At 68.5% G+C, this 55,665-nt stretch carries 59 protein-coding genes, 1 tRNA gene, 1 other RNA gene and 1 pseudogene (2 of these 62 cut by a window edge); 30 read left to right on the forward strand and 32 right to left on the reverse strand.

The features are described 5' to 3' along the window. The 12 genes from D893_RS04995 to D893_RS05050 form a co-directional block, all read left to right on the forward strand. A protein-coding gene (locus D893_RS04995; protein WP_018947407.1) for a KpsF/GutQ family sugar-phosphate isomerase crosses the window boundary here: on the forward strand, nt 1-643 show its 3' portion. It extends 335 nt beyond the left edge of the window; 643 of the gene's 978 nt are visible here — the last part of the coding sequence; the start codon falls outside the window, past its left edge; it ends in the stop codon at nt 641-643. Next, nucleotides 643-1,179, forward strand: a complete 537-nt coding sequence (locus tag D893_RS05000; protein WP_077244984.1) for an HAD hydrolase family protein — start codon at nt 643-645, stop codon at nt 1,177-1,179. The genes D893_RS04995 and D893_RS05000 overlap by 1 nt, the downstream gene beginning before the upstream one ends. Next, nucleotides 1,176-1,754 (forward strand): LPS export ABC transporter periplasmic protein LptC, encoded by a 579-nt coding sequence (gene lptC / locus D893_RS05005; RefSeq protein ID WP_110619272.1) that lies wholly within the window; start codon nt 1,176-1,178, stop codon nt 1,752-1,754. The genes D893_RS05000 and lptC overlap by 4 nt, the downstream gene beginning before the upstream one ends. Next, nucleotides 1,751-2,293 carry a lipopolysaccharide transport periplasmic protein LptA gene (gene lptA, locus D893_RS05010; protein WP_018947410.1) on the forward strand — a complete coding sequence of 181 codons (543 nt, stop codon included), beginning with the start codon at nt 1,751-1,753 and terminating at the stop codon, nt 2,291-2,293. Before lptC ends, lptA begins: the two co-directional genes overlap by 4 nt. Continuing rightward, nucleotides 2,290-3,030 carry an LPS export ABC transporter ATP-binding protein gene (lptB, locus tag D893_RS05015; protein ID WP_018947411.1) on the forward strand — a complete coding sequence of 247 codons (741 nt, stop codon included), beginning with the start codon at nt 2,290-2,292 and terminating at the stop codon, nt 3,028-3,030. The genes lptA and lptB overlap by 4 nt, the downstream gene beginning before the upstream one ends. Nucleotides 3,031-3,114: 84 nt before the next feature. Next, complete coding sequence (locus D893_RS05020) at nt 3,115-4,638, forward strand: RNA polymerase factor sigma-54 (RefSeq protein ID WP_018947412.1); 1,524 nt, start codon at nt 3,115-3,117, stop codon at nt 4,636-4,638. A gap of 3 nt (nt 4,639-4,641) precedes the next feature. Then, nucleotides 4,642-4,980: a ribosome-associated translation inhibitor RaiA gene (gene raiA, locus D893_RS05025; RefSeq protein ID WP_077244157.1), complete on the forward strand. Its 339-nt coding sequence runs from the start codon at nt 4,642-4,644 to the stop codon at nt 4,978-4,980. A 4-nt stretch (nt 4,981-4,984) separates the two neighbouring features. After that, nucleotides 4,985-5,449 (forward strand): PTS sugar transporter subunit IIA, encoded by a 465-nt coding sequence (locus D893_RS05030; protein ID WP_018947414.1) that lies wholly within the window; start codon nt 4,985-4,987, stop codon nt 5,447-5,449. Between the two features lie 2 nt (nt 5,450-5,451). Beyond that, nucleotides 5,452-6,492: an HPr(Ser) kinase/phosphatase gene (hprK, locus tag D893_RS05035; RefSeq protein ID WP_018947415.1), complete on the forward strand. Its 1,041-nt coding sequence runs from the start codon at nt 5,452-5,454 to the stop codon at nt 6,490-6,492. 5 nt (nt 6,493-6,497) lie between these two features. Then, a complete protein-coding gene (rapZ, locus tag D893_RS05040; protein WP_077244156.1) occupies nt 6,498-7,385 on the forward strand; it encodes an RNase adapter RapZ in 888 nt (295 codons plus the stop codon). A 4-nt stretch (nt 7,386-7,389) separates the two neighbouring features. Beyond that, nucleotides 7,390-7,815, forward strand: a complete 426-nt coding sequence (locus tag D893_RS05045; protein WP_018869829.1) for a PTS sugar transporter subunit IIA — start codon at nt 7,390-7,392, stop codon at nt 7,813-7,815. After that, nucleotides 7,787-8,059: an HPr family phosphocarrier protein gene (locus D893_RS05050; RefSeq protein WP_019021464.1), complete on the forward strand. Its 273-nt coding sequence runs from the start codon at nt 7,787-7,789 to the stop codon at nt 8,057-8,059. The genes D893_RS05045 and D893_RS05050 overlap by 29 nt, the downstream gene beginning before the upstream one ends. A gap of 3 nt (nt 8,060-8,062) precedes the next feature. Here D893_RS05050 and D893_RS05055 read toward each other — a convergent pair whose 3' ends face one another. From D893_RS05055 to aceE, 12 genes and pseudogenes are all read right to left on the reverse strand, one after another. Further along, complete coding sequence (locus tag D893_RS05055) at nt 8,063-8,995, reverse strand: AEC family transporter (RefSeq protein WP_110619273.1); 933 nt, start codon at nt 8,993-8,995, stop codon at nt 8,063-8,065. Between the two features lie 95 nt (nt 8,996-9,090). Beyond that, on the reverse strand, nt 9,091-9,483 hold the full coding sequence (gene trxA / locus D893_RS05060) for a thioredoxin (protein WP_024328207.1): 393 nt from the start codon (nt 9,481-9,483) through the stop codon (nt 9,091-9,093). 57 nt (nt 9,484-9,540) lie between these two features. Next, entirely contained in the window at nt 9,541-10,143 is a 603-nt protein-coding gene (locus D893_RS05065) for an LON peptidase substrate-binding domain-containing protein (protein ID WP_110619274.1), read from the reverse strand. After that, a complete protein-coding gene (locus tag D893_RS05070) occupies nt 10,140-10,775 on the reverse strand; it encodes a flavin prenyltransferase UbiX (protein WP_018947420.1) in 636 nt (211 codons plus the stop codon). The genes D893_RS05065 and D893_RS05070 overlap by 4 nt, the downstream gene beginning before the upstream one ends. Beyond that, nucleotides 10,772-12,172 (reverse strand): UDP-N-acetylmuramate:L-alanyl-gamma-D-glutamyl-meso-diaminopimelate ligase, encoded by a 1,401-nt coding sequence (gene mpl / locus D893_RS05075; RefSeq protein WP_018947421.1) that lies wholly within the window; start codon nt 12,170-12,172, stop codon nt 10,772-10,774. Before mpl ends, D893_RS05070 begins: the two co-directional genes overlap by 4 nt. Beyond that, entirely contained in the window at nt 12,169-12,687 is a 519-nt protein-coding gene (locus tag D893_RS05080; protein ID WP_018947422.1) for a hypothetical protein, read from the reverse strand. Before D893_RS05080 ends, mpl begins: the two co-directional genes overlap by 4 nt. Next, nucleotides 12,684-13,451 (reverse strand): VacJ family lipoprotein, encoded by a 768-nt coding sequence (locus D893_RS05085; protein ID WP_018947423.1) that lies wholly within the window; start codon nt 13,449-13,451, stop codon nt 12,684-12,686. Before D893_RS05085 ends, D893_RS05080 begins: the two co-directional genes overlap by 4 nt. A gap of 43 nt (nt 13,452-13,494) precedes the next feature. Beyond that, nucleotides 13,495-14,718 carry an argininosuccinate synthase gene (locus D893_RS05090; protein WP_019570447.1) on the reverse strand — a complete coding sequence of 408 codons (1,224 nt, stop codon included), beginning with the start codon at nt 14,716-14,718 and terminating at the stop codon, nt 13,495-13,497. Between the two features lie 86 nt (nt 14,719-14,804). Beyond that, entirely contained in the window at nt 14,805-15,797 is a 993-nt protein-coding gene (locus D893_RS05095; RefSeq protein ID WP_110619275.1) for an OmpA family protein, read from the reverse strand. 30 nt (nt 15,798-15,827) lie between these two features. Further along, nucleotides 15,828-17,609, reverse strand: a complete 1,782-nt coding sequence (gene lpdA / locus D893_RS05100) for a dihydrolipoyl dehydrogenase (protein WP_110619276.1) — start codon at nt 17,607-17,609, stop codon at nt 15,828-15,830. Nucleotides 17,610-17,625: 16 nt separating this feature from the next. Then, nucleotides 17,626-18,996, reverse strand: a pseudogene (aceF, locus tag D893_RS05105) (dihydrolipoyllysine-residue acetyltransferase); the annotation flags it as partial. Nucleotides 18,997-19,017: 21 nt separating this feature from the next. Further along, nucleotides 19,018-21,681 (reverse strand): pyruvate dehydrogenase (acetyl-transferring), homodimeric type, encoded by a 2,664-nt coding sequence (gene aceE / locus D893_RS05110; protein WP_110619278.1) that lies wholly within the window; start codon nt 21,679-21,681, stop codon nt 19,018-19,020. Nucleotides 21,682-21,910: 229 nt separating this feature from the next. Between aceE and rnt the strand changes: the two genes are divergently transcribed. Next, entirely contained in the window at nt 21,911-22,597 is a 687-nt protein-coding gene (gene rnt / locus D893_RS05115; RefSeq protein WP_110619279.1) for a ribonuclease T, read from the forward strand. 63 nt (nt 22,598-22,660) lie between these two features. Here rnt and grxD read toward each other — a convergent pair whose 3' ends face one another. From grxD to D893_RS05165, 10 genes are all read right to left on the reverse strand, one after another. After that, nucleotides 22,661-22,999, reverse strand: coding sequence for a Grx4 family monothiol glutaredoxin (gene grxD / locus D893_RS05120; protein WP_018935295.1), 339 nt, complete (start codon nt 22,997-22,999; stop codon nt 22,661-22,663). A gap of 96 nt (nt 23,000-23,095) precedes the next feature. Continuing rightward, nucleotides 23,096-24,190, reverse strand: a complete 1,095-nt coding sequence (gene ychF / locus D893_RS05125) for a redox-regulated ATPase YchF (RefSeq protein WP_024328216.1) — start codon at nt 24,188-24,190, stop codon at nt 23,096-23,098. A 43-nt stretch (nt 24,191-24,233) separates the two neighbouring features. Then, a complete protein-coding gene (gene pth / locus D893_RS05130; protein ID WP_110619280.1) occupies nt 24,234-24,830 on the reverse strand; it encodes an aminoacyl-tRNA hydrolase in 597 nt (198 codons plus the stop codon). 23 nt (nt 24,831-24,853) lie between these two features. Beyond that, nucleotides 24,854-25,552, reverse strand: a complete 699-nt coding sequence (locus D893_RS05135; RefSeq protein ID WP_018947432.1) for a 50S ribosomal protein L25/general stress protein Ctc — start codon at nt 25,550-25,552, stop codon at nt 24,854-24,856. 129 nt (nt 25,553-25,681) lie between these two features. After that, nucleotides 25,682-26,638: a ribose-phosphate diphosphokinase gene (locus D893_RS05140; protein WP_018947433.1), complete on the reverse strand. Its 957-nt coding sequence runs from the start codon at nt 26,636-26,638 to the stop codon at nt 25,682-25,684. A gap of 89 nt (nt 26,639-26,727) precedes the next feature. Next, nucleotides 26,728-26,857: non-coding RNA, RtT sRNA (locus D893_RS05145), on the reverse strand. Nucleotides 26,858-26,887: 30 nt separating this feature from the next. Then, a tRNA-Gln gene (locus D893_RS05150) sits at nt 26,888-26,962 on the reverse strand. Continuing rightward, nucleotides 26,953-27,828: a 4-(cytidine 5'-diphospho)-2-C-methyl-D-erythritol kinase gene (gene ispE / locus D893_RS05155; protein ID WP_024328219.1), complete on the reverse strand. Its 876-nt coding sequence runs from the start codon at nt 27,826-27,828 to the stop codon at nt 26,953-26,955. The genes D893_RS05150 and ispE overlap by 10 nt, the downstream gene beginning before the upstream one ends. After that, on the reverse strand, nt 27,828-28,451 hold the full coding sequence (gene lolB / locus D893_RS05160) for a lipoprotein insertase outer membrane protein LolB (protein WP_029681155.1): 624 nt from the start codon (nt 28,449-28,451) through the stop codon (nt 27,828-27,830). The genes ispE and lolB overlap by 1 nt, the downstream gene beginning before the upstream one ends. A gap of 5 nt (nt 28,452-28,456) precedes the next feature. Then, nucleotides 28,457-30,178, reverse strand: coding sequence for a tetratricopeptide repeat protein (locus D893_RS05165; protein WP_110619281.1), 1,722 nt, complete (start codon nt 30,176-30,178; stop codon nt 28,457-28,459). A 157-nt stretch (nt 30,179-30,335) separates the two neighbouring features. Here D893_RS05165 and hemA point away from each other — a divergent pair, with 157 nt between their 5' ends. From hemA to prmC, 3 genes are read left to right on the forward strand one after another with little or no spacing between them, the layout of a single operon-like run. Beyond that, the gene (gene hemA / locus D893_RS05170; protein WP_110619282.1) at nt 30,336-31,709 is read left to right on the forward strand and encodes a glutamyl-tRNA reductase; all 1,374 of its coding nucleotides are present in this window, start codon (nt 30,336-30,338) and stop codon (nt 31,707-31,709) included. Then, nucleotides 31,706-32,791: a peptide chain release factor 1 gene (gene prfA, locus D893_RS05175; RefSeq protein ID WP_077244142.1), complete on the forward strand. Its 1,086-nt coding sequence runs from the start codon at nt 31,706-31,708 to the stop codon at nt 32,789-32,791. Before hemA ends, prfA begins: the two co-directional genes overlap by 4 nt. Next, nucleotides 32,791-33,657: a peptide chain release factor N(5)-glutamine methyltransferase gene (gene prmC / locus D893_RS05180; RefSeq protein WP_077244141.1), complete on the forward strand. Its 867-nt coding sequence runs from the start codon at nt 32,791-32,793 to the stop codon at nt 33,655-33,657. Before prfA ends, prmC begins: the two co-directional genes overlap by 1 nt. 84 nt (nt 33,658-33,741) lie before the next feature. Here the strand turns inward: prmC and D893_RS05185 are convergent, their stop codons facing one another. Further along, nucleotides 33,742-34,179 carry a hypothetical protein gene (locus D893_RS05185; RefSeq protein ID WP_110619283.1) on the reverse strand — a complete coding sequence of 146 codons (438 nt, stop codon included), beginning with the start codon at nt 34,177-34,179 and terminating at the stop codon, nt 33,742-33,744. Nucleotides 34,180-34,375: 196 nt separating this feature from the next. On the opposite strand from D893_RS05185, the gene moeB reads away from it, so the two are divergent. Next, nucleotides 34,376-35,122, forward strand: a complete 747-nt coding sequence (moeB, locus tag D893_RS05190) for a molybdopterin-synthase adenylyltransferase MoeB (protein WP_110619284.1) — start codon at nt 34,376-34,378, stop codon at nt 35,120-35,122. A 118-nt stretch (nt 35,123-35,240) separates the two neighbouring features. Here moeB and hslO read toward each other — a convergent pair whose 3' ends face one another. The 4 genes from hslO to gatC all read right to left on the reverse strand — a co-directional run bounded on the left by hslO (nt 35,241) and on the right by gatC (nt 39,432). Then, nucleotides 35,241-36,167, reverse strand: coding sequence for an Hsp33 family molecular chaperone HslO (gene hslO, locus D893_RS05195; RefSeq protein WP_077244140.1), 927 nt, complete (start codon nt 36,165-36,167; stop codon nt 35,241-35,243). After that, a complete protein-coding gene (gatB, locus tag D893_RS05200) occupies nt 36,164-37,600 on the reverse strand; it encodes an Asp-tRNA(Asn)/Glu-tRNA(Gln) amidotransferase subunit GatB (protein ID WP_110619285.1) in 1,437 nt (478 codons plus the stop codon). The genes hslO and gatB overlap by 4 nt, the downstream gene beginning before the upstream one ends. A gap of 11 nt (nt 37,601-37,611) precedes the next feature. Next, complete coding sequence (gene gatA / locus D893_RS05205; RefSeq protein ID WP_077244138.1) at nt 37,612-39,066, reverse strand: Asp-tRNA(Asn)/Glu-tRNA(Gln) amidotransferase subunit GatA; 1,455 nt, start codon at nt 39,064-39,066, stop codon at nt 37,612-37,614. Nucleotides 39,067-39,144: 78 nt separating this feature from the next. Next, nucleotides 39,145-39,432 (reverse strand): Asp-tRNA(Asn)/Glu-tRNA(Gln) amidotransferase subunit GatC, encoded by a 288-nt coding sequence (gene gatC / locus D893_RS05210; RefSeq protein ID WP_077244137.1) that lies wholly within the window; start codon nt 39,430-39,432, stop codon nt 39,145-39,147. A 153-nt stretch (nt 39,433-39,585) separates the two neighbouring features. On the opposite strand from gatC, the gene D893_RS05215 reads away from it, so the two are divergent. From D893_RS05215 to rnd, 5 genes are all read left to right on the forward strand, one after another. After that, nucleotides 39,586-40,632 carry a rod shape-determining protein gene (locus D893_RS05215; protein WP_018869798.1) on the forward strand — a complete coding sequence of 349 codons (1,047 nt, stop codon included), beginning with the start codon at nt 39,586-39,588 and terminating at the stop codon, nt 40,630-40,632. Nucleotides 40,633-40,713: 81 nt separating this feature from the next. Continuing rightward, the gene (gene mreC / locus D893_RS05220) at nt 40,714-41,577 is read left to right on the forward strand and encodes a rod shape-determining protein MreC (RefSeq protein WP_255349523.1); all 864 of its coding nucleotides are present in this window, start codon (nt 40,714-40,716) and stop codon (nt 41,575-41,577) included. Continuing rightward, on the forward strand, nt 41,574-42,065 hold the full coding sequence (gene mreD / locus D893_RS05225; protein WP_018947445.1) for a rod shape-determining protein MreD: 492 nt from the start codon (nt 41,574-41,576) through the stop codon (nt 42,063-42,065). Before mreC ends, mreD begins: the two co-directional genes overlap by 4 nt. 83 nt (nt 42,066-42,148) lie before the next feature. Next, complete coding sequence (locus D893_RS05230) at nt 42,149-42,454, forward strand: DUF1244 domain-containing protein (protein ID WP_024328231.1); 306 nt, start codon at nt 42,149-42,151, stop codon at nt 42,452-42,454. Continuing rightward, complete coding sequence (gene rnd / locus D893_RS05235; protein WP_024328232.1) at nt 42,447-43,607, forward strand: ribonuclease D; 1,161 nt, start codon at nt 42,447-42,449, stop codon at nt 43,605-43,607. Before D893_RS05230 ends, rnd begins: the two co-directional genes overlap by 8 nt. Nucleotides 43,608-43,675: 68 nt before the next feature. Here the strand turns inward: rnd and D893_RS05240 are convergent, their stop codons facing one another. Then, entirely contained in the window at nt 43,676-44,122 is a 447-nt protein-coding gene (locus D893_RS05240) for a hypothetical protein (protein ID WP_024328233.1), read from the reverse strand. Nucleotides 44,123-44,262: 140 nt separating this feature from the next. Here D893_RS05240 and D893_RS05245 point away from each other — a divergent pair, with 140 nt between their 5' ends. After that, nucleotides 44,263-44,760: a SprT-like domain-containing protein gene (locus D893_RS05245; protein WP_018947449.1), complete on the forward strand. Its 498-nt coding sequence runs from the start codon at nt 44,263-44,265 to the stop codon at nt 44,758-44,760. A gap of 104 nt (nt 44,761-44,864) precedes the next feature. After that, nucleotides 44,865-46,658, forward strand: a complete 1,794-nt coding sequence (gene msbA / locus D893_RS05250) for a lipid A export permease/ATP-binding protein MsbA (RefSeq protein WP_018947450.1) — start codon at nt 44,865-44,867, stop codon at nt 46,656-46,658. 246 nt (nt 46,659-46,904) lie between these two features. On the opposite strand, the gene D893_RS05255 is transcribed toward msbA, so the two are convergent. From D893_RS05255 to D893_RS05265, 3 genes are read right to left on the reverse strand one after another with little or no spacing between them, the layout of a single operon-like run. Continuing rightward, nucleotides 46,905-48,185, reverse strand: a complete 1,281-nt coding sequence (locus D893_RS05255) for a 3-deoxy-D-manno-octulosonic acid transferase (RefSeq protein WP_110619286.1) — start codon at nt 48,183-48,185, stop codon at nt 46,905-46,907. After that, the gene (gene gmhB, locus D893_RS05260) at nt 48,185-48,757 is read right to left on the reverse strand and encodes a D-glycero-beta-D-manno-heptose 1,7-bisphosphate 7-phosphatase (RefSeq protein ID WP_018947452.1); all 573 of its coding nucleotides are present in this window, start codon (nt 48,755-48,757) and stop codon (nt 48,185-48,187) included. Before gmhB ends, D893_RS05255 begins: the two co-directional genes overlap by 1 nt. Continuing rightward, nucleotides 48,754-49,329 carry an SIS domain-containing protein gene (locus D893_RS05265; protein WP_024328237.1) on the reverse strand — a complete coding sequence of 192 codons (576 nt, stop codon included), beginning with the start codon at nt 49,327-49,329 and terminating at the stop codon, nt 48,754-48,756. Before D893_RS05265 ends, gmhB begins: the two co-directional genes overlap by 4 nt. A gap of 140 nt (nt 49,330-49,469) precedes the next feature. On the opposite strand from D893_RS05265, the gene D893_RS05270 reads away from it, so the two are divergent. The 6 genes from D893_RS05270 to D893_RS05295 all read left to right on the forward strand — a co-directional run bounded on the left by D893_RS05270 (nt 49,470) and on the right by D893_RS05295 (nt 55,266). Beyond that, nucleotides 49,470-50,501, forward strand: a complete 1,032-nt coding sequence (locus tag D893_RS05270; RefSeq protein ID WP_110619287.1) for a lipid A biosynthesis acyltransferase — start codon at nt 49,470-49,472, stop codon at nt 50,499-50,501. After that, nucleotides 50,491-51,585 (forward strand): glycosyltransferase family 9 protein, encoded by a 1,095-nt coding sequence (locus tag D893_RS05275; protein WP_077244130.1) that lies wholly within the window; start codon nt 50,491-50,493, stop codon nt 51,583-51,585. The genes D893_RS05270 and D893_RS05275 overlap by 11 nt, the downstream gene beginning before the upstream one ends. Beyond that, complete coding sequence (locus D893_RS05280) at nt 51,578-52,723, forward strand: glycosyltransferase (protein ID WP_110619288.1); 1,146 nt, start codon at nt 51,578-51,580, stop codon at nt 52,721-52,723. The genes D893_RS05275 and D893_RS05280 overlap by 8 nt, the downstream gene beginning before the upstream one ends. A 64-nt stretch (nt 52,724-52,787) precedes the next feature. Beyond that, on the forward strand, nt 52,788-53,522 hold the full coding sequence (locus D893_RS05285) for a sulfotransferase family 2 domain-containing protein (protein WP_110619289.1): 735 nt from the start codon (nt 52,788-52,790) through the stop codon (nt 53,520-53,522). 2 nt (nt 53,523-53,524) lie between these two features. Continuing rightward, nucleotides 53,525-54,364, forward strand: coding sequence for a sulfotransferase domain-containing protein (locus tag D893_RS05290; RefSeq protein WP_018947458.1), 840 nt, complete (start codon nt 53,525-53,527; stop codon nt 54,362-54,364). Next, the gene (locus D893_RS05295; RefSeq protein WP_110619290.1) at nt 54,361-55,266 is read left to right on the forward strand and encodes a sulfotransferase; all 906 of its coding nucleotides are present in this window, start codon (nt 54,361-54,363) and stop codon (nt 55,264-55,266) included. The genes D893_RS05290 and D893_RS05295 overlap by 4 nt, the downstream gene beginning before the upstream one ends. 17 nt (nt 55,267-55,283) lie before the next feature. On the opposite strand, the gene D893_RS05300 is transcribed toward D893_RS05295, so the two are convergent. Continuing rightward, nucleotides 55,284-55,665, reverse strand: partial view of a glycosyltransferase gene (locus tag D893_RS05300; protein WP_110619291.1) — the 3' portion only. Its footprint extends 719 nt past the window's final position; 382 of the gene's 1,101 nt are visible here — the last part of the coding sequence; its start codon lies beyond the right edge, outside the window — the gene reads right to left on this strand; its stop codon occupies nt 55,284-55,286.

Here is a 55,665-nt window from a genome sequence, read left to right on the forward strand (position 1 = left end):
GCCGCTGATCCGACGCCTGGACGTCCCGCTGATCGCGATGACCGGCAACCCCGGCTCGCGCCTGGGCACCGATGCCAGCGTACACCTGGATGTCAGCGTGGAACACGAGGCCTGCCCGCTGGGGCTGGCGCCGACCTCCAGCACCACCGCGGCCCTGGCGATGAGCGATGCCCTGGCGGTGGCGGTGCTGGACGCGCGCGGCTTCACCGCGAACGACTTCGCCCGCTCGCATCCCGGCGGCCGCCTCGGGCGTCGCCTGCTGATCCACGTCGGCGACATCATGCATACCGGCGAAGCGATCCCGCGCATCGCACCAGACGCGCCGCTGAAGGATGCGCTGTTCGAGATCACCCGCAAGGGGCTGGGGCTGGTGATCGTCAGCGACCCGGAGGACCGGATCCTGGGGGTCTTCACCGACGGCGACCTGCGCCGCACCCTGGACCTCGGCCACAGCCTCGACAGCCTGACCATCGGCGAGGTCATGACCCGCGACGGCCACACCGCCGGTGCCGACTGGCTGGCGGCCGAGGCCCTGGAGATGATGGAGAGCCGCCGGATCAACGCCCTGCCGGTGGCCGACGCCGACCGCCGCCTGCAGGGGGTCATCAACATGCACGACCTGCTGCGCGCGGGGGTGGCCTGATGAACACCGAAACCGACCTTTCCACCCTGCAGCGGACCACCCGACTGTTGATCCTGGACGTCGACGGCGTGCTGACCGACGGCGCGCTGTTTCTCGGCGACGGTGGCGAACAGTACAAGGCCTTCCACAGCCGCGACGGCCACGGCCTGCGCATGGCCATGGACGACGGGCTGGAGGTCGCAATCCTCACCGGGCGGCAGTCGGCGGTCGTGGAGCATCGCCTGCGGGATCTGGGCATCCGTCACTGCATCCAGGGCCGGCGGGACAAGGGCGCCGCGCTGGCGCAATTGCTGGAGCAGACCGGGCACCGCGCCGCCGAGGCCGCGTTCGTGGGCGACGACGTGGTCGATCTGCCGGCGATGCGCAGGGTTGCCCTGGGCATCGCGGTCGGCGACGCCCATCCGTTCGTGCGCCAGCACGCGCAGTGGGTCACCACGGCCGATGGCGGGCGCGGCGCGGTGCGCGAAGTCTGCGAGGACCTGCTGGCCGCGCGCGGCCGCCTCGAGGCCGTGCTCGAAAGCTACCTGCACGCATGAACCCGGATCCGCGTCGCGCCCTGCTCGCCGCCCGGCTGCTGACCACCGGGCTCCTGCTCGCCGGGCCGGCAGCGGCCGAGCCGCCTGCCGAACCCGCGGCCGACGCCGAACCCACGCTGCAGATCGAGGGGTTTACCGCGCATGTCACTGGCGAGGACGGGCGGCCCACCCACCGCCTGCAGGGGTCGCGGCTGCGCGAATACGACCGGGATGCGGTCCAGTTCATCGATGACCCGGAGCTGGATCTGCTGGACCAACGGGGCCTGAACTGGACCTGGCGGGCCCCGCGCGCGGCGCATCAGCCCGATCGCGAACTGCTGCATACCTTCGGCCACACCCGCGGCGTGCGCCCCGAACGCAACGAGCGCGTGCGCACGGTGATCGAGTCGCGCGACGTGCGCGTGGCGCTGGACACCCGGCTGACGACCTCGTCGGCGTCGAGCACTCTGGAACAGCCGGGACTGTTCCAGCGGGGTACCGGCCTGCGCGCCGACCCGCAAGCGGATACCATTGAACTGCTCGCCGAGGTCTACACGCTGTACAGCGACCTGCCGCAGGAGGACCGCCCGGAATGAACCCGGCCACAACCGAACATCGCCGCGCGGGCATCCGCCGACCGGCCCCGCTGCTTGCCGTGGCGGGCGTACTCGCACTGATCCTGGCAGCCCCGCCGGCGACCGGCCGCGAGGATGCCCTGCCGGTGGAGATCACCGCGGACCACGCCGAGATGGACGAACGCGCGGGCACCGGCACCTACACCGGCGACGTAATCGTGGTGCGCGGCGATGCCACGCTGGAAGCAGACCGCGTGATCGTGCACATGCGCGAGCGCCGCCCCTACGAGATCGAGGCCCACGGCGAGCCCGCACGCCTGGAGTCGCCCGATCCCGAGACCGGCGAGATGCGCATCGCCGAAGGGCTGCGCATCGACTATTTCCTCGACGAGGAACGCGTGATCCTGACCGAACGGGCGCGCGTCATCACCGCCGCCGAGGATGCCCGCGGGCAGCGCATCACCTATGACCTCGAGCGCGACGTGATCCGCGCGGAACGCGGCGACACCGACGACGAGCGCGTGCACATCCGCCTGCAGCCACGCGAGGACGATCCATGAGGCCCGCGGCCGACGGCCATCTGGTCGCCCGCGAGCTGAGCAAGCGCTATGGCCAGCGTACCGTGCTGGACGCAATGGACGTGGACCTGGTGCCCGGCGAGGTGGTCGGCCTGCTGGGACCCAACGGGGCCGGCAAGACCACCTGTTTCTACAGTCTGGTCGGCCTGATCCGGCCCAATACCGGGCGCATCACCCTGGGCGGGCGCGACATCACGCAGGCCCCCATCCACGAACGCGCCCGCGCCGGGCTGGGCTATCTCCCGCAGGAGGCCTCGATCTTCCGCCGCCTGTCGGTCCAGGACAACCTGCAGGCAGTGCTGGAACTGCGGCCCGGACTGGACCGCCACGAGCGCCGCCGCATTGGCGATGCCCTGATCGAGGAATTCCAGCTCGAAACCGTGCGCCACAGCCCCGGCATCGCGTTGTCCGGAGGCGAACGGCGGCGCGCCGAGATCGCCCGTGCGCTGGCCGGTGATCCGCGGTTTATCTGCCTGGACGAACCCTTCGCCGGGGTCGACCCGATCTCGGTCAGCGAGATCCAGGAAGTGATCCGCCACCTGGCCGAACGCGGCATCGGCGTACTAATCTCGGACCACAACGTGCGCGAGACCCTGGGCATCTGCCACCGCGCCTACATCCTCAGCGAGGGGCACCTTCTGAGCGCGGGAACGCCGGAGGAACTGCTGGACGATGCCCGCGTGCGCGAGGTCTACCTCGGCGAAAATTTCCGCCTGTGACACCGATCGCCACATCCGGCCGGTGCACAAGGCCACAACAAGGGATTACTATTCACTTATGGTGAACAACGCCTCTCCCAACTCATGCTGAAGCCCGGGCTGAACCTGCAGCTCGGTCAGACGCTGACCATGACGCCGCAGCTGCAGCAGGCCATCCGGCTGTTGCAGCTCTCGACGCTGGAGCTCCAGGCCGAGATCCAGCAGGCGCTGGAAAGCAACCCCATGCTGGAACAGGCCGAGGACGACGAACTCGGCGCCGATGGCGAAGAAACCCCGGACCCCGGCACCGAGGGCGAGAACGAGACCGCCAGCGATGCCGCCGCCGGCACCGGCGAAACGGTGGACGCCGGCGGTTCGGAGGATGTCATCCCCGACGAACTGGTGACCGACACCCGCTGGGAAGACATCTACGACGCCAGCGCCAGCCCGCGCGGACTGGACGACCGCGATCCCCTGGAAAACACCTCGGACGACGATGGCGGTGGCCTGCAGGACCACCTGCTGTGGCAGCTGCATCTGTCGCACCTGACCCCGCGTGACCAGCGCATCGGCGCCGCCCTGATCGACACCATCAACGGCGACGGTTACCTCGAGGGGGACGTCGAGACCCTGGCCGACACCATCAGTCAGGGCGAGGACACCCCGGTCGGCACCGACGAGGTGGAGGCAGTGCGCCACTGGCTGCAGCACTGCGACCCCCTCGGGGTCGGGTCGCTGGATCTGCGCGAGTGCCTGGAGGTCCAGCTGGGCGAGCTGGCGCCGGACGCGCCCTCGCGCGAAGCCGCGCGCGCGGTCCTGGAACACGGCATGGACGCCCTTGCCCGGCGTGACTACAAGGCACTGCAGCGCCAGAGCGGCGTGCGCGATGCCGACGAGCTGGCCGCGGCCCTGGACCTGATCCGTACGCTCAACCCGCGTCCCGGCGCCCAGATCAGCGAGACGCCGCCGGAATACGTGGTCCCGGATGTCTACGTGCGTCATACCGACCAGGGCTGGCAGGTCGACCTGAATCCCGAGATCGCCCCGCGCATTCGCGTCAACGACCTCTACGCCGGCATGGTCCGCCAGGTCTCCGATGCCCGCGACAGCGCATTCATGCGCGACCAGCTGCAGGAGGCGCGGTGGTTCATCAAGAGCCTGCACAGCCGCAACGACACCCTCCTGCGCGTAGCGCGAGCGATCGTCGAACGCCAGCAGGGGTTCCTGGAACACGGCGAGGTGGCGATGCAGCCGCTGATCCTGCGCGACATCGCCGAAGCCCTGGAGATGCACGAGTCCACGATCTCGCGGGTGACCACGCAGAAATACATGCACACCCCCCGCGGAGTGTTCGAATTCAAGTATTTCTTCTCCAGTCACGTGGGCACCAGCGACGGCGGGGAATGCTCCGCGACCGCGATTCGTGCCATGATCCGCGAACTCATCGAAGAGGAAACGCCGGGCAAACCGCTCAGCGATTCCCGCCTCGCCCAGATCCTGGCGGATCGGGGCATCAACGTGGCCCGACGTACCGTGGCCAAATACCGGGAGGGCATGAACCTGCCATCCTCCAGCGAACGCCGCCAGATGGCCGCCATGCCGACCGGAAGCAAACCGAAAGGAGCCTGACCCATGCAGATCAACCTCACCGGACACCACGTCGAAATCACCGACGCCCTGCGCGACTACGTCAACGAGAAATTCGAGAAGCTGGAACGCCACTTCGACAAGGTGATCGACGTGCACGTGGTGCTGACCCACGAGAAGACGCAGAAGCTGCACAACAAGGCGGAAGCGAATCTGCAGGTCACCGGCAACCACATCCACGCCGAGGCCAGCCACGACGACATGTACGCCGCCATCGACGGCCTGATCGACAAGGTCGACCGCCAGCTGATCAAGCACAAGGAGAAGGTCAAGGACCATCATCGCGCCGAAGGCCACCAGCGCAACCGCGAACAGACCCCGTAAACCGATGAACCCGGCCGAGCTCATCACCCCGGAGCGCATCGGACTGGAAGCCGACTGCTCCAGCAAGAAACGAGCGCTGGAAACCCTCGCCGATCTGCTGGTGGACGGGGCCGCGGACGGGCTGGCGGCCAGCGCCGCGTTCGAAGCCATGTCGGCCCGCGAAAAACTGGGCTCCACCGGGCTCGGCCATGGCGTGGCGATTCCGCACGGCCGTCTGGCCGAGCTGGATACGCCCCGCATCGCGGTCCTGCGTCTGGATCAGGGCGTGGATTTCGAGGCCATGGACCACGAACCGGTGGACATCCTGATCGCCCTGCTGGTGCCGGAAGAGGCCACCAGCGAACACCTGGACCTGCTGGCCCAGCTCGCACGCGGCCTGTCGCAGCCGGACACCCTCGCCGGCATCCGGCGCGCCGCGGACAGCGCGGGGGTCCAGCAGGCCCTCACCCGGGCCCTGGGAGACACCTGACCATGGCCGACCGGGCGGAGGCGGCAGGCGACGGCACCGCGAGCAACATCACCATCGCCGCGCTCACGCGGGCGATGGGGAGCCGTCTGGACCTGCGCTACGTCCACGGGGAGGAGGCCGCGGGCGACCGCGAACTCCTGGGAGTCGGCGATGGCGACCTGCCGCTGGCCGGCCATCTCAACCTGATCCGCCCCAACCGCATCCAGGTCATCGGCGACTACGAGGCCCGCTACATCGCCGGCCTGTCCGACGAACAGCGTGACCACCTTGTGCTGGAGATGGCCCGCACCGGCACCACCATGGTGATTTTCGCCGAGGACACCTGCCCGTTCCCGCGCATGCCCCACGCTGGTGACGACCCTCTACCAGTGATACTGTGCACTCGCACCTCCTCGCACGAAGTCATCGCCCTGCTCCGCTATTTCCTGCAGCAGCGCCTCGCTCATTTCGAGGTGCGCCACGGGGTGTTCATGGAGATCCTCGGGATCGGCGTGCTGATCTCGGGGGCGTCGAGCGTCGGCAAGAGCGAGGTAGCGCTGGAACTGATCTCGCGGGGCCATCGGCTGATCGCCGATGATGCCCCCGAATTCGCGCGCATTGCCCCCGATATCGTGCGCGGACACTGCCCCGCCCTGCTCCAGGACCTGCTCGAGGTGCGCGGCCTGGGCGTGCTCAACATCCGCGCGATGTACGGCGACTCGGCGATCAAGGGCGGCAAATATCTGCGCCTGATCATCGATCTGCGCGACCACAACGAGCCCTCGCCGGTGCCGGACGATCGTCTGAACGGGCGTCGCGGCGAAAGCGAGATCCTCGGCCTGCGCATCCCGCTGATCAGCCTGCCGGTGGCGCCGGGGCGCAACATCGCGGTCATGATCGAGGCCGCGGTCCGCAATCACCTGCTGCACATGCAGGGCTACATCGCCGGGGACGACCTGCGCGCCCGCCAGCGGCGCCAGATGGGCGAGGATCAGCAGGAGGAGTCCATCTTCCACATCGGCGGGCCCAGCACCACGGTCCCCAACCCCGATCCCGAGGGCTGACCGACATGCGTCTGCTGCTGGTCAGTGGTCTGTCGGGTTCCGGCAAGACCGTCGCCCTGCATACCCTGGAGGACGCCGGCTACTTCTGCGTCGACAACCTTCCGCTGCCGATGCTGCCGGAACTGGTGGAGAAGGTCCGCAGCGGCCATTACGACACCGGCGGTGACCGCCACCTGGCCGTGGGCGTGGACGTCCGTTCGGGCCTCGACGCCCTCAGCGGCTTCGGCAAGCTGCTGGGCGAGCTGCGCGGATCGGGCCTGGAGGTCGAGGTGCTGTTCCTCAATGCCTCCGACGAGGTCCTGCTGCGCCGCTACCACCTGACCCGCAGGCGGCATCCGCTGGCTCGCGACGGCATCCCGCTGGTGGAAGCGATCGGCATGGAACGGACCTGGCTGGGGCACGTGGCGGTGGAGGCCGACCTGACCGTGGACACCAGCCGGCTGTCGATGCATGACCTCGCGCGCACGTTGCGGGGCCGGGTCGGCAGCCGCGAGACCGCCGGCCTGTCCCTGCTGTTCCAGTCCTTCGGCTTCAAGCACGGCTCGCCGCTGGATTCCGATTTCGTGTTCGACGTGCGCTGTCTGCCCAACCCCCACTACGAGCGTGAACTGGCGCCGCTGACCGGGCTGGATCCGGCGGTGGCGGGTTTCCTCGACAGCCATGGCGAGGTCGGGGCGATGTTCGAATCCATCCACGGCTTCCTCGACACCTGGATCCCGCGGCTGGTGGCGGACCATCGCAGCTATGCCACGGTCTCCATCGGCTGCACCGGCGGGCGCCACCGCTCGGTCTACCTGGTGGAACGGCTGGCGGCTGCGTGGCGCGAGCGGGAACATGTTACTGTTAGCACCCGTCATCGCGAGCTCGATTCTCTCTCCCCTGAAACGGAGTAGTTCCATGGGCGTCGGTCTGATCCTGATCACGCATCAAAACCTGGGCGACACACTCCTGCAGACCGCGCAGAGCATGCTGGGAGACCTGCCCGAGGACTGCGAGTCCATGGCGATGTCGCAAAGCGACGATCCGGACGATATTCAGGCGCAGGCGCGCGCCCGCATGGAAACCCTCGACAGCGGTGCCGGTGTGCTGGTCCTGACCGACATGTTCGGCTCCACGCCGGCCAACGTGGCCAGCCGCGTGGCGCGCGGACACAACGCGCGCGTGATCGCGGGCGTCAACCTGCCGATGCTCGTCCGCGTACTCAACTACCGCCATCTACCCCTGAGCGAACTGGTCAACAAGGCGCTGTCCGGGGGCCATGACGGAATCCTTCTCTGCGACCAGGAATCCAGCGATGCCGCAGCGCGCAGTTCCCATCGTTAACCGGCTGGGCATGCATGCCCGGGCCGCCGCGAAGTTCGTCAGCCTCGCCAGTCAGTACACCGCCGATGTCACCGTCGCCCGCAACGATCAGGAAGTGAACGGCAAGAGCATCATGGGGGTGATGATGCTGGCCGCCGCGCAGGGCTCGGAGATCACGATCCGCACCGACGGCGCAGAGGATGCCGAGGCGGCGCTGGATGCCCTGACCGAACTGGTCGCCGACCGCTTCGGCGAGGAATCCTGAGGCTCATCCCCCCAGAAGACCGCCGGCCAGGGCGAACCACAGCGGCAGGGTAACCAGCGAAAGGGCCGTGGTCAGGGTCACCGCGGCCGCGTACAGCCCGGTATCCAGCCCGAAGCGGTCACAGAACACCAGCCCCAGCACCATCGCCGGCATGGCCGCCTCCAGCACCGTCCCGGTCGCGGGGATCCCCTCCATGCCCAGCAGCCACACCAGTCCCAGCGCCACCGCCGGCGCCAGCAGCAGCTGGATCACCACGACGACCGCCAGCGGGCGGGCGTCGCGCCCGTGAAAGCGGTGGAAGACCAGTGCCAGGCCCAGAGCGAACAGCATCAGCGGCGACACCGAATCCGCCAGCAGCCCCAGCCACTCCTCCAGCCAGACCGTCTGCGGCACCCCGCCCAGGTTCAGGGTGACACCGACGAGGGCGGCCCAGATCGACGGCACCGACAACAGGCCGCGCAGCGGATGCACCGGCGGCATGCGGCCGTCGCCGTAGCGGCGCGCGAGAACCACGCCCAGGGTCAGCACCAGCGGCAGGCAGGCGAACAGGTCGTACTGGATGGCCACCGCGCGCCCCGCCTCGCCGAACAGACTGTCGAGGATCGGCAGGCCCAGATAGGTCGCGTTGGGCCAGGCGGCGGCCAGCAGCATCGCGCCCACTGCGGCTCGGTCGGCGGTGCATGCACGGCACGCACCAGCGGTAACGGCCAGGGTAATCAGGACCGTTGCCCCGGCGACCAGGGCGATGCGCACCGAGTCCAGGCCCAGCGGTGCAGTCCACAGGACCTGCAGCACCAGCGCGGGCAGCAGCAGGTAATAGACGAGCGTAGTGAGGACCCGGCGGGTGGTTTCGGCATCCAGACCGCCGGGCTGCAGGATCCGCCAGCCGACCCCGGCAACGATCAGGGCCCCCATCTGGGTCATCACGCTGAGCACGGGGGGGACCTCGTCGGCTTGTCAGGGTCGGTGCGAGTGGCAGACGGGGCGACCCGGAAACGGGCCGCGGGAGGTGGTTACGGCGGGAGCCGGGCTCAGGCGTTGCCGCCGGCCTGCTGCTCCTGTTCCTGTTGCTGCTTTTCGATGTCAGCGCGCACGGCCTCCATGTCCAGCTCGCGCACCTTGCCCAGCACCTCGTCCAGCTGCGCCGCGGAGAGGACGCCCGGCTGCGAAAACACGATGACCTGCTCGCGGAAGATCATCAGGGTCGGGATGGAGCGGATCTGGAAGGCCCCGGCGATGCCCTGCTCCTCGTCGGTGTTGACCTTGGCGAAGACAACGTCGTCGTGCTTGTTCGAGGCTTCCTCGAAGGTCGGCGCGAACTGCTGGCACGGGCCGCACCACGGCGCCCAGAAATCCATGATGACGATGTCATTCCCGGTGATGGTGGATTCGAAGTTGTCCTGCGTGAGTTCCTGAACGGCCATGATCGGGCTCCGGCTTGAAATTACGGCCCTTTACCTTAACAGGCCGCCCGGATGCTGTCAGGGAGACGACTGCGCGAGCATGGCCGCCCGCAGACGCTCGAGACGATCGATCGGATCATCGGATTCCAGCAACGACTGTTTGATCCCGAGATCCACCGGCAGCAGCTCGGCAAGCCGCCCGGCCACCCAGGCCGAATCATCCAGGTGGCGCTCGAGGTGCGACCATGGCGTGCCCAGCTGATCCAGCAGACGCTCCAGCAGACCGGCCAGCGATGCATAGTCCACCGGCAGGCTGACCGCCGGCCATTCGTCCAGCGGCTCCACCTCGCCCAGCCACAGTCCGTCATCTCCCCGCCGCGGGTTGTGGACCCGCTGGCGCTGCGCCCCCTTGGCGAGGATCCCCAGCAGACCGTCGGAGCGCTGGTCCCAGTCGATGATGCGCGCCTCGGTGCCCACCGCATGGAACCCCACCGTCGGATCCGATTCGTCCGGCGGCTCTTCGCCCTCGGCGGGCGGCTCGATCGCCACCACCACGAAGCCGCTGTCGTCGCGCAGGCAGCCACGCACCATGTCGAGATAGCGCGTCTCGAAGATCCGCAACGGCAGCAGACCACCCGGGAACAGTACGGTGTTCAGCGGAAACAGCGGAAGCGTCTTCATTCGGGGCCGTCCTCTCCACCCTGGCGGTGCCCGGTCCCCCAGCGGGGACCCAGTGCGTGTTCGATCTGCAGGTGATCCAGGACCCGCGCCACCATGAAATCGATCAGGTCCTGCAGACCTTCAGGGCGATGGTAGAACGCCGGATTGGCCGGCATCACCACGGCGCCCATGCGGGTCAGACGCAGCATGTTCTCCAGATGGATCTCGGAGAACGGGGTCTCGCGCACCACCAGGATCAGGCGGCGGCGCTCCTTCAGGACCACGTCGGCGGCGCGCTCGATCAACCCGCGCGAAGCCCCGGTCGCCACCGCCGAGACCGTGGCCGTGGTACAGGGGCACACGACCATGGACTCGGGGGCCGCCGAGCCGCTGGCCACCGGGGCGGTCCACTGATCCGGGCCGTAACACTGAATCTGACCCGGCTCGGCAGCGTAGCGTTCACTGAAGAACCGGGCGATCTCCGCCGGCCGCCCGGGCACGCCGAGGTCGGTCTCCATCCCGAGCACCACCTGTCCCGGCTTCGACACCATCAGATGCACTTCGACCCCGGCCTGCACCAGACACTCCAGCAGGCGCAGGCCATAGGGTGCCCCCGACGCGCCGGTCAGGGCCAGGGCGATGCGCCGACTCATGACCGCTCCTCCCGCAGGCGGTCGATCAGGCGCTGATGCAGCCCGCCAAAACCGCCGTTGCTCATGATCACCAGGGTGTCGCCGGGTCGCAGGCCGTCCAGCAGCCCCTGCAGCAGCTCATCCACCGACGGCGCCACCGTCAGGCGCTCTTCCAGACGGGTGCGCAGCGGACCGATGGCCCAGTCCAGGTCGGGCGGCCGGTACAGGTGCACGCCATCAGCGCGATCCAGGGCATCGCCCAGCGCACCCGCGTGCACCCCCATGCGCATGGTGTTGGACCGGGGCTCCAGCGCCACCAGCAGGCGCCCGCCCTCGTCCAGTCCGCCGCGCAGGCCCTCGAGGGTCATGCGGATGGCGGTCGGGTGATGGGCGAAGTCATCCAGGACCCGGACCCCGGCGATCTCCGCACGCAGCTCCTGGCGTCGACGGACCCCGCGAAACTCCGGCAGCGCCGCCAGCCCGGTGGCGAGCGGCACGCCGGCGTGGCGGGCCGCGGCCAGCGCCGCCAGCGCATTGGCCTGGTTGTGCCGACCGCACATCGACCATTCAACGCGACCACACGGCTGTTCGTTTTCCAGGACCTCGAAGCAGCGCCCGTCGGCCGACAGCGAGCGAGCGCTCAGCGCGACCGCCGAGTCTGCGGGGCCATCCTCGCCGGTCGCGAGCCGCTCCACCGGTGTCCAGCAGCCGGACTCCAGCACGCGTTCCAGCGCGGCGTCCCCGGCGGGCATCAGGATCTTGCCCTGGCCCGGCACGGTGCGCACCAGATGGTGAAACTGACGCTCGATCGCCTGCAGATCCGGATAGATGTCGGCGTGATCGTACTCGAGGTTGTTCAGCACCAGGGTCCGTGGCCGGTAATGGACGAACTTGGCGCGCTTGTCGAAGAACGCACTGTCGTATTCGTCCGCCTCGATCACGAAGAACGGCGACTCGCCGAGACGCGCGCTCACGCCAAAGTTGCCGGGCACCCCGCCGATCAGGAACCCCGGCGCCATGCCGGCGTACTCCAGGATCCAGGCCAGCAGCGAGCTGGTGGTGGTCTTGCCGTGGGTCCCCGCGACCGCCAGCACCCAGCGGTCGTGCAGCACGTGCTCCGCCAGCCACTGGGGACCGGAGGTGTACGCCTGCCCGCGGTCCAGCATCGCTTCCACCGCGGGCGTGCCACGGGTCATCACGTTGCCCACCACCACCGGGACGTCCTCGGGCAGGGCTTCGGCCTCGTAACCCGCGTGGTAATGGATGCCTGCGGCCGCCAGCTGCTCGCTCATGGGGGGATAAAGCGTCTGCGCGTCGGCCCCGCTCACGCGATAGCCGCGGGCGCGCGCCAGCTGCGCCAGCCCGCCCATAAAGGTCCCGCCGATCCCGAGGATGTGCAGATCGGCGGAGCGGTTCATGCCGTCACCGCCCCGGCCACGCCCTGGGTGATCACCGACGAGATCAGGACGAACCCCAGCGCGATCACGACCCCCGCCATGCGGTTCGACAGTTCGAGGGCCTGGTGCAGGATGTGGCCATACACGAACAGCAACCAGCCCAGCAGGAGCAACATGCCCAGCACTGCCAGCGGCGGAGCCTCCCCGGCCTCCGGATCAATCGGAGCGACCAGTGTCAGCAACGCCATCAGCAGGCCGAGGATCGCGCCGGTACCCACCATCGCGGTATAGGTCTGGACCTGGCGCCCGACAAAGCCCTGAAACCGCAGTGCCAGGGCCACGAAGCCGAACAGCACCGCCACATCCACCAGATTCATGACCAGGGCCGCAGTCGCGCCATACATCGGCACGCCGATGGCCAGCCCCACGGCCACCGCGACCCCGGTCCAGAACACCGCGAGCGCGGGATCCGCCGGCAGGTCCTGCGGTCCGCGGCGGGCGCGCAGGATGTCCAGCATGACCAGCAGGCCGTTCACTCCCCGGCCTCCATGGCTTCCAGCGCCTCAAGCTCGTCCAGCATCTCCTCGGCCTGCTCGTCGGCTCGCCGGCCCCCGGTAAGGAAATCGCGCCGCTGCAGATACGCCCTGCGCATGGCGATGTAGGGGTCATCGGAAAGCTGGTCGATCATGGCCTCGGTGTCGATGAGCCCCGCACGCATGTCGACCACGTCCACCACCACCAGGCCGACCCACAGCGGCGTGCGATCGCGCCGGACGCTGCGGACGTTGCGCGGATCGGTCTGACTGTCGACCAGGCGGGCGGGCGCATCCCGCGCGGTGCTGGGCCCCAGCAGCGGCAGCTGCAGATAGGGCCCGGACGGCACGCCCCAGGCACCGAGGGTCTGGCCGAAATCCTCGTTGTTCTTGTCCAGTCCCATCGGCGAGGCGACGTCGATCAGGCCGGCCAGACCGAACGTGGTGTTGAACATCAGCCGGCTGGTATCCGAGGCCGCGGCGTGCAGATTGCCCTGCAACAGGTTGTTGAACAGGACCGTCACGTCGTTGAGGTTGGAGAAGAAATTGCCGACGCCCGTCTGCACCGTGTCGGGCAGGCGGCGGTACTGCACGGCCGTGGGCCTGAGGATCGCCTGGTCCACCTCCTGGTTGAAGGCGAACATCGCGCGGTTGTAGGACTCCCAGGGATCATCCGGATGGCGGTCCTCGGACGGTACGCTGGCGCAGCCGGCCAGGCCGAGCAGCAGACCGAGCGCCAGCCCGGGCACGACCAGCCACCGCAGCATGCCCCGCGCCGACCCTCGCGGACGCCCCGGGAAGCCCATGACCTCAGGTCCCGCTGCGGTTGCGGCTGGCCGCGATCCGCAGGCGCAGCGCGTTGAGCCGAATAAAGCCTTCGGCGTCCTTCTGGTCGTACGCGCCGGCGTCGTCCTCGAAGGTCGCGATGGACTCGTCGAACAGGCTGTCCGGCGACTGGCGACCGGCCACCATCACGTTGCCCTTGTACAGGCGCAGGCGCACCTCGCCGTTGACCACGCCCTGGGACTCGTCGATCGCCGCCTGCAGCATGCGCCGTTCGGGGCTCCACCAGTAGCCGTTGTAGATGATGCTGGCGTAGCGCGGCATCAGCTCGTCTTTCAGGTGGGCGGCCTCGCGATCCAGGGTGATCGACTCCAGGGCGCGGCGCGCGCGCAGCAGGATGGTACCGCCCGGGGTCTCGTAGCAGCCGCGCGACTTCATGCCGACATAACGGTTCTCGACGATATCCAGCCGACCGATGCCATGGGCCCCGCCGCGCTCGTTCAGCTTCGACAGCAGCGCGGCCGGCGAGAGTTGCTCGCCGTTGATTGAGACCGGATCACCGTTCTCGAAACCGATGGTGAGGACCTCGGGCTCGTTCGGAGCGGCCTCGGGCGACACCGACCAGCGCCACATGTCTTCCTCGGAGTCGGTCCACGGATCCTCCAGCGGGCCGCCCTCGTAAGAGATGTGCAGCAGGTTGGCGTCCATCGAGTACGGGGACTTCTTGCCCGCCTGGGCATAGTCCACCGGAATGCCGTGCTGTTCGGCGTACGCCATCAGGCGCTCGCGCGAATTGAGGTCCCATTCGCGCCACGGAGCGATCACCTCGATTCCCGGCTTGAGCGCGTAGGCCCCGAGCTCGAAGCGCACCTGATCGTTGCCCTTGCCGGTCGCGCCATGGGCGATCGCGTCGGCGCCGGTCTCCTCGGCAATCTCCACCAGCCGGCGCGCGATCAGCGGCCGCGCGATGGACGTCCCCAGCAGGTATTCGCCCTCGTAGACCGTGTTGGCGCGGAACATCGGGAAGACGTAGTCGCGCACGAAGGTCTCGCGCAGGTCCTCGATGTAGATCTGCTTCACCCCCAGGGCCTCGGCCTTGGCGCGGGCCGGTTCGACCTCCTCGCCCTGGCCCAGATCGGCAGTGAAGGTGATGACCTCGCAGCCGTACTGCTCCTCCAGCCACTTGAGGATGACCGAGGTATCCAGACCGCCGGAATAGGCGAGGACGACGCGCTTGATGTTCGAACTCATGGGCATGCAATCCTTGGGAAAGACACTGAATCAATGTTTACGCCGGCCAGTCGGCCGGGCGTATCGAGCCATGGCGGCGGGGACTGCTACCAGGCCGTACCGTCCCCGGGTTCCACCGGCTGCGGAGCGGCCGGGACATCCCCGGCGGGGTCGGCGTCACGGGCAGCCTCCGGTGCCGGATCCTCACCCTGAGGCCCGGAGCCGCTGCTGCCGCGCTCGCCCACCCACCAGATCTCGGCGCGACGGGCATCGCGTGACTCGTCCTCGACCCCGGGAGCGACGCCCCCGGCCTCGATTTCGATGTCGGCTGTGCCCAGGCCGGCCTCGCCAAGTGCGTCACGCACGGTTTCGGCCCGCTGCTGGCTGATTCGCCGGTTCACTCTGTCCGGGCCTTCGGCATCGGTCAAGCCGATCACCCGCAATCGCGGCCCTTCGACCCCGTCCAGGGCCGCCACCACCCGGTCCAGCGTCGCCCGGGCCTCACCATCCAGAGCCGTGCGCCCGGAATCAAAATAGACCACCCAGCGCTCGCGTGCCGTCCCGTCACCGGCCTCCGGGGCCCCTTCGGCCATCCCCTGCTCCGCCTGACAGATACGGAAGCCCTCGACCCGGCGCCCGAAACGGATGCCACGGAAATGCACGATGTCCTCGCCGTCGGGGAACCCAATGCGCACATCATGGCCGGCGAGCAGACGTGCCTTGAGGGCCTGCACGCGATCGTCCGGCACACGGAAGCGGTCGTCCGGGCCCGCCCGCAGCATCAGCGACAATGGCGCCGGGCCGTCGCCGGGAAGCCATTCCGGTGCCCCGGTTTCCAGCGGCGCCTGCGAGCGCCCGGGCACGGGATAGGGCGGATCCCAGAACGCGCGGACCGCCAGACCGGGACGGGTCTCGAACTGCAGCGAACCGCCGTGGCGCACCCGCTGTTCCAGGCGGCACAGGTCGTCGATCTCGACGCGGGTCCAGTCCGAACGCTCGAGCGTCTCCTGATACAGCGTGCCGCCCGGCGCCGGAGCGGCCAGCAGGACCAGCGCGGCGCCGGTCAGCCAGGCCGCCAGCCGCCCGGCAACCCGCGGCAACCCCGGACGTGACTCGCGGCGCACCCGCCTCTAACCCTTCTTCGGCGGCAGGATGTCGGTGATCGAGCCGTGCGCGGCCTCGGCGGCAAAGGCCACCGTCTCGCTGAGCGTCGGATGCGGATGGACGGTCAGGCCGATGTCCTCCATCTCCGCCCCCATCTCCAGCGCCAGCATCGCCTCGCCGATCAGGTCGCCGGCGGAGGGCCCGACCAGCCCGGCGCCGATCACCCGGCCCTCGGCATCGAAGAGCAGCTTGGTCATGCCGTCCTCGGCGCCCAGCGCGATCGCCCGGCCGGAGGCGGCCCAGGGGAACACGCCCCTGGTGTACTCGATGCCGTCGGCCTTCGCCTGTTCCTCGGTCACGCCCATCCACGCGACCTCCGGGTGGGTATAGGCCACCGACGGGATCGCGCGGGCGTCGAAGTGCACCTTGTGCCCGGCGATCACCTCGGCCGCGACCTTGCCCTCGTGGGTCGCCTTGTGCGCCAGCATCGGCTGGCCGACCACGTCGCCGATGGCGAAGATGTGCCCGACATTGGTGCGCTGCTGGCTGTCGACCTCGATGAAGCCGCGCTCGCTGACCTGCACCCCGGCGGCCTCGGCGTTGATCTTCGCGCCGTTCGGGCTGCGCCCCACGGCGACCAGCACGCGGTCGAAGGTGTCCTCTTCCGGCAGGCCCTTCGCCTCGCCCTCGAAGCGGCAGACGATGCCCTGCTCGGTGGCCTCGGCCCCGGCGACCTTGCTCTTGAGGAAGATGTTCTCGAAGCGCTTCTTCGCGCGCTTCTCGAACGGGCGCACGATGTCCCGGTCCGCCCCCGGCATCAGGGTATCGGACAGCTCCACCACCGTGACCTTCGTGCCCAGCGACTCGTACACGCAGGCCATCTCCAGGCCGATGATGCCGCCGCCGACCACCAGCATGCGCTCGGGGATGTCGGCCAGATCCAGCGCATCGGTGGAATCCATCACCCGGTCGTCGTCCCAGGGGAAGCCCGGCAGTTTCACCGCCTGCGAGCCGACGGAAATGATCGCGTGCTCGAAGCCGATCACCTCGCGGCCATCATCGCCCTCGACGGCGATGCTGTGGGCCCCGGTGAATTCGCCGACGCCCTGCACCACGCGCACCTTGCGCTGCTTGGCCAGCTGCTTGAGGCCGCCGGTCAGCTTCTTGACCGTCTTGTCCTTGTAGCCGCGCAGGCCGTCGAGGTCGATCTCGGGCTCGCCGAACTTGATGCCCAGGGCGGCAAAGCGCTCGGCCTCGTGCAGCACCTCGCCGGCGTGCAGCAGCGCCTTGGACGGGATGCAGCCGACATTCAGGCAGACCCCGCCGATCTGCGGATAACGCTCGACCATCACCACGTCCAGGCCCAGGTCCGCGGCACGGAAGGCGGCGGTATAGCCGCCGGGGCCGGAGCCCAGCACCAGCACCTGGCACTGGCTGTCGGTGTTCGGGTCGGCCGCGGCCTGCGGCGCCGGGGTGGAGGACGCCCGGGCCGCGCCGGCGGGTTCCGCGGACGCCGCCTCGGTATCCTCCGCCGGGGCGGGCGAAGCCTCGCTGTCCGCGGCCTCCGCACCGGCCTCCAGCTCCAGGATCGGATCCCCCTGAGAGACCCGCTGGCCGGTCTTCACGTGCACGGATTTAACCGTACCCGCCTGCGGTGCCGGGACATCGATGGTCGCCTTGTCCGATTCGAGCGTGATCAGCGGGTCTTCCGGGGCGATGGTACTGCCCGGCTGGACCAGGACCTCGATGATCTCGACATCCTTGAAGTCGCCGATGTCGGGGACTTCGACGGTGGTGGTCTGACTCATGACAAAGCTCCGGTGATTACAGCAGCATGCGCCGCATGTCGGACAGCAGCGCGCTCAGCGTGGTGGTGAAGCGGGCGCCCAGGGCCCCGTCGATCACCCGGTGGTCGTAGGACAAGGCCATCGGCAACACCAGACGCGGCTCGAATTCCTCGCCGTTCCAGACCGGCTGCATCGAGGCCTTCGACACCCCGAGGATGGCGACCTCCGGGGCGTTCACGATCGGCGTAAACTGGGTGCCGCCAATGCCACCGAGGCTGGAGATGGTCAGACAGCCGCCCTGCATGTCGGCAGGCTTGAGTTTCTTCTCGCGCGCCCGCTTCGACAGGTCCATCAGTTCGGAGGCGATGTCCACCAGACTCTTGCGGTCCACGTCACGCACGACCGGAACCACCAGACCATCCGGCGTATCCACGGCCACGCCCAGGTGGTAGTACTGCTTGATCACCAGATTCTCGCCGGTCGCGTCCAGCGAGGCATTGAAACGCGGGTATTCCTTGAGCGCGGAGACCACCGCCTTCATCAGGAACGGCAGGAAGGTGATCTTGACCCCCTGCTTCTCGTATTCGGCCTTCAGCGATTTGCGGAAGTCCTCCAGCTCGGTGATGTCGGCCTCGTCGAACTGCGTCACGTGCGGGACGGTGACCCAGTTGCGATGCAGGTTCTGGCCGGTGAGCCGATTGATCTTCGACAGCGGCCGGGTCTCGATCGGACCGAACTCGGAGAAATCGATCTCCGGCATGGGTTCGACCCCCAGTCCGGAACCGGCGGGCTGGCTGAGCGCGCGCTTGACGAAGGCCTGCACGTCCTCGCGCAGGATGCGCCCCTTGCGACCGCTCCCCTCGACCTTGGACAGGTCGACCCCGAGCTCGCGCGCGAACTTGCGCACCACGGGCGAGGCATGGGCGCGACGGAACGCGGACTCGTTCTCGATATGGGCGGTGGGCGATGGCCGCGGGCCGCCCTGGCCGCCCCGCCCGCCGGTACCACCCGAGTCGCCGGCCGATGCCCTGGCCGGCGCGGACCCGGTATCCGGCGCGCTGGCCGAGGCCGCGGGTGCCGTTTCTTCGCCTCCGGCGGAGGCGGCCGGGTCGGCGGCGGCCTCCGCGAGAGCTTCCCCGGCACCACTGGCGGCCGCCTCGTCCGCGGGGGCCAGTTCGAGGATCGCATCTCCCTGCGAGACGCGGTCCCCGGCCTTGACCTTCATTCCCTGCACGGTACCGCCCTGCGGTGCCGGGATCTCGATGGAGGCCTTGTCCGACTCCAGGGTGATCAGCGGGTCCTCGGGCGCCACGGTGTCACCCGGCTTGACCAGCACCTCGATGATCTCGACGTCCTTGAAGTCACCGATGTCGGGGACTTCAACCGTAATCGTGTCGCTCATGTCTGCTCCTGCCTCGGGACGCCGGCCTCAGGCCTGCAGGGGGTTGGGACGATCGGTGTCGATCTCGTATTGGTCGATTGCCTCGCGGACGGTCTTCGCCTCGACGGTCCCGGCATCGGCCAGGGCCTTCAGCGCGGTCACCGCGATGTGGTAGCGGTCGACTTCGAAGTGGCGCCGCAGCGCGGAGCGCAGGTCCGAACGGCCGAAGCCGTCGGTGCCCAGCACACGATAGTCGGCGGGCACATAGGCGCGGATCTGATCGGCGAAGTTCGACACGTAGTCGGTGGCCGCGACCACCGGCGCCTCGGAACCGCCCAGGCACTGTTCGACCCAGCTGCGACGCGGCTTCGCGTCCGGATGCAGCCGGGCATGGCGCTCGCAGTCGCGACCGTCACGCGCCAGCTCGGTAAAACTGGTCGCGCTCCAGACCTCGGCCGACACACCGAAGTCCTGCTCCAGCAGCGCCGCGGCCTCGATCGCCTCGCGCAGGATGGTGCCGGACCCCATAAGGCGGACCTTCTTTTTCTTGCGCCCGCCGGTCTGGAAACGATACAGGCCGCGGCGGATGCCCTCTTCGGCGCCCTCCGGCATCGCCGGCTGATGGTAGTTCTCGTTCATCGCGGTGATGTAGTAGAAGACGCTCTCCTGCTCGCGGAACATGCGCCGCATGCCGTCCTGCACGATCACCGCCAGCTCGTAGGCGAACGTCGGATCGTAGGCGATGCAGTTGGGCACATTGGCCGCCATCATGTGGCTATGGCCGTCGTTGTGCTGCAGCCCTTCGCCGGCCAGGGTGGTGCGGCCGGCGGTTCCGCCGATCAGGAAACCGCGCGCCCGCTGGTCGCCGGCGGCCCAGATCAGATCGCCGATGCGCTGGAACCCGAACATCGAATAGAAGATGTAGAACGGGATGGTTGCGACGCCGTGGGTGGAGTAGGACGTCGCGGCGGCGATCCAGGAGGAGATCGAGCCGGCCTCGTTGATCCCTTCCTCCAGGATCTGGCCGCCCTTGTCCTCCTTGTAATACATCACCTGGTCCTTGTCCTGCGGCTCATAGAGCTGGCCGACCGAGGAATAGATGCCCAGCTGGCGGAACAGGCCTTCCATGCCGAAGGTACGCGCCTCGTCCGGGACGATCGGGACCACGTGCCGGCCGATCTTCTTGTCGCGCGCGAGGATCTGCAGCATGCGCACGAAGGCCATGGTGGTGGACATCTCGCGGTCGCCGGAGTCCTCCAGCAGCCCGGAAAAGGCGTCCAGTCCGGGGACCTCCAGCGGCGTGGTCATGTGCCGCCGCTGCGGCAGGTAACCGCCGAGCGCCTTGCGCCGCTCGTGCATGTACTGCATCTCGTCGGAGTCGGGATCCGGCTTGAGATACTCGGCCCGTTCCACCTGCTCGTCGGACAGCGGGATGTTGAAGCGGTCACGGAAGTGCTTCATGTCCTCCGTGTCCATCTTCTTCTGGCTGTGGGTGCGGTTCTGGGCCTCGCCCGCCGAACCCATGCCGTAGCCCTTGACGGTGTGCGCCAGGATTACGGTGGGCTGGCCGGTGTGCTCCATGGCCTCCTTGTAGGCGGCGTAGACCTTGACCGGGTCATGCCCGCCGCGATTCAGGCGCCAGATCTCCTCGTCGGACATGTTGGCGACCATCGCCTTGAGCTCCGGATACTTGCCGAAGAAGTGCTCGCGCACGTAGGCCCCGTCGTTGGCCTTGTAGTTCTGGTAGTCGCCGTCGACCGCCTCCATCATGCGCTTCTGCAGCAGGCCGTCGGTGTCCTTGGCCAGCAGCGGCTCCCAGTAGCGCCCCCACAGGACCTTGATGACGTTCCAGCCGGCGCCACGGAAGATCGCCTCCAGCTCCTGCACGATCTTGCCGTTGCCGCGCACCGGCCCGTCGAGGCGCTGCAGGTTGCAGTTCACCACCCAGGTCAGGTTGTCCAGCTTCTCGCGCGAGGCCAGGGTGATCGCCCCCATGGTCTCGGGCTCGTCCACCTCGCCGTCGCCAACGAAACTCCAGACATGGCGGTTCTCCGTCTGCGCCAGCCCGCGATCCTGCAGGTAACGCATGAACCGTGCCTGGTAGATGCTCATGATCGGGCCCAGCCCCATGGACACCGTCGGGAACTGCCAGAAGTCCGGCATCAGCCAGGGGTGCGGGTAGGAGGACAGCCCCTTGCCGTCCACCTCGCGGCGGAAATGATCCAGCTGCTCCTCGGTCAGGCGCCCTTCGAGGAACGCACGGGCGTAGATCCCCGGTGAGGAGTGTCCCTGAGCGAACACCAGATCACCGCCGTGCTCGTGCGACGGGGCGCGCCAGAAATGGTTGAAGCCGACGTCGTAGAGCGTGGCCCCGGAGGCGAAGGACGCGATGTGTCCACCCAGTTCCGGCGACACCCGGTTGGCCTTGACCACCATCGCCATCGCGTTCCAGCGGATGTAAGAGCGGATGCGGTGCTCCAGCGCGCCATCACCGGGGTACACCGGTTCGAGATGCGGCGGGATGGTGTTCACGTACGCGGTATTGGCCGAATACGGAAGATAGGCACCGCTGCGCCGGGCCTTGTCCACCAGGGCCTCCAGCAGGGCGTGCGCCCGTTCGGGCCCGTCGGCCTCCATCACGGAGGCAAGGGCGTCGATCCACTCCTGGGTTTCCTGCGGATCGATGTCATTCGGGATGGCGTTCAGGTCCATGCGTCTACCCCTGAAAACGGGTTGGGAAACGGTTCGCGGGCGCGGGGCCGTGCCACCGGGCGCGGGGCGGTTCTGCTACCATGCCGCGGCCCGGGCGGACAGAAAGGCGCAAGTATCCCGACTGTGTTGCCAACAGGTCAAGCGAAAGCGTTCTATGGCGCCGATCTCCCGCAAAACGGGAGGGATACGCAAAGATCTTCCCGGAATCGATCCGAACCAAGGTAACCGCATGGCCGCACCCTCCCAGCTCGACCCCTCGCACCGCCCCATGGCCCACCGCTTCCGCGGCTTCCTGCCCGTGGTCGTCGATGTGGAAACCGGGGGTTTCGACTGCGAACGCCACGCCCTGCTGCAGGTGGCCGCAGTCTTCCTGCGCCGCAACGAGCAGGATCGCCTGGAGCGCGCCCACACCGTGAGCCTCCATGTACGGCCGTTCGAAGGCTCGGAGATGGATCCGAAGTCGCTGGAGGTCAACGGGATCGACCCCTACCATCCGCTGCGCGCGGCGTGGCCGGAGGATCAGGCGATGGGTCGGCTGTTCAGTGAGGTCCGTCGCGAGGTCAAGCTGAATCTGTGCAAACGCGCGATCCTGGTGGGACACAACGCCCATTTCGACCTCGGGTTCGTGCACAAGGCGGCGGACCGCTGCGGGATCAAACGCAACCCCTTCCACCCGTTCAGCAGTCTGGACACTGTGTCGCTGGCCGCACTGGCCTACGGCCAGACCGTTCTCGCGCGCGCGGCGCGCGCCGCCGGGCTGGAGTGGGACAACGATTCCGCGCACAGCGCGGCCTTCGACGCCGAAAAGACCGCCGACCTGTTCTGCGCGGTCGCCAACCACTGGCAGGACCACATCGGCGTGCCGCAGGCCGCGCTGCAGCTGCCTGACCCGGAAGAACTCCCGCCGGGTAGCTGACCACAAAAAAGGCCCGCCACCGCGATCGCGATGACGGGCCGGGCACGCCGCGGGCCGGTCGCTTCAGCCGGCGTTGCGCTGGGCGTGCTTGTCGTGGGCCTCGTCGACCATCTTCTTCAGCTCGCCGCTTTCGAACATCTCCAGGGTGATGTCGCAGCCGCCGATGAGCTCGCCGTCGATATAGACCTGCGGAAAGGTCGGCCAGTCGGCGAAGCGCGGCAGGTTCTGCATGACCTCCTGATCGGCGATAACGTTCACGTAGCCGAACTCGCGCTCGCAGCGCTTCAGCGCCTCCACCGCGCGGCTCGAAAAGCCGCACATCGGGAACTGCGGGCTCCCCTTCATGAAGATCACGACCGGGTTTTCTTCCACCTGCTGGCGGATACGGTCCATTACATCCATTGCTGTACTCCTGATACGGGCCTGATGGTTGATTGCGATAAGGAAACGTGCCGGGCGCAGGGGTGCCGCCCCCGCGACAAAGTCCGAGTATTATACTCAGACATTGAAGCGAAAATGTACAACGTCCCCTTCGCGCATGACGTATTCCTTGCCTTCGAGCCGCCACTTGCCGACATCCTTCGCCCCCTGCTCACCGCCGTGCTCCACGTAGTCGTTGTAGGCGACCACCTCGGCGCGGATGAAACCCTTCTCGAAATCGGTATGGATCACGCCCGCCGCCTGTGGCGCGGTGGAGCCCCGGCGCACGGTCCAGGCGCGCACCTCCTTCTCGCCGGCGGTGAAGAAGGTCTGCAGATCCAGTAGCTCATAGGCGGTGCGGATCACGCGGTCCAGACCGGGTTCCTCGAGGCCCAGATCGGCGAGGAATTCGGCGCGCTCGCCGGGCTCGAGCACGGCGATCTCGGCCTCGATGGCCGCGCACACGCTGACCACCTGAGCCCCCTCCTCGGCGGCCTTCGCGCGCACGGCGCGCACCTGTTCGTTATCCTCGGTGAGACCCGCCTCGTTGACGTTGGCGATGTACATCAGCGGCTTGATGGTCAGCAGGTGGAGATCGCGCAGCAGCTCGAGCTCTTCCGCCTCCAGATCCTGGGCACGCACCGGGATGCCCTCACCCAGGCCCTCGGCCACCTTCTCGGCGGCCCGGAGCCGGGCGATGGCCTCCTTGTCCTGGGACTTGGCGGCACGCGTCAGACGGGTCAGCGCCTTGTTGACCGTCTCCAGGTCCGCCAGCATCAGCTCGGTACTGATGGTCTCGATGTCGGCCAGCGGGTCCACCCGGCCGGCTACATGGACGATGTCATCGTCCTCGAAACAGCGAACCACCTGGGCGATGGCGTCGGTCTCGCGGATATGCGCCAGGAACTGGTTGCCCAGCCCCTCGCCCTGGGCCGCCCCGGACACCAGCCCGGCGATGTCGACGAACTCCACCGTGGTCGGCAGCACCCGCTCCGGCGATACCAGCTCCGCCAGCTTTGCCAGCCGCGGGTCCGGCACCTCCACCACCCCGACGTTGGGATCGATGGTGCAGAACGGGTAGTTCTCCGCGGCGATCTCCGCGCGCGTGAGGGCGTTGAACAGAGTCGATTTGCCGACGTTCGGCAGGCCGACGATGCCGCATTTCAGGCTCATGGGGTTTCCTCGGATGTAACTTCGGTGCGGGCTCGGTGCGGACTCAGCCGGAACCGCGACCGTGCAGACGGCGCACGGCCTCGTCCCAGCGCCCGGCCAGCAGGGCCGGGATCTCGCGCGTCGCGTCGTCCAGTGCCTCGCCAATCGCCCGCGCATCGTCGCGGCCGGGACGATCGAGCACGAAGGGCACCACCTGATCGCGCTCACCGGGATGACCGATACCGACACGCAGGCGGCAGTAGGCGGGACCGCCCAGGTGCCGGTGCAGGTCGCGCAGACCGTTATGCCCGCCATGCCCGCCGCCATGCTTCAGGCGGACCACCCCGGGCTCGAGATCCAGTTCGTCGTGGACGACCAGGATCTCCTCCGGAGCGATGCGATAGAAATCGGCGCATTTGCGCACCGGCAGGCCGCTCTTGTTCATGAAGGACATCGGCTTGAGGAGCCAGGCATCACCTTCGGGGAGGGTCAGCCGGGCCGCCTCGCCATCGAAGCGGTTCTCCGGGCGAAAGCGGACGCCGTGATCACGGGCCAGGGCATCCACAAACCAGAAGCCCGCGTTATGCCGGGTTTCGGCGTAACGCGGGCCCGGGTTGCCCAGCCCGACCACCAGGCGAATCGGCGCAGGTCGGCTGGTCATGCGGGAGGTCGTGACCGCGGCGTTCAGCCGTTGTCTTCCTCGCCGCCGGCTTCCTCGCCCGCGGCCTCGTCACCACCTTCCTCGCCTTCGGCGCCCTCGGCGGCGGCCGCACCACCACCGCCGCCACCCTTGGCGGAACGCGGCAGCTGCACGGTCACGACCGCGTAGTCGTATTCGTCGCCCTGCATCAGCGCGACCATCTCGACACCCTTGGGCAGATTGCCCTTCAGGTCGGACAGGTGCAGGGTCTCGCCCACGTCGACGTCGGTCATGTCGACGTCGATCGATTCCGGCAGGTCGTCCGGCAGGCACTCGACCTCGATCTCGTTGACCTGACGGTTGATCATGCCACCGCCGGGCTTCACGCCCTTGCAGGTCTCCTCGTTGAGGAAGTGGATGGGCACGTTCACGCGGATCGGCTGGTTGGCGCTCACGCGCAGCAGGTCCACGTGGTAGATGGTGGGCTTGAACGGATGGCGCTGCACGTCGCGCAGGATGGCCTTCTGCGACTGGCCGTCCAGCTTGACCGTCAGGATGTGCGAATAAAACGCGTCTTCCTTCAGGTTGTGCACCATCGCGTTGTGATCCAGCGTGATCGGCACCGCGGGATCGTCGCCGCCATACAGGATGGCGGGCAGCTTGCCGGCGCGACGCAGGCGGCGGCTCGCACTCGAACCCTGTTCGTCACGCTTCTCGGCTTCAAGGGTAAAGCTCATGCTCATGATGACGTTCTCCAGAATGAACGCGCCCCACCCGCGACCAGGTGAGGCGTAAAGCGGGAGGCCCTTCCTCCCGGATTCGGGGCAGCCGGCGATCGCCGGCGACGCAGACCGGGTTCCGCCGGCCCGGGCTCAGTCCACGAACAGCGAGCTCACGGACTCCTCGCGATTGATGCGGCGGATGGTCTCCGCGAGCATCTCTGCGACCGAGAGCTGCCGGATTTTCGGACAGGCCTGCGCGTTGGGCTGGAGGGCCAGGGTGTCGGTCACCACCAGCTCGTCCAGCGCCGAACCGTTTATGTTATCAATCGCCGCGCCGGAAAGCACGGGGTGGGTGGCATAGGCGCTGACCGAGGAGGCGCCATGCTCCTTCAGCGCCTTCGCTGCCTGACACAGGGTACCGGCCGTATCCACCAGGTCGTCGATGATGATGCAGGACTTGCCGCGCACGTCCCCGATGATGTGCATCACTTCGGATTCGTTGGCGCGCGGGCGGCGCTTGTCGATGATCGCCAGGTCGGCGTCATCCATCCGTTTGGCGATCGCTCGGGCGCGCACGACGCCGCCGACGTCGGGCGACACGACCGTCAGATCACCGGAGACGTGACGCCAGACATCGCCCAGCAGCACCGGCGAGGCATAGATGTTGTCCACCGGAACGTTGAAAAATCCCTGAACCTGATCGGCATGGACGTCGATGGTCAGCACGCGATCGGCGCCCACCGCCTCGATCATGTTGGCCACGACCTTGGCCGAGATCGGCACGCGCGCCGAGCGCACACGGCGATCCTGACGGGCATAACCGAAATACGGGATCACCGTGGTAATGCGGCCGGCCGAAGCGCGGCGCAGGGCATCCACCATGATCACGAGCTCCATGAGGTTCTCGTTGGTGGGCTGCCCGGTGGGCTGGATCAGGAAGACGTCGCGTCCGCGCACGTTTTCCAGGATCTCGACCTGGACCTCGCCGTCACTGAACCGGCCGACGGTCACCTTCCCCATCGGCAGGCCGAGGTGCTCGGCAACGCCCTGTGCCAGTCGCGGGTTGGCGTTCCCCGCGAAGATCATCATGCGACTCTTGTCGACCACGACTTGTCCCGGTCTGGGTGGTGCGGAACCGCGCCCGGATGGCGCGGTCTCCAGTAAGGAACCCCGGCCGGGGCCGGGGTTCGGAAATATGGCTGGGCCGGCAGGATTACGGCGCTGCGCGCCGCCCTCCGGGCCGCCGCCTTCGGCGGCGTTCTCTCGCGGCTGCGCCGCTCGAGTCGAACCTTTCACGGTTCTCATCCTGCCGCCCGGTTGTCAGGTGCCCCTCGCCTTCGGCGCGGGGCGATTGTATGGCTGGGCCGGCAGGATTCGAACCTGCGCATGACGGGATCAAAACCCGTTGCCTTACCGCTTGGCTACGGCCCAGTAGAATGGCCGCCCGACTCGGGCAACCACGCCCGCAGGGGCGACTCGTTGCGCAGCCGGGTGACCCGGCTGCTCCAGGGCAGCGGCTGTTCCTCGCGTGCCCTCTCGGCTTCGGCGCGGTCGCGAAACAGCCCGAACACGCAACCGCCGGTTCCGCTCAGGCGGGCCCGGTCGGTCTGCGAGCCCAGCCAGTCCAGCGCCCGGGCGATGTCCGGATGGCGCGTCCGGACCACCGGTTCGAAGACGTTTCCAAATGGCGCGCCGTCGACCGCGTGCGAGATTCTCTCGGTGGGACAGTCGCGTGTCAATTCTCCTGACCCGAACATGGTTCCGGTGGCGACCGGGACACCGGGGTCGATCAGCAGCGCCCAGGGGCAGTCGGGCCGCACCGGGACCAGGGTTTCGCCCACGCCTTCGGCCCATGCGGCGCGGCCGCGCACGAAGACCGGCACGTCCGCGCCGAGACGCAGGCCGAGGTCGGCCAGCGTCGATTCGTCCAGCCCAAGCTCGAACAGATGATTCAGCGCAACCAGGGTGGTGGCAGCGTCGGAACTGCCTCCGCCCACACCGCCACCGACCGGGAGGCGCTTGTCGAGGTGGATCGTCACCCCTTCGTGTCGCCCGGCGGCCGCAAAGACCATGCGGGCGGCGCGCACGCACAGGTTTTCGGCCCCGTCCACGGCATCCGCGGAGGCCATCGCCACCTCCCCGCCGGGGCGCGGCTCGAAGCGCAGCCGGTCCTCCAGATCGAGGAACTGGAACACGGTCTGCAGCTCGTGGTAGCCGTCCGCGCGCCGACCGGTGATGTGCAGGAAGCGGTTGATCTTCGCGGGCGCGGGGAAGACCTGCGCAAAGGGCTTGTCCATCAGGCGGATCCGTCTCCCATCTGCCACTGGCGGATCACGGCACGCAGCGTGAGCGCATCGCGCTGCAGCTCCATGCGCACCGGCATGGACTCGCCGTCGAATTCCTCGTACTCGCCGTATTCGATCTCCCAGCCGGCCTGACGGATGCGGATCGGACGCCCTTCGGCGTCCACCTCGTGCTCGAACGGACGGGCGGGATCCGGCAGGCCGCGTACCCAGTAGATCATCCCCGACACCGGAATCGCATCGCCGGTGAGACGCTGCGCGAGGGCGTCCGGATCGCGTGCGCTGTGATGTTCGCCATCACGGGTCACCAGCCGCGCCGGCTGTCCCTCGGCGAGGGTCAATCGGCCGCCACCCCGCCCCATCGGACCGGACAGATCGAGGATATGCGTACCCTCCTGCACCCGCCAGTTGAGCTGTGCGGACCAGTATTCACGCTCGGTATCCAGCCCCAGGCGGGCCACCAGGCGCCAGGTTTCGATGGCGGCGAGCCGCTCGCTGCGCTCCTCGAAGGCCCTTTGCGCGGCGTCGCCCCGGTCCACCTCCGGCAGGGCCGCACACCCGGCGAGCAGCATCACGGTCATCAGCGCGAGTGCCGCGCGCACACCTGGCCCCCTCATTCGGGTCATTCGAGCAGCTCGCGCCGGACCCGCTGCAGCCGCTCGTGCCCGGGTTCGCGCTCCAGCGCCTTATCGAGCAGCTCGCGCGCCTCGTCGCGTTCGCCCTGCTCCCACAACACGACGGCCAGATTACTGGCGATCTCGCCGTCCTCCATCATGCTCCAGGCCCGCCGCAACTGCTCTTCGGCCTCGTCCAGCCGCCCGAGCTTGTAGAGCACCCAGCCGTAGCTGTCGACCACGGCTGCGTCATCGGGACGCTGCTCGAGGGCCTGCGTGATCAGCTCGTAGGCCTCCTCGTAGCGGTCGGTCCGGTCGGCCAGGGTGTACCCCAGCGCGTTCATCGCCGTGGCACTGTCCGGGTCGTTGTCAAGGATTGTGCGAAAGTCCTGCAGCGCCGCGTCCACCCGGTCCAGGCGCTCGTGGATCAGCCCGCGCAGATACAGCAGGTCGCTCTCCTCGGGGAAGGCATCCAGTGCCGCATCGGCGCGTTCCAGCGCACGTTCGTAGGCCTCTTCCTCGCGCAGGGTGTTGACCTCCACGACCCAGGCCTCGCGTGCCACATCGGCGTCGTCGTGCGTCTGCAGTTCGTCGAACGCAGCGCGCGCCGCCCCGGCACCGTTTTCGCGCAGGGTCAGGGCCGCGAGGCGCAGCCGCGCATCCGCGCGAAACTCGCCCTCGCCAACCCGCTCGAAGAACGTCCGGGCCCGGTCCGCATCCCCTTCCAGCTCGTGCAGACGACCCAGATAATAGGCCACCTCGTTCTCGCGCACGCCGCGGGCCTCCAGGGCCTCCAGCTGCTCGCGCGCGGCCTCGTGCCAGCCGCTCTCGAGGCTCAGCAGGGCCAGCGTCAGGCGGGCCTCGTGGTCGTCGGGGGCCAGCTCTGCCAGCCGCGCGATCTCCTCCGGGCCCCGGTCGTCGTCGGCATGGTCGGTCAGTGCATGGGCATAGCCGATGCGGGCGTCGCGACTGTCCGGGTGGGCGGCGACGGCCTCGCGCATCAGGGCCAGGGCCTCGTCCCCGCGTTCGTCGCGTTCCAGCGCCTGCACCCGCAACAGGTACAGGCTGATGGCGTCGGGATGCTGCTCGAGACCCCGCTCGGTGGCCTGCAGGGCCGCCCCGGTCGCGTCGAACCGCAGCGCAAGTTCGGCATACACTCGCCAGGTGTCGCGATCCCCGGCCCGCCGCGTGGCGAGGTGGTCCAGGGTCTCCAGCGCGTGGTCCCGGTTGTCGGCCTGCACCATCAGCGAGACCAGCGATGAATAGGGACTGGCGCCTTCCCCCGCGCGCCGCTGCATCAGTTCATCCAGCTGCTGCGCGGCGGCCTCGACCTGCCCGGCGTCGATGCGCAGCAGCGCAACGATCTGCACCGCCTCCATGTGTTCGGGCGACAGGGCCAGCCAGCGCTCCCCGGAACGCAGGGCCTGCTCACGATCGCGCGCGAACAGGGCGATACGGGTGGCCCGTTCGGCGATTTCCGGGTCGTGGCTCAGCGCCGCCGCCGCACCGTAGAAGGCCGCCGCATCGGCGGTCTGCCCGGAACGCACGGCGATCTCGCCGGCAAGCACGCTGAACATCAGCGCCGCCTCGGGATCCTCCTGCAATCCGCTCTCGGGCAGGGTCACGATCTCCGGGGCGTCGGTTTCCAGCGGCTCGCCGGCACCGAGCGAATGGTGCGCACAACCGCTGACAAGGAGGGCAACGGCCGCGGCCAGCAGGGTTCGGGTCATAGAGGCATTCCATGCATGTCAGCTTTCAGTGAGACGGCACCGGGCCGCGCCAGGTTCCTTCGGGCCCGGCATCCGGATTCCTGCGCACTGTACCGAACCCTTTCACCGCGTACACTACTGACCCGCAGGGGACGTTTTGCGGCACAATACGCAGGTTATGCTCTTCGCACTCGGAATCAATCACAAGACGGCGCCGGTCGAGATCCGCGAGCGGCTGTCGGTCAGCCAGCACGAACTGGACGATGCGCTGCATTCGCTGCGCTCCGGCGTGCGGCTGCCGGAGAGTGCGATCCTCTCCACCTGCAACCGCACCGAGGTCTATTTCCGCGAGAGCGGGGAGGACAGCGAACACCGAGTGGTGGACTGGCTGGGCGGCTACCACGGGATCGACCGTGCCGAACTGAGGCCCTACCTCTACCTGCACCACGACGGCTCGGCCGTGCGCCACACCCTGCGGGTCGCCAGCGGTCTGGATTCGATGGTGCTGGGCGAACCGCAGATCCTGGGGCAGATGAAGACCGCCTACCAGTACGCCCACGACGCCGGCACCCTCGGGCTGTCGCTGGAGCGGCTGTTCCAGCACGCCTTCGCCACCGCCAAGGACGTACGCACCGAGACCGCGATCGGCCAGAGCGCGGTCTCGGTGGCCTTCGCCGCGGTATCGCTGGGCCGGCAGATTTTCGGCGACCTCAAGCCGCTGACCGCCATGGTAGTGGGCGCGGGCGAGACCATCGAACTGGCCCTGCAGCACCTGCGGGGCCTCGGCATCGGCCGGGTGATCGTGGCCAACCGGACCGAGGAACGCGCGCGCAGCGTGGCCGAACGCTTCGACGGCGAGCCCATCGGCCTGGACCATCTGGGCGAACGCCTGCCGGAGGCCGACATCGTGATCTCCTCCACCGCCGCGCCGGTACCCATCCTCGGCAAGGGGGCGGTGGAACGCGCGCTGCGCAAGCGCCGCCGCAAGCCGATGTTCATGGTCGACATCGCGGTGCCACGCGACATCGAGCCGGAAGTGGGGCAACTGGAGGACATCTACCTGTACACGGTCGACGACCTCCAGGAGGTGATCGACGACAACATGGCCTCGCGTCAGGCCGCCGCGGAACAGGCCGAGGAGATCATCAACCAGCGCGCCGGGGAGTTCATGCGCTGGCTGCGGGCGCGCGACTCCATCGACAGCATCCGCCAGCTGCGCGAGCGCGCGGAGACGGTCAAGGACGAGACCGTGGAGCGTGCCCTGGCAATGATCCGCGCCGGTCGGTCGCCCGACGAGGTCCTGCCCTGGCTGGCCCACACCCTGACCAACAAGCTGATGCACCACCCCTGCAAGAGCCTCAACACCGCGGCCCACGAGGGCGACGCCCGCCTGCTGGAAGCCGCGCATCAGCTGTTTCAGCTGCCCGAACGCGAGGACGACCCCGGACATGATCGCGGGCGTGATCACGGGCCTGAGCACGGTCCTGAGCACGGTCATGCCCCGGGTCATGACCACGGCGCGAAACCCGACGACACCAGGGACGACGCGTGAAGGATTCCTTTCGCGCCAAACTGGAGGGCCTGGCCGAACGCCACGCCGAGATCGCCGGCCTGCTCGCCACGCCCGATGCCGCCGAGGACCCCGAGCAGCTGCGCCGGCTGTCGCAGGAATACAGCCAGCTGGAACCGGTGGCCGAGGCGTGGAAGGCATGGAACGAAAACCGCGCCGCGCTGGACGAGGCGCGCGCGATGCTCGAGGACGACGACCCCGAACTGCGCGCGATGGCCGAGGGCGAGATCGAGACCCTCAATGCGCGTAACGAGGAACTGGAGGCCGAACTCTACCGCCACCTGATCCCGAAGGATCCGCACGATGACGCCAACGTGTTCCTCGAGATCCGCGCCGGCACCGGCGGGGACGAAGCCGCACTGTTCGCCGGCGACCTCCTGCGCATGTACAGCCGCTACGCGGAACAGCGCCACTGGCAGCTGGAGATCCTGTCGGCCAGCGAGGGCGAACACGGCGGCTACCGCGAGGTGATCGCCCGACTCGCCGGCCAGGGGGCCTATTCGCGGCTCAAATTCGAATCCGGCGCACACCGCGTGCAGCGCGTACCCGAGACCGAGTCCCAGGGCCGCATCCACACCTCGGCGGCCACGGTCGCGATCCTCCCGGAACTGGAGGAGGTCGAGATGCCGGAGATCAACCCGGCCGACCTGCGCGTGGACACCTTCCGCTCCTCCGGTGCCGGCGGCCAGCACGTGAACAAGACCGATTCCGCCGTGCGCCTGACCCACCTGCCCACCGGCATCGTGGTCGAATGCCAGGAAGAGCGCTCCCAGCACAAGAACCGCGCCCGCGCGATGAACTTCCTCGCCGCGCGGCTGTACGAGGACGAACGCGCCGCGCAGGCCGAGGCCCAGAGCGCCGAGCGCAAGGGTCTGGTGGGCAGCGGCGACCGCTCGGAACGGATCCGCACCTACAACTTCCCCCAGGGGCGGGTCACCGACCACCGCATTAATCTGACGCTGTACAAGCTGGAGCAGGTGATGGCCGGCGACCTCGACCCGGTGATCGACCCGCTGATCCACGAGCACCAGGCGGAACAGCTCGCCTCCCTCGCCGACGCCTGATGGACCACCCGGTCACGCTGGACGCCCTGCTGGCCAGCCTGCGCAACCGGCTGCAGGAGGCCGGCGTGGAGGCCGCCGGCCTGGAGGCACGCCTGCTGCTCGGCATGGCCACCGGCCTGAGCACCGCGCAACTCATCGCGCGCGGCGGCGATGCCCCCGGCCCCACGCAGGCAGCCGCGGCCGAGGCGTTGTGCCGGCGCCGCCTGCAGGGCGAACCGATCGCCCACATCCTCGGCCGGCGCGGCTTCTGGACCCTGGATCTGGGGGTCTCCCCGGCCTGCCTGATCCCGCGCCCCGAGACCGAGGTGCTGGTCGAGGCCGCGCTGGGGGTCATCGACGCGGCGCCGGAAGAACACCCCCGGGTGCTGGACGCGGGCACCGGCTCCGGGGCCATCATCCTTGCGCTCAAGGCCGAACGGCCGGCGATCGACGGCTTCGCCAGCGACACCAGCCTCGACGCCCTGACCCGCGCCCGCGCCAACGCCCGCGAACTGGATCTGGACGTCCGCTTCTTCGCCGGGGCCTGGCTGCAACCGCTGGCGCCCGCGGCACGCTTCGACCTGATCGTCTCCAATCCGCCGTACATCGCCGCGGACGACCCGCATCTGCAACGCGGCGACCTGCGCTTCGAGCCACGGGATGCGCTGGTCGCGGCGCAAACGGGACTGGCGGACCTGCATGAACTGATCGCCACCGCACCCGATCACCTGACGGACGACGGCTGGCTGCTGCTGGAACACGGATTCGACCAGGACGCGGCGGTACGGGCACGACTGGAGACCGGGCCGTGGACGGACATCACGACCTGGCCGGACACCGCCGGTCATCCCCGCGTGACCGGGGCGCGCCTGCGGGCCCGGCGCTGACTGACAGACATGCCGAAGCCCCCGGCGCATGCACCGGGGGCCCTGCGTGCCATGCTCCGGACCGGCGAGCGGCCCGGCTGCACATCACAGACGCGGCAGCGGCAGTGGCAGCTTGAGGTGGATGCTGCCGGAGGAACGCCGGTCACGACGATCCCGCGACCCGGAACGCTTTGAACGACCATAGTAGTGGTGATGGTGTTCAGCCCCCCGCGAGGAGCGGTGGCCCGGCCCACGCCCGCGCGAATGGCCGCGGCGTGACTGCTTGTGCCCGCGTGCCCCGGGATGGCCGCGACTCGAGTGCGGATGGCCACGGCTGTGACGATGTCCACGCTTGCCGGAGCGGTTGCGGTCGTGGCGCACCTGCTGCAGGCCGTCGATCGAGAACGCCGCGCCCCCGGCCTTGGCGCCCGTCTCCACCGGGGTGGCGGCCTGCGCCGGGGCCACGATCACGAATGCCAGCAGCGCGGCCGGCACCACAACGGCGGCCAGGCGCCGCATGACGGATTTATGGTTGGGGTTCATGAGGATGTCCTCCTGGTCTTCTGGCGGGATTGCCGGAGCCAGATTGCGCCCGGGCAACTGAACGCCCCTTGAACCGCCATGGCCATTGCGTGATCCGCGCCACGTTTTGCACCACTTGCGCGGTGCACCCCCGGGATGCCAGCGCAAGCCTGCACATGGACGTGCGATTCCGGGGCTCGGGGTTACAATCGGTCCGATGAATGACGACGAACTCCTGCGCTACGCGCGCCAGATCATGCTGCCGGCCATCGGGATCGAAGGGCAGGAACGCCTGCATCGGGCACATGCCGTGGTGATGGGTGTGGGCGGGCTGGGTTCACCGGTGGCGGCCTATCTGGCCGCGGCCGGGGTCGGCCGGCTGACCCTGGTGGACCCGGATCACGTCGAGGCGAGCAACCTGCAGCGCCAGATCCTGCACGGCGAGGCCGACCTGGGCGCGGACAAGGTCGCCTCCGGTGCGCGGCGCATCGCGGCGCTGAACAGCACCTGCCGGGTGGAGACCCGCGCCGAACGGCTGGACGCCGACGCGATGCGCGCGCTCTTCGCCGGGGCCGACGTGGTGCTGGACGGCACCGACCATTTCGCCGCGCGTGGCGCGATCAACCGCGCGGCGGTCGCCACCGGCACGCCGCTGGTCTCCGGCGCGGTGATCCGCTTCGAGGGCCAGCTCACCACCTTCGATTTCCGCGACCCGCAGGCGGCCTGCTACCACTGTCTGTACGGCGACGAAGGCGCGGACGAGGACACCTGCGCGACCAGCGGGGTGCTGGCGAGCCTGCCGGGGGTGGTCGGGAGCCTGCAGGCGACCGAGGCCCTCAAGCTGCTGGCCGGCCTGCCGACCCTGGCGGGGCGCCTGCTGCTGATCGACGGCCTGCACATGCAGTTCCGCGAGATCGGCCTGCAGCGCGACCCGGCCTGCCCGGTCTGCGGGGACCCCCCGTAGGAGGACGGCCCTCCGGCCGATCGGGCCTGGCGCCGTAATCGGCCAGGGGGCTGGCCTCCTGCGGGGCACGGGGCGCCCCCCTGTTCGCAGGGGGTCGACCGACCGGCCGATCCGCCCCCTATTGCGAGGTATCGGGCCCCGGCGGCTGCGCGTTGCCCGGACGGCACAGAGCCTCGGCATCCACCGCATCGAACACGTACTGCGCGTTGCAGAACTCGCAGGTGACCTCGATGCGGCCCTGCTCGGCCAGGATCGAGCGGATCTCGTCCACCCCGAGGCTCTGCAGGGTGGTGGCCACGCGCTCGCGCGAGCAGTGGCAGTGGAATTCCACCGTGGAGCCGTCGAACAGGCGCACGCGCTCCTCGGCGAACAGCCGGCCCAGCAGCGACCCTGCGTCCAGCTGCAGCAATTCGGCCGCCGTGGTGGTCGCGGCCAGGGTGGTCGCGCGGTTCCAGTCCTCGCTGTCGCGCGACAGCGGCTGCCCGCTGTCATCCGGCAGCCCCTGCAGCAGCATGCCCGCGGCGCGCTGGCCATCGGCGGCCAGCCAGACCCGCGTGGGGAGCTGCTCGGACTGCTCGAAATACCCGTCCAGGGCCGCGGCCAGGGTCTGCCCGCGCAGCTCCACAACACCCTGATAGCGCTCGCCGCCGTCCCCGGGATCCAGGGTCATCATCACCCGCGCGTCCTCGCCCAGGATCGCCTCCAGTGTGCCGTCTTCCGGCGGGGTCTCGTGATAACGGGCCACCCCGCGCAGATGCCCCTGCCCGTCCGCCTGCGCCACCAGCATGTGCAGCGGACCGGAACCCGTGACCTGGAGGATCAGGGAGCCCTTGAACTTGAGCGTGGCGGCGACCAGGGTGACCGCGGCGCAGGCCTGCCCCAGCAGGTCGCGCACCACCGGCGGGTAGGGGTGGCGCTCCAGCACCGCCTGCCATGCCTGGTCGAGGTGCACCCATTCGCCGCGCACCCCGGTGTTTTCCAGCATGAAGCGGTGCAGGGTATCGGCTTCGCGCGCGGATGCCGCGCCCATGCCCGCATCACTCATGCCTGATCCAGGCGTTCCTTCAGCCGCTCGTTGACCTGGGCCGGATTGGCCTTGCCCTGGGTGGCCTTCATCACCTGGCCGACGAAGAACCCGAACAGCTTGTCCTTGCCGCCCTTGTACTGCTCGAGCTGCTTCGGGTTGTTCGCGATCACCTCGTCGATGATGGCGTCGATCGCGCCGGTGTCGGTGATCTGCTTCAGCCCCTTGGCCTCGATCACGCTGTCGGCATCGCCCTCGCCGTTCCACATCGCCTCGAACACTTCCTTGGCGATCTTGCCGGAGATGGTCTCGTCCTGGATGCGCGCCAGCAGTCCGGCCAGCGCCCCGGCATCCACCGGGGCCTCGGCGAGCTCCACCTCGGAGCGGTTGAGCGCGGCGGAGAACTCGCCCATCACCCAGTTGGCGGCCAGTTTGGGCGCATTGCAGCCCCGCACCACCGCCTCGTAGAAATCCCCCATCTCGCGGGTCGCGGTGAGCACGCCGGCATCGTATTCCGGCAGTTCGTACTCGCGCACGAAACGCTCGCGCTTGGCGTCGGGCAGCTCCGGCAGGCGGCCGCGGATTTCTTCGATGAAGCCCTGATCGACCTCCACCGGCAGGAGGTCCGGATCGGGGAAGTAGCGGTAGTCGTTGGCCTCTTCCTTGGTACGCATCGAACGCGTCTCGTCGCGGTCCGGATCGTACAGGCGGGTCTCCTGCACCACGCGGCCGCCACCCTCGATCACGTCGATCTGGCGTTCGATCTCGAAGTTGATCGCACGCTCGACGAAGCGGAAGGAGTTGAGGTTCTTCAGCTCCGCACGGGTACCGAATTCCGCCTGGCCCTTCGGACGGATGGACACGTTGGCGTCGCAGCGGAAACTGCCCTCCTGCATGTTGCCGTCACAGATGTCGAGGTAGCGCACCAGCGAGTGCAGCTTCTTCATGTAGGCGACCGCCTCCTTCGCCGAACGCAGGTCCGGCTCGGAGACGATCTCCACCAGCGGGGTGCCGGCGCGGTTGAGGTCGATGCCGGTCATCGCCTCGAAGCCTTCGTGCAGACTCTTGCCGGCGTCTTCCTCGAGGTGCGCACGGGTCACGCCGATGCGCTTGGTCGAGCCGTCCTCCAGCTCGATGTCCAGATGCCCGCTGGCTACGATCGGCAGCTCGAACTGCGAGATCTGGTAGCCCTTGGGCAGGTCCGGGTAAAAGTAATTCTTGCGCGCGAACACCGAGCGCGGGGCGATTTCGGCGTCGACCGCCAGCCCCAGCATCACCGCACGCTCGACCACCCCGCGGTTGAGCACCGGCAGCACGCCGGGCATGCCCAGGTCCACCGGGCAGGCCTGACGGTTGGGCTCGGCGCCGTAGGCGGTGGGCGCCCCGGAAAAGATCTTGGAGACGGTATTGAGCTGGGCGTGGATCTCCAGCCCGATGACGGTTTCCCATTCCATGCTGCGACCCCTCAGGCAAAGGCCGACGGCACGCGGGCGTGCCAGTCGGTCTCCTGCTGAAACTGGTGTGCGACGCCGATCATGCGCGCCTCGTCGAAGTAGTTGCCGATCAGCTGCAGCCCGACCGGCAGCCCCTGCACCTCGCCCGCCGGCAGCGACATCGCCGGCAGCCCCGCCAGGTTGGCGGCGATGGTGTAGATATCCGAGAGGTACATCTTGACCGGGTCGGCGCTCTTGGCCCCCAGTTCGAACGGCAGTTCCGGCGTGGTCGGGCCCAGCAGCAGGTCGACGTCGGCGAACACCCGGCGGAAGTCGTCGGCGATCACCCGGCGGACCTTCTGCGCCTTGAGATAGTAGGCGTCGTAGTAGCCGGCGGACAGCACATGGGTGCCCACCATGATGCGCCGTTTGACCTCGGCGCCGAAGCCCTCGCCGCGCGAACGGGTGTACAGGTCCAGCAGATCCTGCGGATCCTCGCAGCGATAGCCGTAGCGCACGCCGTCGAACCGCGAAAGGTTGGACGAGGCCTCGGCCGGGGCCACCACGTAATAGGCCGGCACCGACAGGTGGCTGTTGGGCAGGCTGACCTCGCGGATCTCGGCGCCGCGCTCGCGCAGCACCCGGATCGCCTCGTCCAGCGCGGCGCGGATGCCGTCATCCAGGCCTTCGCCGAAGAACTCCTGCGGCAGGCCGATGCGCAGCCCGGTGAGGTCGGCGTCCAGCGCCGCGGTGAAATCCTCGGCCGGGCGTTCGAGACTGGTCGAGTCGCGCTCGTCGAACCCGGCCATTGCGTTGAGCATGTGCCCGCAGTCCTCGGCCGAGGCCGCCATCGGCCCGCCCTGGTCCAGGCTGGAGGCGAAGGCGATCATGCCGTAGCGCGAGACCCGACCGTAGGTCGGCTTGAGGCCGGTGATCCCACAGAACGCGGCCGGCTGGCGGATGGAGCCACCGGTGTCGGTGCCGGTGGCGCCGGGCGCCAGACGTGCGCCCACCGCGGCCGCGGAACCGCCGGAGGAGCCGCCCGGGACCCGCGCGGTGTCCCAGGGGTTGCGCACCGGACCGTAGAAGCTGGTCTCGTTGGACGAACCCATCGCGAACTCGTCCATGTTGGTCTTGCCCAGCATCACCGCGCCGGCGGCGTGCATGCGCTCGACCACCGTGGCGTCGTAGGGCGAGACAAACGGGTCGAGCATGCGCGAGCCACAGGCGGTGCGCACGCCGCGGGTGCAGAAGATGTCCTTCTGCGCCACCGGCACGCCCAGCAGCGGGGCCTCTTCGCCCTTCGCCAGACGCGCATCGGCGGCGTCCGCCTGCTCCAGCGCGGACTCGGCGGTTACGGTGACGAAGCTGTTGAGATCCGCATCCAGACGCTCGATGCGGTCCAGGTACAGGCGGGTGAGCTCGCGCGAGCTGATCTCTCGGGCGCGCAGCTTGCGTACCCAGTCGGAGAGGGTTTCCTGGGTCATGGACTCGGGACTCTTTCCTTCAAGCGTGGCTGAAAGCGGCGCACAGGGCGCGCCGCAGGCGATTCGGCGGATGGCGCGTCATTCAATGACGCGCGGCACCAGGTAGAGCCCCCCTTCCACCGCCGGGGCAATGGCCTGGTAGTCGTCGCGCCGGTCGGGCTCGGTGACCGCGTCCGGGCGCAGGCGCTGAGCCGCGTCCATCGGATGGGCCATCGGCTCCACCCCCTCGATGTCGGCGCCGTCGAGCTGCTCGACGAAGTCGAAGATGTCACTCAGCCCGCCGGCAAACTCGCGGGCCTGGTCGTCATCCATCGCCAGACGCGAAAGCTCGGCGATGCGCTGGACGTGTTCGGTGTCTACGGACATGGCTTGCGGACCCTCGCTGCGGGCGATAACGAAACACTCAGGGATACGCTGAGACGGAGCGCAAACTTACCACAACCCCGACCTTGCCCAAACCCGGGGCGGTTGCTAGAGTCCGTGACTTTCCCGCCGACCATGCAAGCAGGTTCGTACCCCATGCTCAAACGCCTCCTGGGGCTGTTCTCCAACGACATCTCCATCGACCTCGGCACGGCCAATACGCTGATCTACATGCGCGGCCAGGGCATCGTGCTCAACGAGCCCTCGGTTGTCGCGATCCGACAGGACCGGGGCCCCGGGGGGCCGCGTTCGATCGAGGCCGTCGGCATCGAGGCCAAGAAGATGCTCGGGCGCACACCGGAGCACGTCGTGACCATCCGGCCGATGAAGGACGGCGTGATCGCCGACTTCACCACCACCGAGAAGATGCTGCAGTACTTCATCAAGAAGGTGCACGAGCGGCGGATCTTCCGGCCCAGCCCGCGGGTGCTGGTCTGCGTGCCCTGCGGCGCCACTCAGGTGGAGCGCCGCGCGATCCGCGAATCCGCCTTTGGCGCCGGGGCGCGCAAGGTCTACCTGCTGCAGGAACCGGTGGCCGCGGCGATCGGTGCCGGCATCCCGCTGGACGAGGCGGTCGGCTCGATGGTGCTGGACATCGGCGGCGGCACCTCCGAGGTCGCCGTACTGTCGATGAACGGGATCGTCTACTCTGAGTCGGTGCGCATCGGCGGCGACACCTTCGACGAGGCCATCATGGCCTACGTGCGCCGCAACTACGGCGTCCTGATCGGCGAGGCCACGGCCGAACGCATCAAGCATGCGGTGGGTTCGGCCTATCCGGGCAAGGAGCTGCTGGAGATCGAGGTCAAGGGCCGCAACCTGTCCGAGGGCGTGCCGCGCTCGTTCACCCTGAACTCCAACGAGATCCTCGAGGCCCTGCAGGATCCGCTGTACGGGATCGTGTCGGCGGTGCGCACGGCACTGGAACAGACCCCGCCGGAGCTGGGTTCCGATGTCGCCGAGCGCGGCATCGTGCTGACCGGTGGCGGGGCGATGCTGCAGCAGATCGACCGTCTGCTGATGGAGGAAACCGGCATCCCGGTGGTCGTGGCCGATGATCCCCTCACCTGCGTTGCCCGCGGAGGCGGCCGGGTTCTGGAAATGCTCGACGAGAAACGGGTCGACTTCCTTTCCATGGAGTAAACTCCGGGCCCGGGCGCGCCCCCGGGAGTCGCCCCGCGTTCCGGAGGTTCGGTTATAAGCAAGCCCCTGTTCAGACTGGGCATCTCGCCCACGCTTCGCCTGCTCGTCGTGGTCCTGGTGGGGGTCGCGCTGATGGTGCTCGACCACCGCCTGAACGAACTGCAGACGGTGCGCAGCGTACTCGCCACCGTGGCCTACCCGATCCAGGTCGCGGTGGATGCGCCCATCCGCGCGGGCTCGCGGGTCCTGGAATCGTTCTCCAGCCGCGAGGACCTGGTAGTGGAGAACCGCATCCTGCGTCGCGAAAACAGCGAGCTGCGCGCCCGCCAGCTCCGCTTCGAGGCACTGCAGGCGGAGAACGACCGTCTGCGCGCCCTGCTCAACACCGCCCGCCAGGCCGACGAGGAAGTCCAGGTCGCGCAGATCCTTGCGGTGGACCTGGACCCGTTCCGCCAACAGATCGTGCTCGACAAGGGACAGCGCGATGCGGTGTATGCCGGACAACCGGTGATCGACGCCGACGGCGTTGTCGGTCAGATCCTCTCCGCCGAATACTCCAGCGCCACGGCCCTGCTGATCTCGGATCCCGGACATGCACTGCCGGTAGTCAGCGCCCGCACCGGCCTGCGCGGCATCGTCGTCGGCACCGGCAACCCCCAGCGCCTGCACATGCGCCACGTCCCGCCGCAGGAGGACATCGTCGAGGGCGACCTGCTGCTGACCTCGGGGCTGGGCGGGCGCTTCCCCGCAGACTACCCGGTCGCGCGGGTCACCTCGGTGGAACGCCCGCCGGGCGAGCCGTTCCTGGCCATCGAGGCGGAACCCCTGGCCGCGCTGGACCGCTCGCGCGAAGTCCTGCTGCTGTGGATGGAGGACCATGAACGCGACGCGATCCCGACTCCGCTGCCCACCGAAGACGAAACCGAAACCGGCCCGGCATCATGAGCGGCGGCGCGGGCATCCCCTGGCCGGTGCCGCTGAGCCTGCTGGCGGCGCTGGCGCTGGCCATCGTGCCGATGCCCGAGGGCCTCGCGCTGCTACGTCCGGAATGGGTGGCACTGGTCCTGATCTACTGGGCCATGGCCTTTCCCCAGCGCATCGGGGTGTTCACCGCGTTCGTGTCCGGACTGCTGCTGGATGTCCTGCTGGGACAACTGCTCGGCCAGAACGCCGTGGCCATGGCGCTGGTGGCCTATCTGACCATCCAGCTGCATTCACGCCTGCGGGTTTATCCTGTATGGCAGCAGATGATCGTGGTAATCGGCCTGATCGCCCTGTACAAACTGGTGGCGCTGTGGCCGCAGGGCCTGACCGGCCTGCCGCCGGGCACCCCGTGGTACTGGGCCCCCGTGCTCAGCAGCGCGCTGGTGTGGCCCCTGATCTTCGTGCTGCTGCGCGACGTGCGCAAACGCTGGCTGCTGCATCTCACCTGAACCGGCACGCGGGCCGTCGCACTCGGCCGCCGGCCTGCGGCATACTCCCCGAGCCATACAATCCCCATTCGACCGGAGGCCCCATGGATCCGAACAAGCAGCCCGAGATCGAGGCCGCGGTTTTCCGCCGCCTGCTTCAGCATCTGGACGAGCGCAAGGACGTCCAGAACATCGATCTGATGAACCTCGCCGGTTTCTGCCGCAACTGCCTGTCCAAATGGTATGTCGCGGCCGCCGAGGAACGCGGCGAGTCCGTCGACTACGAGGCCGCCCGCGAGATCGTCTACGGCATGCCCTACGCCGAATGGAAGGAGCGGTATCAGAAACCGGCCAGCACCGAGCAGCTGGAGGCATTCGAAAAGAACCGTCCCGACGAAGACCATGCATGATCACGGCCTGATCGACACCCCGGACGGCCTGCAGGCATTCCTTCAGGCCGTCCGGGGTGCCCCCTGGATCGCCCTGGACACCGAGTTCCTGCGCGAGAAGACCTATTACCCGAAGCTCTGCCTGATCCAGGCGGCCACCCCCGAGCACATCGCCAGCTTCGACCCGCTGGCACTGGACGTGAAGGGTCTGGCGCCGATGCTGCATGACCGGTCGGTCACCAAGGTCTTTCACTCCGCCTGGCAGGACATGGAAATCCTGCTGCGCGAGACCGGCGACGTACCCGCACCGGTATTCGACACCCAGATTGCCGCGGCGATGCTCGGCCACGGCGATCAGATCGGTTATGCCAATCTGGTCCGCGCGGTGCTGGATCACGAACTGGACAAGAGCCAGACCCGCACCGACTGGTCACGCCGTCCGCTGGATTCGGAGCAGCTGGCATATGCCGCCGACGATGTGCGCTATCTCGCGGCCCTGTACCAGCAGATGCACGCGGAACTGGAGAGCAGCGGGCGCCTGGAATGGCTGCAGCCGGAGATGGACGCCCTCGCCGACCCCGAGGCCTACCGCGCGGATCCCGAGGCGGCCTGGCGCCGGGTCTCCGGACACAAACGCCTGAAACCACGAGAACTCTCCATACTCCAGGCTGTGGCCGCATGGCGCGAACGCACGGCGCAGAGCAGCGACCGGCCGCGCAAGTGGGTCCTGAGCGATGACCTGCTGCTGGAGATCGCCCGCCGGGCACCCGCAGGGAGAGCACAACTGCGCGGGCTGCGCGGTTTCCCCTCGGGCATGAATGACGACCGGGTGCAGGGCCTGCTGGAGGCGATTCGGGCAGGACGCGAACGTCCGCAGTCGGAATGGCCGGCATTGCCGAAGCAGAAGCCGCTGTCCGAGGCCGACGAGGTGCTCGCCGACATGGCCATGGCCCTGCTGCGCGAACTCGCCCGCCGACAGGAGATCACGCCCGCGGCCATCGCCCAGCGCAAGGATGTTGTGGAACTAGTGCGCGGACGCGCGCAGGACAGTCGCCTCGGCAGCGGCTGGCGCCATCACGTGGCGGGCGCCGAGATTCAGCGCTGGCTGAACGGCGAAACCGCGTTGTCACGCGACCCCGCAAACGGACTCGAGCTGAAATCCACGGCCGGATGAGGCCGTCGGCTTTCTCCCGCGGGACGGGAGGGGGAGGGGCGGACCGCCCGCTCCCGCGCGCCCCTTTCTCAGGCGGCCTTGTAAACGCCGCGACGCGGCGACGTCAGACGACCCTGACGCTTGAGGTAGGCCAGCGTCTGGCTGATGTTACGGGTATCAAGCCCGGCCTTCTCGGCCTCGGCCTTGATGTCCTTCACGCTCATTTCGGGCTGAGAGGCCACGATGTCGCACAGTTTCTGGCTGATGGAACCACCGCCACCGCGACGCCCGCCGCGTGCGGACGAGGCCTTCCGCCGGCCCCCGACGCGCCCGCCCAGTTCCTCGATCTGGCGGTCGAGTTCGCGCAGTTCGGCCTTGTGCCGGGCGACCATTTCGCGGCGCTTTTCCTTCAGCGCCTCGCGTTTTTCCTTGCGCTCGGCTTCCTTGCGTTCCTCTTCCTCGCGCTCGCGTTCCCGTGCCAGGGCATAAAGTTCCTCGGCCGACAGTTCGGAAGCCTTCTTGTCATCCACAGCCATTACTCACTCCAATATTCGTTTCGATGTCTGCAGAATCCGCCTCAATGCGAATTCCGGAAGATAACGACGCATAAAATATTGCGGTCGCGCCATCTTTTGACAAATATGCCACGAATCCCCGAAAGAAACCAAAATTCTGCATGAATCTCGACACCGAATCGCGGGATCGCATCCGTCGGCGTACGCGTTCCTTTTACATCGAGGCCACCGGTCAGCCCGCGACCGCCACCCCGGAGATACGCTTTGATCTGCGCGGCCGCGCCGCAGGGCAATTCCGAGTGCACCGGGGTCAGGAGGCCATCCGTTTCAACCCCGAGGCCTTTGTTCACGACTGGGATGCGCATTTCCCGGAAACCATTGCACACGAAGTGGCCCATGCCGCGGTTTACGCCCTTTATCGCGGACGCCGGGTACGCCCCCACGGCGCGGAATGGCAGGCCATCATGCACCACCTCGGCGCCACGCCCCGGGTGCGTCATGCCACACCGCTCACACCCGCACGCCGCCAGCGCACCTATGCTTATGTCTGCGACTGCAGGCACCATGCGCTGAGCCCGCAGCGCCACGCCCTGATTCGCAACAAGGGTTACCGCTACCAGTGCCGGCAATGCGGGGGCTGGCTGCGCCCGAACGAATGACGCACCGCCGCGCCCCGGAGGCGCCCGGGGAGGTCTGTTATCATGCCTGCCCGGCTTCGCAGCCAATCCCGCAGCCGGCGTTCCGACCAGGACCCCGCAATCGCATGAAGAGAAAAGCACTCGACGCCACCCACCCCAGCGCCGGCGAATCCTGGAATCTGTTCCGCCGGATCTTCCAGTTCATCAAGCCGTACTGGCGCATGGGCATCGTGGCGATCATCTCAATGATCCTGGCCGCCGCTGGCCAGGCCGCCTTCGCCTGGATCATCCAGCCGCTGGTGGATGGCACGTTCATCCAGCAGGATCCGGATGCCCGCATCTGGGTGCCGCTGGGTCTGGTGGGCATCTTTTTCTTCTATGCATTCACCACCTTCGCCGCACAATACACGGTGGCCTGGGTCGGCCGTAAAGTGGTCAAGGACATCCGCCAGGCCGTATTCGATCAGTACCTGCGGCTGCCGGCAGGGTTCTTTGACCGGCATTCCTCCGGCACCCTGCTGGCCAAGCTTACCTATAACGTCAATCAGATCAGTGCGGCCGCTTCCAAGGCCATCCTGATCCTGGTCAAGGACAGCTTCACCATCCTTTTCCTGTTGATGTACATGACCTGGCTCAGCGGCTGGCTGATGCTGATCGTGTTCGGACTGGCACCCGCGGTAGCCCTGGTCATTACCGCAGCCAACAAGCGTTTTCGCAAGTTCAGCCGGCGTATGCAGCGCTCGGTGGGGGATTATGCCCAGGTCGCGGAAGACAGCATTCGCGGGCATTCGGAGGTCAAGATCTTCGGCGCCGAAGACTATGAATCCAGCCGCTTCCGCAAGATCAACGAGCGCCACCACCGACAGTTCATGCGCTACAAGACGGTGGAGGCCGCCAGTCAGCCCCTGTCACAGTTCGGTGCGGTCATCGCGCTGGCCATCATCGTTTATCTGGCCACCATGGACATGGTGATGGAGACGATCACCCCCGGCGGCATGATTTCCTTCATTGCGGCCATGCTTCTGCTGCTGCCCCCGCTCAAACGGGTGGTCAAGGTCAACTCGGAGATCCAGAAAGCGCTGGCAGCCGGCGAGAGCGTCTTCGAGGTGCTGGACACCTCCCCGGAACCGGACCACGGTGAACGCCGCCTGGAACGGGCCGAGGGACATCTCGAGGTCGACCATGTCTGGTTCCGCTATCCGCAGACCGAGGACTGGGTGCTGCGCGACATCTCGCTGGAGATCCGGCCGGGGCAGACCGTGGCCCTGGTCGGACGGTCCGGCAGCGGCAAGAGCACCCTGGCCAGTCTGATTCCACGCTTCTACGAACCCGAACACGGGGAAGTGCGCCTGGACGGCCATCCGGTGCGGGAATATCCACTGCGCGACCTGCGCGGGCAGATGGCGCTGGTCAGCCAGCAGGTGGTGCTGTTCAACGACACCGTGGCCAACAACATCGGCTACGGCCTGGCGCGCGAACCCTCCGCCGAAGAGCTGCACGAGGCTGCGCGCGCGGCCAACGCCCTGGAGTTCATCGACGACCTGCCCGACGGCTTCGACACCGTGGTGGGCGAGAACGGCGTGATGCTCTCCGGCGGGCAGCGGCAACGGCTGGCAATCGCCCGCGCCCTGCTCAAGGACGCACCCATCCTGATCCTCGACGAGGCCACCTCGGCGCTGGACTCGGAGTCCGAGCAGAAGATCCAGGACGCCCTGGAACAGCTGATGCGCGGGCGCACGACCCTGGTGATCGCGCACCGCTTGTCCACGGTGGAAGACGCCGACCGCATCCTGGTGCTGGACGACGGCCGGGTGGTGGAATCCGGCACGCACAACGAGCTGATGGAGGCCGGCGGGCATTACGCCGCGCTGCAGAAGGGCCAGTTCGGCGAGGAGGAACAGGCCGGCCCCGAAGAGTGATCTTCCGGCGCTGACCGGGCTGGCTGCGATTCAAACGGATGCGGTCGGAGAGCGAGTCATCCGGCGGTTCCGGGGAGTGACCCGGGCCCTGTCGGTTCGCGTGCGAGCACGCTTCCACGGGCGGGGTGATGCGAACAGAAAGGTGGGAGCGTGCTCGCACGCGAACATGGCCGGTGGACGCCCTCGATCCGGCCATAACCGATCGGCAGGTTCTGTGCCAGGAAGCCAGGCGGCGCCGGCACGGAATCAGCCTGCCGCCACCGTCTCCTCCAGCACACCCAGGACCCGCGCCACGGCACCGCGCCCGGAGGCCACCACATCCTGGCCGGCTACGGCCATGCGCCGCCCTCGTTCCGGGTCGTCGAACAGTTCGGCCAGAGCCGCGCCCAGCGCGTCGCCATCGGCGACCTCGATGCGGGCCTCCACGGCATCCAGGGCGCGGGCGACGGCGGCGAAATTCGACACGTCCGGACCGGTGAGCACCGGTCGCCCCAGGGCCGCCGGCTCCAGCAGATTCTGTCCGCCCAGCGGAACCAGACTGCCACCGACGAAGGCCACGTCGGCCGCGGCGAGATAGAGCCCCATCTCGCCGAGGGTATCCCCCAGCAGCACGTCGGCCTCGCGGTCCGCGCGGCCGGGCGCGTCCGCCAGCAGCGAGCGTCGCGCCACTGACAGGCCCGCGTCCGCGGCCGCCCGCGCCACCGTATCGAAACGCTGCGGGTGGCGCGGTACCCAGATCAGCCGTGCGTCCGGATGGTGCCTGCGCAAGGCGGCATGAGCCGCCAGCACAGCCTCGTCCTCGCCCTCGCGGGTACTGACCGCCGCCCACACCGGCACCTCCGCGGAACACAGGGCGGCACGGAGTGCCGCGCCCCCCTCGGCGCCCGCAGGCAGATCGCGATCGAACTTCAGGTTGCCGCCGATCTCCACCCGCCCGGGCGGCGCGCCCAGTGCCCGGAACCGCCCGGCGGCCGTGGAATCCTGCGCGAGGATTCGCTGCGGCACGCCCAGTACCTCGCCGATCAGCGGCTGCTGGCGCTGATAGCGCCGGAACGCACGATCCGAGAGCCGGCCGCTGGCCAGCACCAGGGGCACCCCGGCGCGCTCGCAGGCCGCGAACAGATGCGGCCACAGCTCGGTCTCCACGATCACCCCGGCACGCGGTCGGGCCGCGACCACGAAGCGCCGCACGGCGCCGGGGAGATCCAGCGGCAGAAAACGGTGGTGGACGTCGTCGATGCCCGCCGCCGTGATCCGCGCCGCGCCCTCGGGCGTGGTGGTGGTCACCAGCACGGGCACTTCGGGAAACCGCTCGCGCAGCCCCCGTATCAGCGGCAGGGCGGCCTCCACCTCGCCCACCGAGGCGGCATGCACCCACCACGTGCCCGATGGCGGCGCGCCACCCCGGCCCAACCATTCCAGGCGGCGCGCCGCCGGTACGTTATTGCGCGCGGCACGCCGCCACAGGACCGCGCCCATGACCAGCGCCAGCAGGTGCGACAGGACCGCGTAGCCGGCGCGCCGCATCAGGAGCGTTCCGTCTCCAGAAGCGCCGCCGCCTCCTGCAGGGAACGGATCCGGCGTGCCTGCGGATCCGCCTGCAGCGCAGCCGCCTGTTCCGCATCCGGGGTCTCCGGGGCGAACAGCAGCCGCGTGCCCACCCCGGCACGGCGCGCGGCCTCCAGGTCGGAGGGGCGATCTCCCACCAGTACCGAATGCGCCAGATCCACGTCCAGCGCGTCCCGCGCCCGCAACAGCATGCCCGGGGCGGGTTTGCGGTCCGGACAGTCGCGCCGCCAGGGCTCCAGCGCATCGCGCGGATGGTGCGGGCAATGATAGACCGCATCCAGACGTCCGCCGCGTTCGGCAAAACGGGCCCGCATCCACTGCGTCAGCCGCTCGAAGTCGTCCTCGCCGTAGTACCCGCGACCGATGCCGGACTGGTTGGTGACCACCACCACGGGGTAGCCGGCGGCACCGGCCCGGGCCACCAGTTCGAAGATCCCGGGCATGAAATCGAAGTCCTCGGGGCGGTACACATAGGCGTGATCCACGTTGATCACGCCATCACGGTCGAGGAACAGCGCCGGCCGGCTCACGGCGCCGCGTCGCCCTGCGCGCGGGCAACCAGGGCATCTTCCACCACGGCGCACAACAGATGCCCGATCAGCCCGTGCACCTCCTGCACCCGTGCGGTCGCGGCGTCCGGCACCGCCAGCAGGTGGTCCACCGCGGGGCCGGCGGGCAGCCCCCGCGCGCCGGTCAGCGCGACCGTGGTCAGGCCCTGGCGCCCGGCGGTTTCCAGCGCGCGCAGCACATTGGGAGACTCGCCCGAGGTGGTGAAGCCGACCAGTACGTCGCCGGGGCGCCCCAGCGCCTCGACCTGCCGCGCGAACACATGCTCGTAACCGAAGTCGTTGGCGATGGCCGTCAGCACCGAGGTGTCGGTGGTCAGCGCAACCGCCGCCGCGCCCGGCCGCACCACGCGGTAACGGCACACGATCTCGGCCGCGATGTGCTGGGCATCCGCCGCACTGCCGCCGTTGCCCGCGAGCAGGATCTGGCCGCCGGCATCCAGGCTGGCCAGCCAGCGCCGCGCGACGGCCTCCACCTCCCCGAGGAATTCCGCATCCTCGGCCAGTTGTCCGAACAGCCGGCTGGCGGCCTGCAACTCTGCTGCGATCCCTTCCTGCACGCGTTCCTCACTTTCGGGGGGCGACCCCGGAGACGGCCACCGGCGACGCCCCGTCCCGGCGGTCCCGAATGTACAATGCGCAACATTATCTACTCGACACCCGACTTCGACCAACGATGACATCGCAACGCCGCGAACAAGCCTGGCATCCGGCCAACTGGGGACAGGCCCTGGCCACAGCCCTGCTGTGGCTGCTCGCCCGCCTGCCCTGGCGCTGGGCGATCCGCCTGGGCACCGGGCTGGGCCACCTGCTCTACTACCTGGCGCGGGACCGGCGCTACGTGGTGCGCCGCAACCTCGAGCTGTGTTTCCCGGACCTCGACCCGGAAGAACGCGAACGCTGGGTGCGCGCGAACTTCGGCTACACCGGTCGCGGGGTGGCCGAGGTGGCACTGGGCTGGTTCGGCGGACCGGCGGTGGATCGCGTGCCGTGCCGCTTCCACGGGATGGAGCACCTGAAGGCGGCGCACGAGGCCGGTGACCCGGTGATCCTGCTGTCCGGGCATTTCTCCTGCATCGAGATGGCCGGTCGGCTGTTCGGCGCACAGGTACCGATGGCCGCGATCTACAAGCCCATGGACAAGAAACCGGTGCTGGAACGTGCCCTGCGTTACGGCCGCGAACGCAAGCTGGAACGCGTGATCTCCAAGGACGACATCCGCGGGATCCTGCGCAAGCTGAAAAAGGGCGGGACCATCTGGTACGCCGGCGACCAGAACATGCGGCGCACCGAGCAGGTGTTCGCGCCGTTTTTCGGCATGCAGGCCTCCACGACCACCGGCCTGTCGCGGCTGGCACACATGGGCCGGGCGCGGGTGCTGCCGATGTTCTATTACGTAAACGACGCCGGCGACGGCTACGAGTTCGTGGTGGGGCCGCCGCTGGAGGACTACCCGAGCGAGGATCGCGCCCGCGACGCCGCCCGCATGAACGCGGTGCTGGAAGACGCGGTCCGGCACGCGCCGCAGCAGTATTTCTGGGCCCATCGGCGGTTCAAGACCCAGCCCGAGGACGCACCCGACCCGTATCCCGGCCTGCGCACCAAGCATATCGGGCGCATGCCCTGGCAGAATAACAAGAAAAAGAAGGCCCTGAAGAAAAAGCGCAAGAAGGCCGCCCGCGAACAGGGCCCGGACGATGCCTCCTGAGTATTCGGCCGACCGCCCGCTGATCAATGCCCCGCCGGACGAGCTGTGCCTGCTACGGCTGTCGGCCCTGGGTGACTGCACCCACGTCGTCCCGGTGGTGCGCAGCCTGCAGGCCGCCTGGCCGCAGACCCGCATCACCTGGATCATCGGGCGGCTGGAACACCGGCTGCTGGAAGGACTGCCCGGGGTCGAATTCGTGGTCGTGGACAAGAACCGCGGCCGCCGCGCCTACGGCGACCTGCGCCGCGCCCTGCGCGGACGCCGCTTTGACGTCCTGCTGCAGATGCAGGTCTCGCTGCGCGCCAGCCTGCTGGGCCTGCAGGTCCCCGCGCGCCAGCGCCTGGGCTTCGACCGCCAGCGCGCGCGCGACTTCCAGTGGCTGTTCACCCGCCACCGCATCGCCCATCGCCCGCGCGAACACGTACTCGACGGCTTCTTCGGCTTCGCCGAGGCGCTCGGGGTGCGCGAACGCCTTCTGCGCTGGGACATTCCGGTGCCGGATGCAGCCCGGACCTGGGCCGCCGGCTACCTGCCCGCGGACCGACCCTGGCTCGCCATCAACCCGTGCTCCAGCGCGCGCTTTCGCAACTTCCGCAACTGGGCCCCGGAACGCTACGCGGCGGTCGCCGACCACGCCGCCGAGCGCCATGGCATGGACATCGTGCTGACCGGCGGCCCCACCGACCTGGAACGCGAATACGGCGAGGCCATCGCCGCGCAATGCCGGCACCCCGTCACCAACCTGGTCGGCCGGACCGACCTCAAGCAGCTGCTGGCCGTGCTCGAATGCGCTCAGGTGCTGGTCTCGCCCGACTCCGGCCCCGCCCACATGGCCAACGCCACGGGCACCCCGGTGATCGGCCTGTACGCCGGCTCGAACCCCGACCGCACCGGCCCCTATTGCAGCCGGCAATGGGTGGTCAACCAGTACCCCGAGGCCTGCCGGGCCGCGTTCGGCAAGCCGCCCGAAGACCTGCGCTGGGGCCGGCGCGTGCGCGAACCGAACGTGATGGAGCGCATCACGGTGGCCGAGGTCACCGAGCGCCTGGATGCACTGAGGCAGGCGACATCTTCCGATGCGTAATCGCGCCAAACACCCCGTCGCCCTGTTCTTCGCGACCTCCGGACACAGCGGGGTGGATCGCGTGGTGGCCAACCTGGTCCAGGAATTCGCAGACGTAGACCAGCCATTCGACCTGGTGACGATCTGCGGGCACGGACCGTATATCGACGAGCTGCCGGACAACGTCCGCCATGTCCCGCTGCGGGCCGCCCACCGCAACACCGTCCTGCCCGCGCTGATCGCTTATCTCCTGCGCCACCGCCCCCGCGCCCTGTACACCGCCAGCCACCGCCTCAATCGCGCGGCGCTGCTCGCGCGCGCACTGGCCCGACCGCGCATGCCGGTCGCGATCCGCATGGGCATGTCGGTCGCCGCCACGCTGGAGGCCCTGCCCCGGCGCCGGGCCCGGCGCCTGCAGCGCTCCATGCAACGCTGGTATCCCCGTGCGGATGCCGTGATCGCCCCGTCGGCCGGTGTCGGTGAGGACCTGCGGCGACTCGCCGGCGTGGTTCAACCGCATCTGCACGTCATCCCCAACCCGATCGTGACCCCGGACCTGCTGCAGCAGGCCAGCGAGGACCCCGATCACCCATGGCTGGGGGAAAACCGCGACCCGGCGGTCCCCGTCATCCTGGGCACCGGCTCCCTGGAGCCGCGCAAGGATTTCGCCACCCTTCTGCGCGCCTTCGCGCGCCTCCGCCAACAACGCCCGGCCCGTCTGATCATCCTCGGCGAAGGCCGCGAACGCCCGGCCCTGGAAGGACTGGCACGCGAACTCGGCGTCATGGATGACCTGTGCCTGCCCGGCTTTCAGGGCAACCCCTACGCCTGGATGGCCCGCGCCGATGCCTTCGCCCTGACCTCGCGACGCGAGGGCTCCGGCGCGGTACTGGTGGAGGCCCTCGCCTGCGGCACCCCGGCCGTTACCACCGACTGCCCCACCGGCCCCGCCGACATCCTCGGCCACGGCCAACAGGGCCCGGTCGTGCCCATGGGCGACGACGCGGCCCTCGCCGAAGCACTGCAGCAGGTACTGGACAGCCCCCCCTCGGCGGACACCCTGCGCCAGGCCACCACCCCGTTCGATGCGGCGCGCTCCGCCCGCGCCTACCTGGCCGCGCTCGGCCTCGCTCACCCGCCGGCATCCTCCGACCACTGATTGGTCGCGTTCCCGCGCCTGTGATCTAATCCACCCAGCCAGTCGCCCGACAAGGCCCTTCATCGTGATCATCTCGCACCGCAATCGCTTCATCTTCATCAAGACACGCAAGACCGCCGGCTCCAGCCTGGAAGTCGGGCTTTCGCGCGCCTGCGGGCCCGAGGACATCATCACCCCTTTGAGCGCCAATCGCGGCGAGGAAGAGCTGCGCCGGGCCGAAGGCGGTCAGGGCCCCACTAATTGCCACAAGCGCCCCCTCGAACACCGAGGATGGAAGGAATGGCGACGGCTGCTCTTCCGGGGACGGCGCACCGAGTACCCACAGCATGCTCGCGCGCCACAGATCCGTTCCTTTATCGGACCCGGAATCTGGCACTCCTATTTCCGCTTCACCATCGAGCGCAACCCCTGGGACCGGGCCCTGTCGCGCTACTGGTGGCAGAAACACCGCTGGGAAGAGAAGGGGCGCGATAACTTCCCGAACCTGAGCGAATACCTCGCCTGGCTGGAGGAACACAAGCCGCACTGGCTCAGCAACTGGGATCACTACACCATCGATGACGAGATCGCCGTGGACCGGGTTCTGCGCTACGAAAAACTGAATGCCGAACTTACGGAACTGCAGCAGGAACTGGGCCTCGGCACCGACATCCGGCTGCCCGAGCAGCGGGCCAAGAGCGGCTTTCGCCAGGGGCGGCAGGACTACCGCGAGATCCTGAGTGATGCCGACCGAGCGGTCATTGACCGCGTCTGCCGGCGCGAGATCGCCGCCTTCGGCTACCGTTTCGAGGACGGCTGAACATGGCCGCCATTTCCCGCAATCGCGGCCCGCTGCGCCGCGGCATCCAGCATATCCGGCGTCGCTGGCGGCGCCGGCGTGCGGACGTCCACCTGATCTCCTACCCCAAATGCGGGAGGACCTGGCTGGTCGTGCTCCTCAGCAAGGCCCTCGAACTGCATTACGGCATCCGTCTGCGCAAGCCGCTGCGCCTGCGGGGCTATGCCCGCCCCTGGCGCGACATCCCCTACATCCTGCAGCACCACGACGGCGGTCCGGAGTTCCTGCTGCCGGAGGAGCTGGAGCAGGACAAGAGCGACTATGCGGGGCGCAAGGTCGTCTTCATGGTCCGCGACCCCCGGGATGTCCTTGTTTCGTCCTATTTCCAGAAGACCCGCCGCAACGCGAACTACCAGGGCCGAATGGAAGACTATGTCAGGGAGCGGCGCGGCGGGATCGAGACATTGGTCGATTTCTACAACATCTGGGCGCGCAACCGTGACGTGCCGGGCGATTTCCTGCTGCTGCGCTATGAAGACCTGCACGCCGACACCGCTGGCCAGCTCCGGCGGGTGCTCGAATTCATCGGCATGCAGGACGTATCCACGGAAACCCTCCGGGCCGCGGTAGACTTCGGCCGCTTCGACAACATGCGCCAGCTGGAATCCCGCAACGCGATGGGGAGCAGTTCGCTGGCCGCCCGCGACGCCGACGACGCCGAAAGCTACAAGACCCGCAAGGGCGAAGTCGGCGGCTACCGCGAATACCTCGACGGCGAGAGCCTCGAATACGTCGAGGCCATCATCAACGAACGCCTGGACCCCTGGTACGCGGGCTACCGCTATTACAGCGCTGCATCATGACCACCCGTGCGATCCCCCCCGTCATCATCATCGGCATGCACCGCTCGGGCACCAGCCTGCTGACCCGGGTACTGCAGCAGGCCGGATTCTTCATGGGCGTCGGTGCCAGCCGCAACGAGGAAGCCGCATTCACCAACGCGATCAACGCCTGGCTCTTCCGCGAGGCCTCCGCGACCTGGGACCGTCCGGAGTCGTTCGACTGGTTGCTGGAAGACGAAACACTCAGGCCGTGGCTGCTGGACTACATGGAAGGGGTCGTGCGCGGACCGGCCAGTCTGCGCTTCCTCGGGTTCCGCCGCGGACTGCGCGGCGGCGGCATGCCCGGGCAAATCGCTCCCTGGGGCTGGAAGGATCCGCGCAACACCTACACGCTGCCGTTGTGGCTGGAGCTCTTCCCGCAGGCCCGTGTGCTGCATATCACGCGGCACGGCGTGGATGTGGCAGCAAGCCTGCGCGCCCGCCGCCGCGGGGTCTTCGACAAGCGCGTGCACCGCTATCGATCCCTGCGGGGGTGGTATTGCAATCACCCCGGCGCCCCGGCACGTCGCGGCTTCGCTCCACAGGTACGGTGCCGTACGCTGGAAGGCGGCTTCTCCCTGTGGGAAAGCTACCTGCAGCGAGCCCGGGAGCATGTCCGGGCCCTGGGCCCCAATGCCATGGAGATCGCCTACGAGGACCTGCTGACGGATCCGGCGCGACTGCTGCCGCAGGCCCTGGAGTTCTGCGGCTGCCCCCCCGATGCCGAACGGGTGGCCGCAGCGGCCGCGGCTTTTCGTCCCGACCGGGCCCACGCCTGGCAGCATGATGAAGAGCTGCGCACCTTTGCTGCCAGCGTATCCGACCGGCTCGCCCGGCTCGGTTATGTCCCGCCTGCCGAGTATGTCTCCGACAGAACCGGATAACGGCAGCCGGCCGCGCCTCACGAACGGGCCGCAGTCGACTCTGCCTTCACCAGCCCCATGACCTGCGCATACCGAAGGGCGACACGGTCGCTGCGGAAGCGATCCAGGCCTTCGCGGATCCGCTCCTCCCCGGGCGGGTTTTCCAGCGTCGCCTCCAGGGCCCCGGCCAGGGCATTCGCGTCCCCCACCGGCACGAGCGGACCGATCCGACCGTGCTGAAGGATCTCGGCCGGGCCGGAAGGACAGTCGGTGGCCACCGCCGGCGCTCCGGCCGCCAGCGCCTCGATCAGGACGTTACCCAGCCCTTCATAACGCGAAGAAAGGCAGAAGACCCCGGCCCGGGCGAAATAGGGCAACGGGTCCGGGACATAGCCGGGAAGGTCAACGGCCTCCGCCACC

Source organism: Thioalkalivibrio sp. ALE21, from assembly GCF_003208255.1.
Lineage (GTDB): Bacteria > Pseudomonadota > Gammaproteobacteria > Ectothiorhodospirales > Ectothiorhodospiraceae > Thioalkalivibrio > Thioalkalivibrio halophilus.

Coding starts and splice junctions, on each gene's coding strand:
- D893_RS05000 (WP_077244984.1), top strand. CDS start 643: ATGAACACCGAAACCGACCTTTCCACCCTGCAGCGGACCACCCGACTG.
- lptC (WP_110619272.1), top strand. CDS start 1,176: ATGAACCCGGATCCGCGTCGCGCCCTGCTCGCCGCCCGGCTGCTGACC.
- lptA (WP_018947410.1), top strand. CDS start 1,751: ATGAACCCGGCCACAACCGAACATCGCCGCGCGGGCATCCGCCGACCG.
- lptB (WP_018947411.1), top strand. CDS start 2,290: ATGAGGCCCGCGGCCGACGGCCATCTGGTCGCCCGCGAGCTGAGCAAG.
- D893_RS05020 (WP_018947412.1), top strand. CDS start 3,115: ATGCTGAAGCCCGGGCTGAACCTGCAGCTCGGTCAGACGCTGACCATG.
- raiA (WP_077244157.1), top strand. CDS start 4,642: ATGCAGATCAACCTCACCGGACACCACGTCGAAATCACCGACGCCCTG.
- D893_RS05030 (WP_018947414.1), top strand. CDS start 4,985: ATGAACCCGGCCGAGCTCATCACCCCGGAGCGCATCGGACTGGAAGCC.
- hprK (WP_018947415.1), top strand. CDS start 5,452: ATGGCCGACCGGGCGGAGGCGGCAGGCGACGGCACCGCGAGCAACATC.
- rapZ (WP_077244156.1), top strand. CDS start 6,498: ATGCGTCTGCTGCTGGTCAGTGGTCTGTCGGGTTCCGGCAAGACCGTC.
- D893_RS05045 (WP_018869829.1), top strand. CDS start 7,390: ATGGGCGTCGGTCTGATCCTGATCACGCATCAAAACCTGGGCGACACA.
- D893_RS05050 (WP_019021464.1), top strand. CDS start 7,787: ATGCCGCAGCGCGCAGTTCCCATCGTTAACCGGCTGGGCATGCATGCC.
- trxA (WP_024328207.1), bottom strand. CDS start 9,483: ATGGCCGTTCAGGAACTCACGCAGGACAACTTCGAATCCACCATCACC.
- D893_RS05065 (WP_110619274.1), bottom strand. CDS start 10,143: ATGAAGACGCTTCCGCTGTTTCCGCTGAACACCGTACTGTTCCCGGGT.
- D893_RS05070 (WP_018947420.1), bottom strand. CDS start 10,775: ATGAGTCGGCGCATCGCCCTGGCCCTGACCGGCGCGTCGGGGGCACCC.
- mpl (WP_018947421.1), bottom strand. CDS start 12,172: ATGAACCGCTCCGCCGATCTGCACATCCTCGGGATCGGCGGGACCTTT.
- D893_RS05085 (WP_018947423.1), bottom strand. CDS start 13,451: ATGCTGCGGTGGCTGGTCGTGCCCGGGCTGGCGCTCGGTCTGCTGCTC.
- D893_RS05090 (WP_019570447.1), bottom strand. CDS start 14,718: ATGAGTTCGAACATCAAGCGCGTCGTCCTCGCCTATTCCGGCGGTCTG.
- lpdA (WP_110619276.1), bottom strand. CDS start 17,609: ATGAGTCAGACCACCACCGTCGAAGTCCCCGACATCGGCGACTTCAAG.
- aceE (WP_110619278.1), bottom strand. CDS start 21,681: ATGGACCTGAACGCCATCCCGAATGACATCGATCCGCAGGAAACCCAG.
- rnt (WP_110619279.1), top strand. CDS start 21,911: ATGGCCGCACCCTCCCAGCTCGACCCCTCGCACCGCCCCATGGCCCAC.
- grxD (WP_018935295.1), bottom strand. CDS start 22,999: ATGGATGTAATGGACCGTATCCGCCAGCAGGTGGAAGAAAACCCGGTC.
- ychF (WP_024328216.1), bottom strand. CDS start 24,190: ATGAGCCTGAAATGCGGCATCGTCGGCCTGCCGAACGTCGGCAAATCG.
- pth (WP_110619280.1), bottom strand. CDS start 24,830: ATGACCAGCCGACCTGCGCCGATTCGCCTGGTGGTCGGGCTGGGCAAC.
- D893_RS05135 (WP_018947432.1), bottom strand. CDS start 25,552: ATGAGCATGAGCTTTACCCTTGAAGCCGAGAAGCGTGACGAACAGGGT.
- ispE (WP_024328219.1), bottom strand. CDS start 27,828: ATGGACAAGCCCTTTGCGCAGGTCTTCCCCGCGCCCGCGAAGATCAAC.
- lolB (WP_029681155.1), bottom strand. CDS start 28,451: ATGAGGGGGCCAGGTGTGCGCGCGGCACTCGCGCTGATGACCGTGATG.
- D893_RS05165 (WP_110619281.1), bottom strand. CDS start 30,178: ATGACCCGAACCCTGCTGGCCGCGGCCGTTGCCCTCCTTGTCAGCGGT.
- hemA (WP_110619282.1), top strand. CDS start 30,336: ATGCTCTTCGCACTCGGAATCAATCACAAGACGGCGCCGGTCGAGATC.
- prmC (WP_077244141.1), top strand. CDS start 32,791: ATGGACCACCCGGTCACGCTGGACGCCCTGCTGGCCAGCCTGCGCAAC.
- D893_RS05185 (WP_110619283.1), bottom strand. CDS start 34,179: ATGAACCCCAACCATAAATCCGTCATGCGGCGCCTGGCCGCCGTTGTG.
- moeB (WP_110619284.1), top strand. CDS start 34,376: ATGAATGACGACGAACTCCTGCGCTACGCGCGCCAGATCATGCTGCCG.
- hslO (WP_077244140.1), bottom strand. CDS start 36,167: ATGAGTGATGCGGGCATGGGCGCGGCATCCGCGCGCGAAGCCGATACC.
- gatB (WP_110619285.1), bottom strand. CDS start 37,600: ATGGAATGGGAAACCGTCATCGGGCTGGAGATCCACGCCCAGCTCAAT.
- gatA (WP_077244138.1), bottom strand. CDS start 39,066: ATGACCCAGGAAACCCTCTCCGACTGGGTACGCAAGCTGCGCGCCCGA.
- gatC (WP_077244137.1), bottom strand. CDS start 39,432: ATGTCCGTAGACACCGAACACGTCCAGCGCATCGCCGAGCTTTCGCGT.
- D893_RS05215 (WP_018869798.1), top strand. CDS start 39,586: ATGCTCAAACGCCTCCTGGGGCTGTTCTCCAACGACATCTCCATCGAC.
- mreD (WP_018947445.1), top strand. CDS start 41,574: ATGAGCGGCGGCGCGGGCATCCCCTGGCCGGTGCCGCTGAGCCTGCTG.
- D893_RS05230 (WP_024328231.1), top strand. CDS start 42,149: ATGGATCCGAACAAGCAGCCCGAGATCGAGGCCGCGGTTTTCCGCCGC.
- rnd (WP_024328232.1), top strand. CDS start 42,447: ATGCATGATCACGGCCTGATCGACACCCCGGACGGCCTGCAGGCATTC.
- D893_RS05240 (WP_024328233.1), bottom strand. CDS start 44,122: ATGGCTGTGGATGACAAGAAGGCTTCCGAACTGTCGGCCGAGGAACTT.
- D893_RS05245 (WP_018947449.1), top strand. CDS start 44,263: ATGAATCTCGACACCGAATCGCGGGATCGCATCCGTCGGCGTACGCGT.
- msbA (WP_018947450.1), top strand. CDS start 44,865: ATGAAGAGAAAAGCACTCGACGCCACCCACCCCAGCGCCGGCGAATCC.
- D893_RS05255 (WP_110619286.1), bottom strand. CDS start 48,185: ATGCGGCGCGCCGGCTACGCGGTCCTGTCGCACCTGCTGGCGCTGGTC.
- D893_RS05270 (WP_110619287.1), top strand. CDS start 49,470: ATGACATCGCAACGCCGCGAACAAGCCTGGCATCCGGCCAACTGGGGA.
- D893_RS05275 (WP_077244130.1), top strand. CDS start 50,491: ATGCCTCCTGAGTATTCGGCCGACCGCCCGCTGATCAATGCCCCGCCG.
- D893_RS05280 (WP_110619288.1), top strand. CDS start 51,578: ATGCGTAATCGCGCCAAACACCCCGTCGCCCTGTTCTTCGCGACCTCC.
- D893_RS05290 (WP_018947458.1), top strand. CDS start 53,525: ATGGCCGCCATTTCCCGCAATCGCGGCCCGCTGCGCCGCGGCATCCAG.
- D893_RS05295 (WP_110619290.1), top strand. CDS start 54,361: ATGACCACCCGTGCGATCCCCCCCGTCATCATCATCGGCATGCACCGC.